The organism is Sphingomonas sp. NPDC079357 (assembly GCF_044901155.1).
Taxonomy (GTDB): domain Bacteria; phylum Pseudomonadota; class Alphaproteobacteria; order Sphingomonadales; family Sphingomonadaceae; genus Sphingomonas.
Genome location: NZ_JBJDOM010000009.1, coordinates 1 through 57,671 on the forward strand (window position 1 = coordinate 1; position 57,671 = coordinate 57,671).

Consider the following 57,671-nt stretch of genomic DNA (forward strand, 5'->3'; position numbering starts at 1 on the left):
GGGCTGCCGCGCGACAACCATTGAGGCGTCATCCCGGCGGAAGCCGGGGCGCCGTCGGGCGAAGCTGGTAGGTCGCGCCTCGTTACGCCGGCCTTTCCGACTTGGCCCCGGCGTTCGCCGGGTTGTGGGCGAGGGCCTTGTCCCTCGTACGCAGTTCGTGCTGAGCTTGTCGAAGCACCGACCCCCGGACACGCCCTTCGACAAGCTCAGGGCGAACGGGCGGAAACGGCGCGACACGAACCGGGCCAACCTCTCGAAGCCGACCTCATCCGCACTCTGTCACGCCGCCAGCGCCACCTCGGTATCGCGCTGCGCCTGCCCGATCAGCCGCTCGGTCACGCTCCGCGCGCCCCCGCCATCGCCGTTGGCGATCGCCTCGAACAGCGCGCGGTGGAGCGGGATCGGATCCTGATAGTGCGCGGGCGTGCGGTATTTGAAGAACGTCGTCCAGCGCACCGCCGCGGCGATGCTGCTCGACAGGCTCACCAGCAACTCGTTGCGGGTCGCCTGCAGGATCGTCGCGTGGAAAAGCTGGTCCGCGCTCTGCCCCTCCTGCGTGCGCAGCCCGTGCGCCGCCATGATCTCCAGCGCATGTCCCATCCGCGACAGCTCCGCAGCGCTGCGCTGAAGCGCCGCCAGCTCGGCGGCGGCGGGTTCGACGATCAGCCGCAACTGGAACAGGCTGCGCACGAAATCGAGCGACGGCGCACCCTCGAACATCCACGCCAGCATGTCGGGATCGAGCAAATTCCAGTGCGCGCGATCACGCACCCGCGTCCCCGCCTTGGGCCGGCTCTCGACCAATCCCTTCGCGCTGAGCATCCTGAGCGACTCGCGGATCACGCTGCGCGAGACGCCGAACTGTTCGGCCAGCTCCAGCTCGCCGGGCAGCGTCACGCTGGCCGGATGCCGTCCAGTGACGATCGCGACGCCCAGATCATGCGCGATCGTCATATGCGCCGGCCCGCGCCGCTCGCTTCTCTCCACGCTGCCCCCTGCTATCATGCCGCAGCTTAGGCGGATGCGCGCGGCAGGAGCAAGGCGCGCTTAGTCGGCCCAGGCGAGCGCCCGGCGCAATTGTGCAGCGGCGTCCTCGGTGAACGGCCGGCCATGCGCGAACACCACCCGCTCGGGCGCGAGCGCGACCAGCGTCGCCACCGCCGCGCGCAGGCCGCGCCCGCCGAAGCGCAGCACCGGGCGCAGGTAGCGCGGCGTCGTGCCCCACGCGCCGCCGCTCAGCCGCGCGATGAAGGCGGTGATCGGCGGCAGCCGCTCGGGCTCCATATGCTGGACGACGTCGGTGAGGACCAGGGTGCGCGAGGCACGGTGGTGAAACCATATCTCGTTGAACCCCGCCGCGCCTGTGATCAGCCCCTGATCGACCGCGTCGGCCCATTCAGCGGGCGGCACCGCGCCCAACTCGCGGTCGATCCGTAACCCGCTGCGCTGTACCTGCCCGCGCTCGCCGAGCCCCGGCGCCGCCCACAGCAGCGCCTTGGGATAGGCGCGCTGCCACGCCGGCAACCGCGTCCAGTGCGCGATGTTCGGCGCGACCAGATGCCGCACCACGCCCAGCTCGGCGAGCGTTGCCGCCAGCGCGGGGGTGAAGCGCGTCGGCGAATGCAGCATCAGTGAGCGGTCGGGCAGCCGCAGTACCGTCATGCGGATCGGCAGCGACAGGCCGGAGGCGATCATCGGCCCGCTATCGACGATCCAGATATCCTTGCCGAACGATTTGAGCACGTCGAGCGGTGGGTAGCTGGCGGGGGCGTCGCTGTTGCGTTCGCGCGCCGCCAACCAGGCGACCGCACCGGCGGCGACCGCCGCGCCGCCCAGCGCGATCTTCGTGTTGCGGTTCATCGGTCAGCTCCCTCTGCATCCGTCGATCGAGCGCTGCCAACGCCCGAGCCGCGCGATCGGTGGCACGGATACTGGCCAAGCGACATCCGCGACGGCATAGGCGCGCCAATGCAGCTTGTCGCCCAACGCGCCCATCTCTCCGCGCTCGCCGACGCCGGACGCCTGCGCACGCTGGCGCCGCGCCACGGCGTCGACCTGTCCTCGAACGACTATCTTGCGCTGTCCACCGCCCCGCGACTGGTCGCAGCAGCGCAGGCGGCGCTGGCGCAGGGCGTCGCGCTCGGCTCGGGCGGGTCGCGGCTGCTGCGCGGCAACGATGCCGAGCATGAGGCGCTGGAGGCCGAGGCGGCGGCGTTCTTCGGCGCGGCGGCGGCGCTATCGTTCGGCAGCGGCTATGCCGCAAACACCGCGTTGCTTTCATCGGTGCCGCAGCCCGGCGACCTGATCGTCCATGACGCTTTGGTCCATGCGAGCATGCACGACGGAATGCGGCTCGGGCGCGCGACCTGCGTCACCGCCGCGCATGGCGACGCGCAGGCCGCCGATGACGCGATCGGGGCGTGGCGCACGGGCGGCGGCACCGGCACGCCGTGGATCGCGGTCGAGAGCCTCTACAGCATGGACGGCGATCTGACCGACGTCGCCGCCTATCTCGCGGTCGCCGACCGGCACGACGCGATGCTGATCGTCGACGAGGCGCACGCGACCGGCGTGTGGGGCGCGCGCGGGCGCGGCGTGGCGGAGGCGTGGCACGGGCGCGAAAACCTGGTGACGCTCAACACCTTCGGCAAGGCGCTGGGCTGCGAGGGCGCGGTGTTGTGCGGGCCGGCGATCGTCCGCGACTTTCTGGTGGCGCGCGCGCGGCCGTTCATCTTCTCGACCGCGCCATCGCCACTCTCCGCGGCGGTGGCGCGCGAGAGCCTGCGCGTCGTCGCCGACGAGCCGGAGCGGCGGGCAAGGCTCCACGCGCTGATCGCGGCGGCGCGGCGACATCTCGCCCCGCTCGGCGCGCATGTCGAGTCGCAGATCGTGCCGCTGGTGATCGGGGACGACCGCGAGACGATGCGGGTCGCGGCGGCAGTACAGGCGGCGGGCTTCGACGTGCGCGGCATCCGCCCGCCGACCGTTCCGGCGGGCACCGCGCGGCTGCGGATCGCGCTGACGCTTCATGTCGGCGAGGCGGAGCTTGCTGCGCTGGCGGACGTGTTGAAGGAGATATTGCCATGAGCGGGACGATCGTCGTCACCGGAACCGACACCGACGTCGGCAAGACCGTGTTCGCCGCCGCGCTGACCGTCGCGCTCGGCGCACGTTACTGGAAGCCGGTGCAGGCCGGGCTGGCGGACGGCAGCGACGCGGGCAGCGTCGTGCAGCTCGGCGTCGACCCGGCGCAGGTGGTACCGGAGGCGTATCGGCTGAACACGCCGTGCTCGCCGCACCGCGCCGCGGAGATCGACGGCGTGACGATCGACCGCGCGCGGCTCGCGCTGCCGGCAGGTGACGGGCCGCTGGTGGTCGAGGGCGCGGGCGGGGTGCTGGTGCCGCTGACCCGGGAATGGTCGTTCGCGGATCAGGCCGCCGCTTGGGGGCAGCCGGTGGTGCTGGTCGCGCGCACCGCGCTCGGCACGATCAACCACAGCCTCTTGTCGATCGAGGCGCTGCACGCGCGCGGTGTGCCGCTGCTGGGCGTCGCGTTCATTGGCGATGCGGTCGAGGACAGCGAGGCGGTAATCGCGGAGATCGGCAAGGTTCGCCGGCTCGGGCGGCTGCCGCGCCTCGCCGACCTGAACGCCGCGACGCTTGCCGCCGCCTTCTCCGCGCATTTCAACGTCGAGGATTTCCGGTGAGTTCGGTCTGGCACCCCTTCACCCAGCACGGACTTCAGGAGCCGATCCCCTGCGTCGTGCGCGGCGAGGGCGCGGTGCTGCACACCGCCGACGGGCGGCGTGTGATCGATGCGATCTCGTCGTGGTGGGTGACAACGCACGGCCATGCGCACCCCCGGATCGCCGCCGCGATCCGCGCGCAGGCCGAACGTCTCGACCAGATGATTTTCGCCGGCTGGACACACGAACCCGCCGAGCAGGTCGCCGCCGGGCTGCGCGCGATCATGCCGCCGTCGCTGACGCGGGTGTTCTTCTCCGATTCGGGCTCGACCAGCGTCGAGGTCGCGCTGAAGATGGCGCTCGGCTACTGGCTGGCGCGCGGCGACGCGCGCCACCGCATCCTTGTCATGGAGCATGGCTATCACGGTGACACGATCGGCGCGATGTCGGTCGGGCAGCGCGGCGTGTTCAACCGCGCCTATGCCCCGCTGCTGTTCGATGTCGAGACGATCCCGTACCCGGCGGTCGGGGCGGAGCAGGCGACGCTCGACGCGCTCGACCGCGCCTGTGCCGCGGGCGCGGCGGCGTTCATCGTCGAGCCGCTGGTGCTCGGCGCGGGCGGGATGCTGTTCTACTCGCCCGACATGTTGCGGCAGATGCGCGAGGTCTGCGCGCGGCACGGCGTGCTGTTCATCGCCGACGAGGTGATGACCGGCTGGGGCCGCACCGGCACGTTGCTGGCGTGCGAACAGGCGGGGATCGAGCCCGACATCCTGTGCCTGTCCAAGGGGCTGACCGGCGGCGCGCTGCCGCTGGCGGTGACGATGGCGAGCGAGCCGATCTTCGACGCGCATTGGTCGACCGACCGCGCGAAGATGTTCTTCCACTCCTCCAGCTACACCGCCAATCCGATCGCGTGCGCCGCCGCCGCCGCCAATCTCGCGATCTGGCGCGAGGAGCCGGTGCTGGAGCGGGTCGCGCGGCTGGGCGCGGCGCAGGCGGCGCGGCTCGCGACGCTCGACGGCATCCGCAACCCGCGCGTGCTGGGCACGATCGCGGCGTTCGAGATCGGCGCGGGGGAGGGGTATCTCTCCGACCTTGCCCCGCGGCTGATGGCGGCGTTCCGCGAGCGCGACGTGCTGCTGCGCCCGCTCGGCGACACGCTCTACGTCATGCCGCCCTATTGCATCGGCGACGACGATCTCGACCGCATTTATTTCGCCATTTCGGAGGTTTCGGCACGCCACCGATAGCGCGGATGCGCGTTGTGGGAGGATGAACAATCCTTCCCGTCTCCGCTCCGCCGCGTCGATCCTGTGGCGGCGCTGGCGTGGCTGGTGGTCGGATCACCGCGCGATCGCGAGCGACCGGGCCGCTGCGCTGGAGGCGAAAGCGCGCGAGGCGTTGTCGCTCGGCGAGGCGCAGCGGCTCGCGATGGAGGCGGCGGCGTTGCGCGCGGTGGCCGACGGTCCGGGGCGGCGCAAGGGGATCATTCCGTTGCTGCGCAACTGATGCGCCGCGGTTAGGCTGCCCCGAAAACAGGGGAGGATCCATGACCGCGACGCCCGACATGCCGGTGCTGCACGGCTATTTCCGCTCGACTGCCGCCTATCGCGTGCGGATTGCACTTAACCTGAAGCGGGTGGCGTGGTGCGACGCCTTCCATCATCTGCGCCACGGCGAACAGCGCGCGCCCGCTTATCTACGCCTCAACCCGCAGGGACTGGTGCCGGCGCTCGAATGGGAAGGCGCGGTGCTGACGCAGAGCCTCGCGATCTGCGAATATCTCGACGAGCGCATCCCGGCACCGCCGCTGCTCCCCGCCAATCCGGTCGTCCGCGCGCACGTCCGGGCCTTCGCGCAGGTGATCGCGTGTGACACGCATCCGGTGCAGAACCTGCGCGTGCTGCAACGGCTGCGCGCCGCCAGGCTGGACGAGGCAGCGGTCAACGGCTGGGCACGCGACACGATCACCGACGGGCTGTCCGCCTGCAACGCGCTGATCGCGGATCGGGACGGACCGTATTGCTTCGGCACGCAGGTGACGCTCGCCGACCTGTGTCTTATCCCGCAATTGTTCAACGCGCGGCGCTTCGGAGTCGAGCTGGCATGGCCGCGGCTGCTGGCGGTTGAGGCGGCGTGCCTTGCGCTGCCGGCCTTCGCCGACGCCGCGCCGGAGCGGCAGCCGGATGCGGAGTAGCGCCTACGCCACCGCCCGCTCGCGCGCGCCGCGCCCGACCATCACCGTCGCGACCGCACCGACGAGCATCAGCACCCCGCCGAGCATGATGACCCCGCGCGCATCGCCGCCGAGCAGGCTCTTGTAGAACAGCGGGATCGATAGGCTCTCGATCATCATCGGGATCACGATGAACATGTTGAAGATGCCCATATAGACGCCGTTGCGCGCGGGCGGGATCATGCCGGTCAGCATGATGTACGGATTGCCCATCATCCCCGCCCAGCCGATCCCGATGCCGATCATCGCCACGAACAGCCAGCCTTCGGACGGCAGCGCCGGGATCGCCAGCATCGCCGCGCCCGAGGCGGCGAGACAGCAGGCATGGACCGCCTTCGCGCCATACCGCTTCGCCAGCGGCATCAGCGCCAGCGCGGCGACAAACGCGACCGCATTGTAGAACGCCCCCAATTGCCCGACCGTCAGCACGGTATCGCGGAATGCGGTGCTGCCCGTCTCGACGGTGCCGTGCAGTGAGCGCGCCAGTGCGAAGGTGATGAACTGCCAATAGGCGAACATCGCATACCATTGGCACAGCATCGCCAGCGCGAGCTGCCGCATCGGCCTGGGCATCTCGACCAGCGCCGCCTTCAGATCGGCGAGGGTCGCGCGCAGCGTCAGCGGCTCCGCCGCCAGCCGCGCCTGTTCCTCGGGCGGCAAGGGCAGTTCCGGCACGCGCCAAACCGACCACAGGATCGTCGACAGCGACAGCACCGCCCCGATCAGGAAGGCGATGCGCGTGATGTCGGGGATGCCATTGGCGTCGACCGCATCCTTGTCGAACCCGATCCACACCAGCAGCGACGGCGCGAGGTACGACAGGGTCTGTGCCAGCCCGGTGAAAGCGGATTGCGTCAGGAACCCGGTCGCGCGCTGGTCCTCCGCCAGCCGGTCGCCGACATAGGCGCGATACGGCTCCATCGTCACGTTGTTGGCGGCGTCGAGGATCCAGAGCAGGCTGGCCGCGATCCACAAGGCGCGGCTGTACGGCATCGCGAACAGGCACAGGCTGCACAGCACCGCGCCGATCAGGAAATAGGGCGTGCGCCGCCCGAGCCGCGTATTGGTCCGGTCGCTCATCGCGCCGATCAGCGGCTGGACGAGCAGCCCGGTCACCGGCCCGGCCAGCCAGAGGAGCGGCAGGCTGGCCTCGTCCGCGCCGAGATAGCCGTAGATCGGCGCCATATTGGCCTGTTGCAGCCCGAACGAGAATTGCAGCCCGAGAAAGCCGAGGTTCATCTCGACGATCCGGGCCAGCGACAGGCGCGGCTTGCTCATCTCATGGCTCCTGTCTGGTCGGAGAGGACGGTTGTGAGCTTGGCAGGCGTAGTGCGAGTAACGCTTCGGTCCGTCCTTACGACGCCTGCCGCACAATCCCCGTTCGTGCTGAGCTTGTCGAAGGGCGGGTTACAGGGCACGTGCTTCGACAAGCTCAGGACGAACGGCGAGGGTGGGGCGGGCTTTGTGCGAGCGCAGCACCGGTCCGCTCTCAACCCTCCAGCCACACGACCTCCCATGCCGGCACCGTATCGACCACCGCACCGCTCAGCCGGTCGCGGCCGGTCTCCGGCACCGCAATCTCCCGATCGCCGAAATTCAGGAACACCCGGTCGCGCCCGCACGCAACGCCCAGCAGCGCCGCATCCCCGGTTTCGATCAAAGCCGGCGCCCCCGCACCCCCGCTCGCGATCCGCGCATCGCGCAGCGCGACAAGATCACCGCTGATCCGCAGCGCCGCCGGCGTCTCCAGCGCCCACCAGTCCATGCCAGGACGGTGGATCCAGCGCCCCTCGTGCGCCAGCCCGGGATCGTCGGTATAATCGTAATCGTTCAGCAGCCCGGCCTCATCGCCCATATAGGTCGTCGCCACACCGCCACTCGCGATCGCCAGCGCGTTGAGCAAAGCGATGCGGCGCAAGGCCATCTCGCGGGTCTCATCGTCGTCCGCCGTCTCCAGCCCCGCCAGCGAGGCGAGCGTGCCATTGGTACCGTGCAGCGCCGCGCCGTCCGACTGGAACGGCACGCCGCGCGCCCAGCTGTCGCCGGCGCCGTGCAGGAAGGCGGCGGCGGCGCGCAGCCGAGTCTCAGGCTCCGGGTCGATCGCGCGCAGGTCGCCGAGCACCGCGCCCCAGCCGATATCGTCGTGGCAACGCGCATAGCTCAGCCAGTTCGCGCCCGACGGCAGCCCGCCGCTCGCCGCGATGATCGCCGCCGGCAGTTGCGCTGACTGCTCGGCGAGTCCGACCCACCCCGCGACCATCAGCGAATTGTTGTAGACCAAATGGCATTCGGGCTCGAACCCGCCGCCCTCCTCCATCCCGAAATAGGGCGGCACGAACGCGGTCGGCACGATCGCCTCCGCCTTGAGCAGGGTCGCCGGCGCGACGATGTCGAGCGCGGCGCGCAGGGCCCGGACGATGTAATGCCCCTGCGGCAGATTGCGGCACGTCGTGCCGGGCTGCTTCCAGAGGAAGGCGGTGCTGTCGAGCCGGAAGGCCTCGAACCCATGATTGGCGAGCCGCAGCGCGGCGTCGAGGATCGCGACGAACACCTGCGGGTTGCGCCAGTTCAGGTCCCATTGGAACGGATAGAAGGTCGTCCAGACGTTCCCGCCCATTTCGGGGACATAAGTGAAATTTCCCGGCGCGGTGGTCGGGAAGACCTGCGGCAGTTCGGCGTCGCGCGCCGCTGCTTCGGCATCGTCGACCACCATGTAAAAGTCGCGATAGAAGGGATCGCCCGCCCGCGCTGCTTTCGCCCATTCGTGATCGTCGGCGGTGTGGTTGAGCGCAAGGTCGACACACAGGCTGATCTTCGCGGCGCGCAACCGCTCGGTCAGCCGCTCGACGTCCGCCATCGTGCCCAGCGATGGCTCGATGCTGAGGTAATCGGCGACCGCAAATCCGCCGTCGCTGTCGCCCGCACGCGCCTTGAGCAGCGCGAGGACGTGAAGGTAGCGCACGCCGAGCGCCTCAAGATGGTCGACATGCGCGGCCAGCCCGTTCACCGTCCCGCCGAAGCGATCGACATAGGTCGAATAGCCGAGCATGTCCGGGCGCACGAACCAGTCGGGATCGGCGACCCGCGCGCTGTCGAGCGCCTGCAACGCCGCGGGGCGTTCGGCGGCACGGGCCCGGAGCAGCGCCTCGACCGTCGCCCACAGCGCCTCGCTGTCGTGATCGGGGTAGAGCCGCGCAAGCTGGCGACGTAGCCCCGGAGCGATCGCATCGAGGCGCTGCTGCATGGTCATCGCGATTCCACGTCCCATTCTTTTACACCATCGTCACCCCGGCGAAGGCCGGGGTCCAGAGCCAGGCAGAACCTGCGCCCGTGGCAGTGGACTCCGGCCTCCGCCGGGTGACGGAAGCCTCAAAAATCGAACCGCACCGACGCAGCGATCGTCCGGCCGTTGATCGAGCGTGCGCGCACCAGCTGGTTCGACGGGATCGCGGCATCTTCGGCCTCGGTGATGCCCTTCACGTTGAAGATGTTGTTGGCGTTCAGGTTGAAGCTGACGTTGTCCGCCGCGCGCACCAGCACGAAGCCGTTGACCTGCGTATAGGCGGGCATCTTCAACTGGTTGGCCGGCTGGGTGTAGCTGGAGGTCGTGCCGATCACGTTCGCGCCGAAGCTGACGCGCCCGAAATCGAGCTGCGGGGTCGCCTGATAGACGAACGCCGCCTGCCGCTGCGGCCGATTGCCGTTCAGCGTCGCATCGGTCGCGTCGCTGGTAATCTTCGCATCGGTATAGGTGCCCGCGGCGGTCAGCGAGAACGGCCCACGGCGGAAGCGGCCTTCCAGCTCGACGCCGGTCGCGTCGTAGCGACGGCTGGTGAATTGCTGCTGCGACAGCAGGTAGTTGGTTTCCTGGGTCTTGGCATTGAACACCGTCGCATAGAAGGCGACCGGGCCGCTGGAGAATTTCAGCCCGCCCTCGGCCTGCTTGACGAAGTCATAGGGCTTGGAGCCGTTGACCAGTCCGCCGGTCGTGATGTCGATCGTCGGCCCGAACAGCAGCCGGTCGGCGTTGACGCGCCCGCCGCGGCTGTAGCGCGCGAAGGCGGCCAGCGTGTCGCTCAGCCGGTAGTTCACGCCCGCCGAATAGGACAGGTAGCTATAGTCATAGTCGATGCCGGTGCGATTGTTCGGGATGAACCCGACCGTTTGCTCGGCGACCGAGATCACGCCGTCGCCGTTGATGTCCTGCGCGCGCGTCGTCACCGCGCCGGGCAGGTCGCCCGCGATGCTGCCCTTGGCGGAGCCGAAATCGTAGCGCAGGCTGCCGTCGATGTTCAGCCGCCCGATCTCAAAGCCGAGCTGTGCGAACGGCGCGTTGGTGGTGTAGCGCATGTCGTAGCTGCGGCGGCAGCAATTGCCGAAGAACGACGCCGAATACAGCGTGCCCCCGGCGGTCTGCGAAACGCCCGCGGCGTTGCGGATGTCGACCAGCACCGAGCGACCGTCACCCTGCACGGTCTGGAAGAACGACGTCCACAGCCAGTCGGTCTTCACGTCCTGCCGCGAATTGTAGATGCCCGCCGCGATCGACAGCGCGCCGCCGCCGAGATCGACCTTGCCGTTGAGGCGCAGGTCGTTGGTGATGTTGTTCAGGCTCTTCAGGTCGACGTCGAACAGCACGACGCTGGCGAGCAGGCCGTTGCCGCCGACCGTCGCCGGATTGGCGATCCGCTGCCCCGACAGCGGGCCGCTGGCATAATAGAGCTGCGCGCCGGCCCCGGCGAAGCTGTTGGCGGTGGTCTGCGCATCGCCGACCGCGGCCGGGAAGGGCGAGACGAAGTCGCCGGAAATGTCCGAATAGCGGAACCGCTCGGTGACGTTCCAGCCGTCGGCGATCTCATACTGGCCCTCGAACCCGACCGACTTGACCACGGGATGCATCCCGTCACCGATGTTGCGGCGCACCGGATTGTTGTTGCCGTCCAGCGTCAGCACCGAGCCGATGTAGCGGCTGTGCAGCGTGTCCTCGTTGATCGAGAAGCCGGGAATGTTCTGGTACGTCGGGTCGCCGTCGCTCCCGGTCACGCGCACCGGGTTGGGCAGATAGGCGATGCTGCGGTCGTCGAGATATTTGCCGTAGACGCGGACGTAGCCGCGGTCGAACTCGCGGGTGATGTTGGCCTTGATCTGCCCGCCGCGCATCGCGTCATAGCCGACGTCGCGCGGACCGTCACCGAGCCGGTAGAAACCGCTCAGTTCGTAGCGGGTCTTGGCATCAATGTGTCCGCCATACGCAAAGTCGGCCCTATATTCACGGTAATCGATGCCCGAGGAAAGCTGGAACGAGCCCCCGTCCTGCTCGCCGGTCTTCGAAATGAAGTTGATGATGCCACCGGGCGAGTTGCTGGCGAACGTCGACGCCGATCCGCCGCGCACCGACTCGATACGGGCGAGCGACAGATCGTTACGGATGAAGATGTCGGCATTGCCGAAGATGATGTCGCCGAATTCGAGCACCGGCAGGCCATCTTCCTGCAATTGCAGGAACTTCGACCCGCCCGACGCGACCGGCAGACCGCGCACCGAGATATTGGCATTGCCTTCGCCGCCCGATGCCTCGACGCGGACGCCGGGCAGATTGCGCAGGATTTCCGCGGTGTTACGCGGCGGGATCTTGGTGGTCAGGTCGGCGTCAAGCGAACTGACCGACACCGACGTATCCAGCCTGTTACGCCCCTGCGCCACGCCGGTGACAACAATGTCCTCAGAAACGGTCGCTTCGGCCGGATCGGCAGCGGTGGCGGTCGTGTCGGTCTGCGGAACTTGCGCGTGCGCCGCACCGGCGATCAGCAACGCGGGGATCGAAGCGAGCAGGCGAAAACGCAGCGTCATCACGGAAAACCTCTCCTGAGCGGCCATCCTTTCCGAACAGCCTGATGTCAGCTACATACAGCCCTCACAATCGATTGCAAAGAACTTTGTGCAAACGATTGCGAGAAGTGCGACCGGTCAGGCGGAGGCGCGAACGACCAGTTCGGGCGGGACGATCGCGCTGGTTGCGGGCTCACCCGCGATCCGCCGCAGGAGCGTCTCGACCATCAATCGAGTGCCGGCCACCAGGTCCTGCCGGATCGTCGTCAACGGCGGCGACGTGTGCGCGGCAAGCGTCACGTCGTCGTACCCAACCACTGCGACATCGCCAGGCACGTCGAGCCCGGCCTCGGTCAACGCGCGCAGCGCGCTCATCGCGGCGACGTCGGAGGCGGCGAAGATCGCGTCGGGCGCGCTACCGTCCGCCAACCGTGCGCGCACCGCGGCATGAACCGCATCGGGGTCCATCTCGCACGACAGGATCTCGACCGACGCGGGGCCAGCCGCTTCCCGGAACCCCGCCAGTCGATCCGCAAACTCGGGGGGTGCGGGATCACCGAGGAATAACAGCCGGCTGCGTCCCAGCCCAAGCAGATGCGTCGCAGCAATCCGTCCGCCCAGGATGTTGTCCGACCCGATCGTCAGATGTTGCTGCCCCGGGCGATTGACCCCCCAAACCACCAGCGGCGCATAGCGTGCCGCGACACGCTCTATCGTGTCATATTGATCGGATTGCCCGACCAGCAGAACGCCGTCGACCCGCCCGCTGTCGACCAGCCGGTCGAGCCACTCGTCATTCTCCGGCAGCACGCGCGACAGCAGGATGTCATAGCCGCGATCCACCAGCAGATCGGCGAGAAATCCCAGCAGGCTGAGGAAGAACGGGTCGGTCAGATGCTGGGTGCGCGCATGGCCCAGCGGCATGGCGAGCGCGATCGCGCCGGTGCTGCGCATCCGCAAATTGCGCGCAAGCTGGTTGGGCCGGACGCCATGTTCGCGCGCCAGCGCGCGGATGCGCTCCTGCGTGGTCTTGCTGACCGAGGGGTGCCCCGACAGCGCGCGCGACACCGTCGCCGTCGACACCCCTGCCATCGCTGCCAGATCGGCCAGCTTCATCGCCGTCGCCACCGCGTCACGTCCCCGCTTTGTTCGAGATCTTCATAAGCGGTCGGCGGCGCGTCGCAATGCGGGTCGTGGTCGCGGTGCCGTGGTTCAGCGCTCGTCGCGCTCAATCGCCGCGATCTCGCTGTCGATGAACGCCATCAACAGCTTGAGTACCTCGGGGTCGGTGCACCGCGCATTCATCAGCCGCCGTTGGCACATGCCACCCGCCATGATGAGGATCGACTCGCCCAGCCGTGCCAGCCGGCCTTCGTCGCGCGCCGCCGGCACGATGATCTTCAACGCCCGCACCAATTGCCCGCGCAGCCGATCGTCCATCGCATCGAAGATCTCGGCGATCCGCTGATTGCGGTTCGCCTCGGCCATGATCTCGGCGATCAGCCGCGTGTCGTTGAGGTCGTTGCAGGCGATGAAGCGCGCGATCCAGTCGCGCACCATCGTCCGATCCGAGGTGCAACGCGCCGCACATAGTTCGTCACCGGCCAGAAATTCGTCGAGATCATGTTCGACCAAGGCGGCGACAATCGCCTCCTTGTTGGCGAAGTCGCGATAGATCTGGCCCACCAGCACCCCCGACCGTTCCGACAGTTTCGCCATACTGGTGGCGTGGAAACCGTACTCTGCAAAAAGTTCCCGGGCTGCCTGAACGATTTTCGCACGACGTGCGTTTGCTTTCCCGCTTCGGTCGCGTGGGAAGGCGGCGTCGGGCTCGGTACATCCTTCGTTACACCGCTGCATCAATTTACGCCGACCATCTTCTTCCCAGCTTGACGGTGCCACCTCTTCGCAGTAGCAGCATTCGTGAGTGAGCGATCACTCACACACTTCATAAGAGATGTCCATGCTGAAAATGGGGCCGAAAACGGGGTTCGCGGTCGCCGCGATGATGCTGGTGCCGCTCGCGGCGTGCGGCGGCGCGAACGATGCGGAAAAGCAGCAACAGCAGCAGGCGCAGGCCGGGCCGCCGCAAGTGAGCGTGCTGGCCGTGCAGCCGCGGTCGGTGACGCTGACTTCGACGTTGCCGGGGCGGACGACCGCCTTCGAAACGTCGGAAGTGCGACCGCAGGTCAACGGCCTCGTCACCGCGCGACTCTTCACCGAGGGCGAGCTGGTCCGCGCCGGGCAGCCGCTCTACCGCATCGACTCGCAGCCCTATCAGGCGCAGGTCGCCAGTGCGCGTGCCGCGGTGGCGCGCGCGCGTGCCGCGATCGCGTCGAGCGCTGCGCTCCAGCGCCGCTATGGCGAGCTGGTCAAGATCAACGCGATCGCACGGCAGGATTACGAGAACGCCGTGACCACCGCCGCGCAGGCGCAGGCGGATGTCGCCGCGCAGCAGGCGGCGCTGCGCTCGGCGCAGATCGATCTCGCGCGCACCACGATCCGCGCACCGATCTCGGGCCGCATCGGCCGCTCGGTGGCCACCACCGGCGCGCTGGTCAGTGCCTCGCAGACCAATCCGTTGACCACGATCCAGCGGCTCGACCCGATCTATGTCGACGTCTCGCAGTCGAGCGCCGACCTGCTCAAGCTGCGCCAGCAGATCGCCGCCGGCGATCTGGCGCGCGGCGGCACCGCGGCCCGCGTCCGGCTGCGGCTGGAGGATGGCTCGGTCTATCCGATCGAGGGCAAGCTGCAGTTCGCCGATGTCAGCGTCGATCCGAACACCGGCACCCAGACGATCCGCGCCTTGTTCCCGAACCCGAAGGGGCTGCTGCTGCCGGGCATGTACGTCCGCGCCGAACTGGTCGAGGGGACGAAGAACAACGCGATCCTCGTGCCGCAGCGCGCGGTGACGCGTGACGAGCGCGGCAATCCCAGCGTCCTGGTGGTCGGGGCCGACGGCAAGCTCCAGCCGCGCCAGCTGACCGCACCGCGCACGATCGGCGACGACTGGCTGGTCACCGCCGGGCTCAATCCGGGCGACAAGGTGGTCATGGAAGGCGCAATGATGCTGCGCCCCGGCATGCCCGTGAAGGCCGTGCCATATAATCCGAACGCCAAGCCCGCCCAGCCCGGTGCGCCGGGCGGCGCGGCGCAGGGCCAGCCGGCTCAGGGAAAGTAACCCCGCATGTCGCGCTTTTTCATCGACCGGCCCATCTTCGCATGGGTCATCGCCATGGTGCTCATGCTGGCGGGGATCATCGCGATCCGCAGCCTGCCGATCGCCCAGTTCCCCGAGATCGCGCCCCCGGCGGTCGCGATCGCCGCCACCTATCCGGGCGCCGACGCCGAAACGCTCGAGCGCACCACCACGCAGATCATCGAGCAGCAGCTCCGCGGCATCGACAACCTGCGCTATTTCTCCTCATCCTCCTCGTCGGCAGGCGTGGTCACGATCACGCTGACCTTCGAGCAGGGCACCGATCCTGACATCGCGCAAGTGCAGGTCCAGAACAAGTTGCAGGCGGCGACCCCGCTGCTGCCGCAGGAAGTCCAGCGACAGGGCATTCAGGTGACCAAGTCGGCGGCCAGCTTCCTGGCGGTCGTCGGGCTCGTCTCCACCGATGGCTCGCACAGCAACAACGACTTGGCCGACATGGTCGTGTCGAAGTTCCAGGACCCGATCAGCCGCATCAACGGCGTCGGCGAGTTGCAGGTGTTCGGCTCGCAATATGCGATGCGCATCTGGCTCGATCCGCTCAAGCTCAACAATTACGCGCTGACCGTCGCCGACGTGACCTCGGCGGTGCAGGCGCAGAACGCGCAGGTTTCCGCCGGGCAGATCGGCGCGCAGCCCGCGCCCAAGGAGCAGATGCTCAACGCGACCGTCTCGGTGCAGTCGCGGCTGCAGACGCCTGAGCAATTCGGCAACATCCGGCTCAAGACGGGGACGGACGGCTCGGTGGTCCGGCTGCGCGACGTCGCGCGGATCGAGATCGGCGCCGAGAATTACGGCTTCGACGTGCAATATAACGGCAAGCCGGCGTCGGGCTTCGGCGTCCGGCTGGCGGCGGGGGCCAACGCGCTCGATACCGTCGATCTGCTCAAGGCGCGTGTGGCGGAGATCGGCAAGACGCTGCCACCCGACGTGAAGGTCATCTACCCTTACGACATCACGCCGTTCGTGCGGCTGTCGGTGGAGCAGGTGATCCACACGCTGATCGAGGCGGTGGTGCTCGTCTTCCTCGTGATGTTCCTGTTCCTCCAGAACTGGCGCGCGACGCTGATCCCGACGATCGCGGTGCCGGTCGTGCTGCTCGGCACCTTCGCGGTGATGGCGCTGGCCGGGTACACGATCAACACGCTGACCTTGTTCGGCATGGTGCTGGCGATCGGCCTGCTCGTCGATGACGCGATCGTCGTCGTCGAGAACGTCGAACGCCTGATCGTCACCGAGCATCTCTCCCCGAAGGAAGCCGCGCGCAAGTCGATGGACGAGATCAGCAGCGCGCTGGTCGGCATCGGCCTCGTGCTGTCGGCGGTGTTCCTGCCGATGGCGTTCTTCGGCGGGTCGACCGGCGTGATCTACCGCCAGTTCTCGATCACGATCGTGTCGGCGATGGTGCTGTCGGTGCTGGTCGCGCTGATCCTGACGCCGGCGCTGTGCGCGACAATCCTCAAGCCGCACGATCCGAACAAGCAGGAAGGCAGGGGGCCGCTGGCGCGCTTCTTCCGCTGGTTCAATGACAAGTTCGATCGCGCGCAGCATCGCTACGAGGGCGGGGTGAAGAGCACCGCGCGCCACTGGAAGCGCTCGCTGTTCGTCTATCTGCTGATCGTCGCGGGGATGGCGCTGGTCTTCATCCGGCTGCCCTCGGGCTTCCTGCCGGACGAGGATCAGGGCTTCGTGATCGCGCTGGTGCAGGGCCCGGCGGGCGCGAGCAGCGCCCGCACCGAGAAGGGGCTGGCGCTTACCCGCGACCACTTCCTCAAGGCGGAAGGCAAGAACGTCCAGGGCGTCTTCACGATCAACGGCTTCAGCTTCGCGGGGCAGGGCCAGAACACCGGCCTCGTCTTCGTCAACCTGAAGCCGTGGGAAGACCGGTCGGGCGGCGACAATCGCGCTCAGGCGATCGTCGGCCGCGCGATGGGGGCACTGTCGCAATATAAGGACGGGCTGATCTTCGCATTGATCCCGCCGGCGGTGCAGGAGCTGGGCAATGCGACCGGCTTCGACGTGCAGCTGGTCGATACCGGCGGCATCGGGCACGAAAAGCTGGTGCAGGCGCGCAACATGATGCTCGGCATGGCCGCGCAGGATCCGCGGCTGGCACAGGTCCGTCCGCTGAGCCTCGAGGACGCACCGCAGCTCAAGGTGAAGATCGACGAGGACAAGGCGCGCGCGCTCGGGCTCGATCTGTCGGCGGTCAATTCGACAATCGCGACCGCTTGGGGCGGCGGGTACATCAACGACTTCATCGACCGCGGTCGCGTGAAGCGCGTCTATGTCCAGAACGACGCGCCGTATCGCATGTCGCCCGAGGACGTCGGTGAACTCTACGTCCGCGGCGCGAACGGCCAGATGGCGCCGTTCACTGCCTTCTCGACGCTCGAATGGGCCAATGCCCCCGTGTCGCTGACCCGCTACAACGGGCAGCCGGCGATGCAGCTGCAGGGCTCGCCGGGACCGGGGCAGAGCACCGGTGCCGCGATGGAGGCGTTGCAGGAGATCCATGCGAAGCTGCCCCCGGGCACGACGCTGGAATGGACCGGCCTGTCCTATGAGGAACGGCTGTCGGGCGGGCAGGCGCCGGCGCTTTATGGGCTGTCGCTGCTGATCGTCTTCCTCTGCCTCGCCGCGCTGTACGAAAGCTGGTCGGTGCCGATCTCGGTGCTGCTGGTCGTGCCGCTGGGCATCATCGGGGCGGTGCTGGCCGCATGGCTGACCGGGCTGAACAAGGACATCTACCTGCAGGTCGGGCTCATCACCACGATCGGCGTGTCCGCCAAGAACGCCATCCTGATCGTCGAATTCGCCGAAGAGCGGATCGCCGAGGGGATGAGCGCCTTCGACGCGGCGGTGGAGGCGGCCAAGCTGCGCCTGCGTCCGATCCTGATGACCAGCCTCGCCTTCGTGTTCGGCGTGATGCCGCTCGCGATCTCGACCGGCGCGGGGGCAGGCGGCCAGAATGCGATCGGCCGCGCCGTGGTCGGCGGCATGTTGTCGGCGACGGTGCTGGCGATCTTCTTCGTGCCGATGTTCTTCGTCGTCGTGCTGCGCCTGTTTGGGCATGGCAAGGACGAGAAGACGCCGCACGACGACGCGCCCGCGCATGACGATCATCCCACGGGCGACACCGCCCATCAGGGGGCCTGACGTGAAGACTAGTTCGTTTCTCGCCGCGCTGGCGCTGACCAGCGCGCTCGCCGGGTGCAACATGGCACCCAAATACGAACGCCCGACCGGCGCGGTGCCGCTCGCCCTGCCGGAGGGTGGCGTGTACCCGCGCGCCGCCACCGACGCGCCCGACGTCACGCAGATCGGCTGGCGCGACTTCTTCCTCGACGCGCGGCTGCGGCAGGTGATCGAGACGGCGCTGGCCAACAACCGCGACCTGCGCGTCGCGGCGGCCAACGTCCTCCAGGCGCGCGCGCAATATCGCGTCCAGCGCTCGGCGATCGTCCCGACCACCGGCGTCACCGGCTCGGCGACCTACACCAACAACCTGTTCGGCGCGATTGGGGCGGCGGGCGGTGGCGGTGCTGCCGGCGGCACCGGAACGGGCACTGGGACGGGAACCGGAACCGGTACGGGGACTGGCGGCGGCACGGGCGCGACGGCCGGCGGGGCGGTCGGCGAAAGCTCGTCGAACATCCAGTTCTATTCGGCGAACGTCGGCTTCTCGGCGTTCGAACTCGACCTGTTCGGGCGCGTCCGAAATCTCAACCGTGCCGCGCTCGAACAATATTTCGCGACAGAGGAAGCGCAGCGCAGCGCGCGGATCAGCCTGATCGCCGAGGTGGCGAGCGCGTGGCTGCAACTCGCCGCCGATCAGGAGCAGCTTCGGCTCAGCCGCGAGACGCTCAAGACCTTCGAGGAAACGGTGCGGTTGACCAGCGCACAGTTCCGCATCGGGGTCGCCTCCGAGCTGGAGGCGCGGCAGGCGGAGACCAACTATCAGGCCGCGCGCAACGACATCGCGACGCTGACCGCGCAGGTCGCGCGTGACCAGAATGCGCTCAACCTGCTGGCGGGCACCACCGTCACCGCGGAGCAGCTGCCCGACGCGCTCGGCACCGTCGCCTTCACCCGCGACGCGCTGCCCGGCGACGTATCGTCGGCGGTGCTGCTGCGCCGCCCCGACGTGTTGCAGGCCGAGCATCAGCTGATCGCGCAGAACGCCAATATCGGTGCGGCGCGCGCGGCGTTCTTCCCGCGCATTTCGCTGACCGCGACGATCGGGACGATCTCTTCGGCACTGTCGGGGCTCTTCGGCGGTGGCACGTTCAACTACAACGCCGCCCCGTCGGTGCAGCTGCCGCTGTTCGACGGCGGGCGCAACGCCGGCAACCTCGACTATGCCAAGGCGTCGCGCGAAGCGGCGGTCGCCACCTATGAGAAGGCGATCCAGACCGCCTTCCGCGAGGTCGCCGACGCGCTGGCGCAGCGTGGGACGATCGGCGAGCAGCTGTCGGCGCAGGGCGCGCGCGCCAATGCGGCGTCGGTGGCGGCGCGGCTGTCCGACGCGCGGTACCGCGCCGGGGTCGATTCGTTCCTGACCTCGCTCGATGCGCAGCGTACCGCCTATTCGGCGCAGCAGCAGCTGGTGACGACCCGGCTGACCCAGGCGAACAACCTGATCGAGCTTTACCGCGCGCTGGGCGGTGGTTTGGCAGGCGAGGTGCCGGCGGTGGCCGACCGCTGACACCCTCTTGCGTCCGGCGGTGATCGGCGTACCCTGTCGTGGAAAAACGACGGAGAGGACGAGGCCATGGTCACCCCGGACGCGCATGCAGGCGAAGAAAGCCTGGTGATTCTTCAGTCATTGTTGTGCGTGCTGCGCGAGAAGAACGTGCTGTCGCGCGCGGATGTCGAAACATTGTGCGAGCGGGTCGCGATGCGCGCCTCAGCCGCGGAGCGCGATCCGTTGCCGTGCTGCGCCGAGGCGACCCGCGCCGCCGCGACCGAGATGGCGCGGATCAAGGATTATATCGGCCAGCATTACGGCGGGAAGCACCGGCGGATCTGAGGGTCGTTTCGCCGCCAAGTCCGTCATCCCCGCGGAGGCGGGGATCCAGAACCTCTGACGTGGCGGACCTTGCGAAGGCCTGCGCGTATAGCTTCCCGCCTGCGCGAGAATAACGAGGGAAGCCGTTCGCGTTCTTCGCCCCCGAACTTGGTCCGGGGGACCGCTTCCTCTGCCCGCGCCGAGCTGCATCCAGCAATTCCGTCATTGCGCGCGCAGCGAAGCAATCGAGGGCGTTCTGATCAGGCAATGGATTGCTTCGCTACGCTCACAATGAACGACTGTAGGAGCATCGCCCCCTCTGACTTCCGTGGAAAGCCGGCTCTTGGGAAAGTCCGGGATGACGGTAGATAGACGAAGGCGGCGACCATCTCGACGCGCCCCCGCGAACCGGCGTAAGGCGGGCGGGTGATTCAACCGCATTTTTCCGCATGACCGCCGAAACCGGGCTCGCCGCACTGTGGCTCGCCGCCGCGCTGGCCGCGTTGCAGGTGCTGCTCGGCGTCGTCGCGCTCAGGCGTGACATGCCGCAGGCGGTCGGCGCGATCCGCGCGGTGGCGATCGTGCAGGGCGCGCTCGTGGTGGTGGCGATGGGCGCGTTAATCCGCGCGTTTCTCGATACCGACCTGTCGGTCGCGCTGGTCGCCGCCAACAGCCATTCGATGAAGCCGTGGCTGTACAAATTCGCGGGCGCGTGGGGCAATCACGAAGGCTCGATGCTGCTGTGGGTGACGATCCTCGGCGTCGCTGGCGCAGCGGTCGCGAAGTTCGAGCATCGCCTCGCGCAGCCGACGCTGGTCGCGACGCTCGCCGCACAGGCGGCGATCGCGCTTGGCTTCTACGCCTTCCTGCTGTTCGCCTCCAACCCGTTCGCGCGGCTCAATCCGTCGCCCCCCGATGGCGCGGGGCTCAACCCGCTGCTGCAGGACCCCGGCCTCGCCTTCCACCCGCCGACGCTCTACGCCGGTTATGTCGGTCTGTCGGTCGCTTTCTCCTTCGCGGTCGGGGCACTCGTTACCCGCGACGTCGGGCCGGCGTTCGCGCGCGCGATGCGGCCGTGGGTGCTGGGTGCATGGATCTTCCTGACGCTCGGCATCACCGCCGGCAGCTATTGGGCCTATTATGAGCTGGGCTGGGGCGGCTGGTGGTTCTGGGACCCGGTCGAGAATGCCAGCCTGATGCCGTGGCTCGCCGCGACTGCGCTGCTCCACTCGGTGACGGTGCTCGCCACCCGCGACGGCCTGCGCGCATGGACGGTGATGCTGGCGGTGGTCGCCTTTTCGATGAGCATGATCGGCACCTTCCTGGTCCGCTCGGGCATCCTGACCAGCGTCCACGCCTTTGCGGTCGATCCGCGGCGGGGGAGCTTCATCCTCGTGCTGCTGCTGCTCTATATCGGCGGCGCGCTGGCCTTGTTCGGCGCGCGGGTCGGCACCGTTCGGCAGGGCAAGTTGTTCGAGCCGTTCAGCCGCGAAGGTTCGCTGGTCGCCAACAACCTGCTGCTGACGGTGATCCTCGGCATCGTGCTGATCGGCACCTTCTATCCGATCATCGCCGGCGCGTTCGACGTCCAGCTGTCGGTCGGCCCGCCGTTCTTCGATTCGACCGCCGGGCCGATCGCGTTGCTGCTGGTCGCGGTGATGGCGGTCGGGCCGCTGCTTCGCTGGCGGCGCGACGAGGCCGAGGCGCTGATCCAGCGGTCCTTCCCCGCGATCGCCGCGGCGCTCTTCGCCGGGGTCGGCGTGTTCCTGCTAGGGGGACCGATTGGCGTGCTGCCGCTCGCCGGAGTGGCGCTCGCCGCCGGGCTGGCGGTGGCGAGCGTCGCGCCGCTCGCGAAGCGTAACCTCGCGCGCGCGCCGCTGCACCTGTGGGGCATGGTGATCGCGCATCTCGGGATCGCGGTGTCACTGGCGGGGATGGCGATCAGTACCGCCTATACGCAGGAAACGTTGCTCGCGGTCGGGGTCGGCGATCCGGCACGGATCGCGGGCTATACCGTCCGGCTGGAGGGGGTGCGCCCGCTGGTCAGCGACAATTGGAGCGCGCTCGAAGGGCGGCTGGCGATCACCGACGAGAGCGGTGCGCGCTTCGTGCTGCGCCCGCAGGTCCGCTATTTCACGACCCCGGTGACGACCACCAACGAAAGCGCGATCGCGACGATGTGGAACGGGCAGCTCTATACGGTGCTCGGCGCATTGGGCGACGACGGGCGTTGGCAGTTGCGGTTGTGGTGGAAGCCGTTCGTGACGCTGATCTGGCTGGGCGGGGCGATGATTGCATTCGGCGGCGCGCTGTCGCTGGTCGGGCATCAATACCGGCTGTGGCGGACGCGGCAGCGCGCGGAGGCGTTCGCGTGAAGCGCTGGCTGGTATGGCTGCCGCTCTGCGCGTTCGGCATCATCGTCGCGGTGATCGCCTGGGGGCTGTGGCAGCCCGCCGACCGCACCGTGCGCTCGGCATTGGTCGGACGGCCGCTCCCCGACTTCGTCCTGCCCGCGATCGCCCCCGGCAAGCCCGGTTTGACCAGCGCCGACTTCAAGCAGGGCAGCCCGCGGCTGCTCAACGTGTTCGCGAGCTGGTGCGTGCCGTGCGTCGCCGAGGCGCCGCAATTGCTGACGCTCAAAGCCGCGGGAGTACCGATCGATGCGATTGCGATCAAGGATACGCCCGGCGACGTCTCCGCCTTCCTGCGCCGCAACGGCGACCCCTACGCCCGCGTCGGCGCCGACGCGCACAGCCGCGTCCAGCTCGCGCTGGGCTCGTCGGGGGTGCCCGAGACCTTCGTGGTCGACGGCAAGGGCGTGATCCGCGCGCAGCATGTCGGCGACATCCGCGCCGAGGACGTGCCGCAACTCCTGCAGGCGCTGGCGGACGCGAAATGAGGGCGCTGGCAATCGCCGCATTGCTGCTCGCCGCGCCGCTCGCCGCGCCGCTCGCCGCGCAGACCGCGCTGCCACGCCTCGCCTATACGCAATTGCGCGACCCCGATCAGGAACGACAGGCGCGCGCGCTGATGGAGACGCTGCGCTGCGTCGTCTGTCAGGGGCAGTCGATCGCCGATTCGGACGCCGACATGGCCGGCGAGATGCGCGCGCTGGTGCGGCAACGAATCGCGCGCGGCGAAGCGCCCGAAGCGGTGCGGTCGTGGCTGATCGCGCGCTACGGCGATTATGTCAGCTACGCCCCGCCGCTCCGCGCCGCGACCCTGCCACTGTGGCTCGCGCCTTTGGTGCTGCTCGCGCTCGGCGCATGGCTGGCGCGCGCGACGTTCCGCCGCCGGTGATGCGTCGCCCCGCCTGATCGTGCGTTGAGCCCGCGATGGTTCGGGAGATCGTAATGCGTTCATTGTTCACCACTGCCTTGATCGGCGTCGGCGCCGGCCTCGCCGCCTCGTTCATCATGGACCGCTTCCAAGACGGCGCCGCCCCCGCCTTCGGGATGGATGGCGGCAATGACGACCCGTCAACCGTCAAGGCTGCTGACACGCTCAGCAAGGCGGTCGAGGGCCGCCCGGTCACGCAGAAGCATCGCGAGGCGGCGGGCGCGGCGATGCATTACGCTTTGGGCGCGGCAATCGGCGGCGGCTATGCGCTGGCGGTGCGGCAATGGCCCGATCTGGCGAAGGGCTGGGGCGTGCCGACCGGATTGACCACGATGCTGCTGCTCGACGACGTGCTGGTCCCGGCGGCGGGCTGGGGGCCGTGGCCGGAGGCGGAGGTGCCGGGCAATGCCTATGGCCTCGCCTCGCACCTTGTCTTCGGAATCGCCTTGGAGGGCGTGCGCCGCGCTGGCGAGGCGTTGCCCGGCTGAGTCTCGCGCGCTAACCCATGTTCCTTGTCTCCGGGGGTGTCGTCCATGTTCTCGCCGATCGTCCGTCCGCTCGCCCTGCTGGGCACGGCCTGTGCCCTGCTCGTCGCTTTGCCGGCAACGGCGGAATGTACGCGGGAGAAGCTGCGCGTCGACCTGCCTGCGCAACGGATGGACGAGCGGGTGCAGGCGCTGGCGCATCTGTCGGGCTGCTTCATGGAGGTCGACACCAATTTGCTCGCCGACAAGCAGGCGCGGCGGCTCAAGGGGCGGATGATCCCGCGCGACGCGCTCTATCGTTCGCTGCGCGGCAGCGGGCTGGAGGCGGCGCGCTACAAGGGGCATTGGCGGATCGACCGCCGCCAGCAGGAGCGGTTCGCGCGTCGCGTCGCCACGTTGCGGGCGACCACCGCCGAACAGCGCGAACGCGACGTGATCAGCGGGTTGCGCGCCACCGATGTCGGCCACACGCTGCGGCATGTCGAGAAGGCCGTCCCGCGCGAAGTGAACGAACAGGCGCATCTGAACGTCGCCGACCGCGTCCGCTACAATGAGCAGCTAGACCGGGTAGCACGCAAGATCGGCACGCCGCCTGCGCCGCTGGCATTGGGCTGGGTCGCGCCGGTCAAGTAACAGACCGTCATTCCGAATGTAGCAAAGCAATGACGATTTAACGTTCCCGCTCCCGCCACCAGATCAACACCGCCAGTACGACGCCCGCGGCGATCCCCGCGAGGAACCCGATCGAGGGCTGTCCGGCATAGAGGCCGATCGCGGTGCCACCCAGCGCGCCGATCGCGATGGGAAAGCCGCCGGCGGAGGTGTTGCGCGATGGGGGAGCCATGTCGCGCGCTGTGCCACGGCGGCGCGCCCGACGCCAGCCGCCGCGACAGGCCGGGGCGGTCGCGGGACATGGTTCTGCAATCGTTATGCATTGGCTCTTCTTCTTGGCAAATCGCTCCGCTAGACCGCGAGGCATGTGGCCGGACGTGGGGCGGCACCGCGTGCTGGGTCACGTCGTGTGCGGCGCGATGATTGTAACGGGACCGGCGTTCGCGCAGACCGCGCCCGCGCCGCCGCTGGTCGTGCCGCCTGCGCCGATGAGCGACGTCGATCCCAACGACCAGCTCGCGCCCTTGCCGGATATCGGAGTCGACTGGCCCGACCTTGCGGCGGCCCCCGGTGAGCCGACCGCCGCGACGAGCAACGTCGCCGCCAGCTTCCGCTATGGCTGGCGAATCGACGGCGTCGATGCGGTCGGCGGCACCTTGCTGCAACAGCGCTTCCGCGAATTGTCGGTCCTGGCCGGCGCCGAGGGCAAGGAGGCCAATGCCGCGCAGCTCGATCGCCGCGCGCGGCAGGATGCCGACCTGCTCGTCACCTTGCTCAAGGGCAGCGGCTATTACGATGCCACCGTCACGACGCGGGTCGAGCGCGCGAAGAACCGCCCGGTGGTGGTGCTCGCCGCGACACCGGGGCCGCTCTATCGCTTTACCGGCGTGACGCTCGCCGGGGTCGACGCGGCCGGCACGAAGGAGCCCGCCCTGCGCGATGCCTTCGGGGTAAAGGCGAACGATCCGGTCAACGCCGATGCGATCGCGGCGGCCGAGGCCAATCTGAAGACCCGCATCGGCGAGGAAGGCTTTCCCTTCGCGCAGGTCGGCGACCCGGAGGTGGTGGTCGATCGCGCGACCCAGACCGCGACGCTGGCGATGGAGGTCGCGCCCGGCACCGCGCGGCGCTTCGGCCGGATCACCGTCAATGCCGACAACAAGGTGTTCGACGCCGCGCACGTTCAGGACATTGCGCGTTTCACCCCCGGTCAGGCCTATGAGACCTCGCAGGTCGACGATTTGCGTCGCGCGCTCGTCCAGACCGGACTGGTCTCGACTGCCGAGGTGCGCGCGGTGCCCGGCGCCGATCCGGCGGTGGTCGATGTCGCGGTGCGGCTCGAACCCGCGCCGCCGCGCACCGTGGCGGTCGAGCTTGGCTATGGCACCGGCGAGGGCGCGCGTTCCGAAGTCAGCTGGACGCATCGCAACCTGTTCCCGCCCGAAGGTGCGGTGACGCTGCGCGGCGTGGCGGGGACGCTCGAACAGCTCGGGCAGATCACCTTCCGCCGCAACAACTTCCATGCGCGCGACAGGGTGTTGACCGCGCAGCTCTCCGCCGCGCACCTCCGCCGCGACGCCTTCGACGCGCAGACGATCTCGCTTTCGGCGGCGCTGGAGCGGCAGACCAACATCTTCTTCCAGAAAACCTGGACCTGGTCGCTGGGAGCCGAGCTGGTCGCGACCGACGAGCGTGACGTGATCGCCGCGACCGGCGTCCCGCGTCGTCGCACCTTCCTGATCGGCGCGCTGCCGACCAGCCTCGGCTATGACGGGTCGGACGATCTGCTCAACCCGACGCGCGGCTTCCGCCTTGCCGGGCGGATCAGTCCCGAAGTCTCGTTGCAGGACACCGTCTTCGGTTACACCCGCGTCCAGCTCGACGCGAGCAAGTATCAGCCGGTGACCTCGTCGGTCGTGCTGGCGGGCCGCTTGCGCCTCGGCACGATCCTCGGCGCGCCGCGTGACCAGATCGCGCCGTCGCGGCGCTTCTACGCCGGTGGCGGCGCGTCGGTGCGCGGCTACAGCTTCCAGTCGATCGGGCCGCGTGACGTCAACAACGATCCGATCGGCGGGCGCAGTCTCGCCGAATTCGCGATCGAGGCGCGCGTGAAGGCGTTCGGCAATTTCGGGGTGGTGCCGTTCCTCGATGGCGGCAACATCTACACCGGCGGGCTGCCCGACTTCAGCGGGTTGCGCTACGGCGCCGGGATCGGCGTGCGCTATTACAGCAACTTCGGGCCGATCCGCGTCGATGTCGGCACCCCGATCAACCCGCAGCCGGGCGATACGCGGATCGCGGTCTATGTCTCGCTGGGGCAGGCATTCTGATGCGCGCCATGCGCATCCTGGGCTTCGTTGTCGCCGCCTTGCTGGCGCTCGTGGCGGTCGTGGCGGTGGTGATCGACACCGATATCGGCCACCGGATCGTCGCCGATCGCGTCAACGCGCTCCAGCCCGACAATGGTCTGCGTTTCCGGCTCGGGCGGATCGAAGGCTCGCTCTACGGTGAGGCCGAGCTGGTCGACTTTCGGCTCTACGATCCCAAGGGGCTGGTTCTTTCGGTACCGCGTGCGCGGCTCGACTGGTCTCCGTTCGCATGGCTCCAAAATCGTCTCGACATCACCGCGCTCGACATTCCCGTCGCGACACTCGCCAAATTGCCTGAGCCGCGCGACACCGGCCGCTCCGGGCCGCTGCTGCCGAAGTTCGACATCGCGATCGGCCGCCTGTCGGTCGCCCGACTGATCGTCGCGCCTGCCGTGACCGGACGGACCCGTGAGGGGCGGCTGCTTGGCCGAGCCGACATCCGCGACGGCCATGCCGTCGTCGCGCTCGATGCGCTGGTGGCGGGCAGCGACCAGGTGCGGCTGCGGCTCGACTCGCGCCCCGCCGCGGGCAAGTTCGACATCGCCGCGCGCGCGCAGGGCGCGGCGACTGGGGTGCTGGCGCAGCTGACCGGGCTGCGGCGGACGATCACGCTCGACATCAGCGGCGCGGGCGACTGGCGGCAATGGCGTGGGCAGGCGGTGGCGATCGCGGGCGGCGCGCGGCTCGCCGACCTCACGCTCGGCAACAATGCCGGCCGCTACACGCTGACCGGCACCGTCGCGCCGGCCAGCGTGACCCGCGGCAAGCTCCAGTCGCTCACCGCGCCGCGCGTGCTGGTCGATGGCGCGGGCACGTTCGCGAGCCGCCGCCTCGACGGAACATTGTCGCTACGCTCGCCGTCGCTCGCCCTGCAGGCCGAGGGGTTGGTCGATCTCGCCGACAGCGCGTTTCGAAATCTGCGCGTCACCGGTCACCTGCTGCGACCGTCCGCGTTGTTTCGCAACATGACCGCGCGAAACCTGCGACTACGCGCGATTCTCGATGGTAATTTCCGCACATTCGGCTTCGATTACCGCCTCACCGCCGACCGCTTCGCGTTCGACAACACCGGCTTCGAGCAGGCGCGCGCCGCCGGTCGCGGCCATTGGGGACCACGCCCGATCGCGCTGCCCGTCGCCTTCACCGCGGCGCGCGTCACCGGCGTCGGCGATGTCGCGGGCGGCATCCTGCGCAACCTGTCGGTGGCCGGCATACTGCGCGTCACGGCCGACACCGTCACCGGTGACGGGCTGAAGCTGCGCTCCGACAAGCTGTCGGGCGACATTGGGCTGACCCTCGACCTGCACACCGGGCGCTACGACGTCGCGCTGTCGGGCGCGCTCGGGCGTTACCTGATCCCCGGGCTCGGCGTGGTCGATGTCCGCTCGCAATTGCACGTCGTTCCCGGCCCCAACGGGCACGGCACGCGCGTGATCGGGCGTGGCAGCGCGCGCGTGTTGCGGCTCGACAACGGCTTCTTCCGCAGTCTCGCGGGCGGGCTGCCGCAGGTCGAGACGCTGCTCGAGCGCACCCCTGATGGCGTGCTTCATTTCACGCGGCTCGTGCTGACCGCGCCGTCGCTGCGGCTGGCCGGCAGCGGCTATCGCCGCCGCGACGGCACGTTCGTGTTCGAGGGGGCGGGGACGCAGAGCAGCTACGGCCCGGTCCAGCTCAAGCTTGACGGCAAGATCGAGAAGCCGACGATCGACCTCGTCTTCGCAAGGCCCAATGCCGCGATGGGGCTCAGCAACGTCCGCGCGCACCTCGACCCCACGCCGCAGGGCTTCGCCTTCACCGCGGCCGGCGCGTCGCGGCTCGGACCGTTCGAGGGCGCGGGCGCGATCCTGCTGCCGCCGGGCGGGCAGGCGCAGATCGCGATCGCGCGGCTCGACGTCAGCGGCACCCGCGCCACCGGTACGCTCGACATCGTCGATGGCGGATTCCGCGGTCGGATGGCCGTTGCCGGGGGCGGCTTTACCGGGGCACTCGACTTCGTACCGGTCGGCGACGTGCAACGGATCAGCGGACGGATCGACGCGCGCAACGCGCGGCTCGCCGGCGCGGCGACGGTCCGGCAGGCACGCGTCGACTTCAACGTACTGCTCGAACCCGATGGCGCGCGCGTCAACGCCACCACCAGCGGCGCGGGGCTGCGGCGCGGCGCACTGTCGGTGTCGCGCTTCTCGGGGCAGGCGGCGCTGACCGGCGACACCGGCGAGGTACGGGCGTCGATTGCCGGCTCGCGCGGAGTCGGCTTTCGCGTCGACACCGTCACGCAGATCACCGCCGACGGCTATGCGGTGCGCGCCTCGGGAACGATCGGGCAGCAGCCGATCCGGCTGGAGACGCCCGCGGTCTTCCACCGCGACGGCGATCTCTGGACGCTGGCGCCGACCAAACTGACCTTCGCGGGTGGGGCCGCGGAAGTGTCGGGTCGTCTTGGTGACGGCGAAACCGCGGTGCGCGCCTCGCTCACGCGCCTGCCGCTCGGCGTGCTCGACATCGGCTATAGCGGGCTGGGGCTCGGCGGGACCGCGACCGGTACGCTTGAACTCAACGCGCGCGACGGTGCGGCACCGACCGGGCGGACCAACCTGACGATCCGTGGCCTCACCCGTTCGGGGCTTCTCAGCTCGTCCGCGCCGATCGACATCGGTGTTGCCGGGGTGCTGAGCCCCGACAAGCTCGGCGTGCGAGTGGTGATGGCGTCGGGCGGCCGGACCGTCGGGCGCGCGCAGGCGTTGCTCAAGCCGCTCGGCAGCGGCGATCTGGTCGAACGGCTGACCAGGGCCGGTCTGTTCGCGCAGCTTCGATATTCCGGCCCGGCCGACACGCTCTGGCGGTTGACCCGCATCGAGCTGTTCGACCTTTCCGGCCCGGTGGCCTTGTCGGCGGATGTGACCGGCACCGTCGCCAATCCGCAGATTCGCGGTTTGGTCCGCGCCAGCAACGCGCGCATCCAGAGCGCCACCACCGGCACCGTCGTTACCAACATCCAGACGGCCGGACGTTTCGACGGCTCGCAGCTGCGAATCGAGCGCTTCACTGGCGACGCCGGGCGCGGTGGGCACGTGACCGGCACCGGCAGTTTCGACTTCGCCGCCGCCAACGGTGTCGCTTTCGACCTGCGCATCAACGCCGATCATGCGGTATTGATCGACCGCGAAGATATCGGGGCGACAGCGACCGGGCCGCTCGCGTTCACCTCGGACGGGGTTGGCGGGGTCATTTCGGGTGACGTGCGCCTCGATAGCAGCCGCTACCGGCTCGGGCAGGCGACTGTGGCCAGCGCGCTGCCGCAGATCAACGTCCGCGAGATCAACGTGCCCGGCGGCGATCAGGTCGACGACGATGCCGCGGCGCCGTGGCGGCTCGACGTCCATGCTTATGCGCGCAACGGGCTAATGGTTTCGGGGCTGGGGCTGTCCAGCGAATGGACCACCGATGTGCGGATCGCCGGCTCCCCGACCAACCCTGCCATCACCGGGCGCGCCGATCTGGTGCGCGGCGACTATGAATTTGCGGGGCGCGAGTTTGAATTGTCGCGCGGGATCATTCGGTTTGCGGGTGAAGTGCCCGCCAACCCCGCACTCGACATCGAGGCGGCGGCGAACGCCACCGGGCTCAACGCGACGATCCGCGTCACCGGTGTCGCGCAAAAGCCGGAGATCAATTTCGCGAGCACCCCTGCGCTGCCGCAGGACGAACTGCTCTCGCGACTGTTGTTTGGCACGTCGATCACCAACCTGTCCGCGCCCGAGGCGTTGCAACTGGCGGCGGCAGTGGCGGCGCTTCAGAACGGCGGCAACGGCCTCAATCCGATCAACGCTGTTCGCCGTGCGGCGGGGCTCGACCGGTTGCGTATCCTGCCCGCCGATCCGCAGACCGGGCAGGGCACATCGATCGCGGCGGGCAAATATGTGACGCGGCGGCTGTATGCGGAGATCATCACCGATGGTGCGGGCTATTCCGCGACGCGCGTAGAGTTTCAGGTGACGCGCTGGCTTTCGCTGCTCTCCTCGATCTCGACATTGGGACGGCAGAGCGGCAACGTTCGGATTTCGAGGGATTATTGAGCGGAGACTTGTAGCAACCGTGCTTCGAGACGCCACCTCGGCTTCGCTCGATGGCTCCTCAGCACGAACGGAAGGGTGGGTGGCAGGGCGATGGTTTGCCTACTCACCTCCGGTCGTCCTGAGGAGAGGCTGAGCTTGCCGAAACCTCGTCTCGAAGGACAAGCGAGCCCGCCGCCACCCGCCAATTCACCCTATCCTGCGGCAACAGGTCGGAACCGCGCGACCACGCCACGGTTGAGCGCGTGACGATGACCACGCCACAACTCCTCTCGATCGCAACCCTGATCGGGATGATGGCGCTCTTCATCTGGGGGCGCTTCCGCTACGATGTCGTGGCCATCATCGCGTTGCTCGCGAGCCTCACGCTGGGAATCGTCGCACCGGCCGATGCCTTCAAGGGCTTCTCCGACGATATCGTCATCATCGTCGCCTCGGCGCTGGTCCTGTCAGCGGCAGTGCAGCGCTCCGGGGTGATCGAACGCGTGTTGCGACAGGTCGCGCGCCGCGTCCGACGTGTGCGGGGTCAGTTGCTGGTACTGACCGGCTCGGTCGGCGTCGCCAGTGCTCTAGTCAAGAACATCGGCGCTTTGGCGATGCTGATGCCCGCCGCGATCCAGATGGCAAAGAAGAACAACGCCTCGCCGTCTGTCTTTCTGATGCCGATGTCGTTCGCGTCGCTGCTCGGCGGGTTGATGACTCTGGTCGGGACCTCGCCAAACATCATCGTCAGCCGCTCGCGCGAACAGATGCTCGGCGAGCCGTTCGGGATGTTCGACTATACGCCGGTCGGGCTCGGGCTGCTGGTCGTCGGCCTGCTGTATCTCAGCGTCGCCTATCGCCTGATCCCCGCCGACCGTCGCGCCGCCCCGAGCATGGCCGAGGCACTCGATATCACCGGCTATGTCACCGAAATCGTGATCCCCGAGGGCTCACCCGCGGTCGGCGAAACGGTTGCCGCGTTCCTCGACCGCCACGAACATGAGGTGACGATCACCCGCATGGTGCGCGCCGGGATGCGCAGCCATCCGCTCGCCGACACCGAATTGCGCGCGGAGGACACCTTGATCCTCGGGGGCGATCCCGATGCGCTGGAACGCGCAATCGCCGGCGACCGGCTGACGCTCGAGAGCGAGGAGCGCGAGAAGCGCACCGATCGCGGCGAAAGCGAGATCGGCGTAATCGAGGCGGTCATCAACCTCGGCTCGCCGCTGGAGGGGCAGACCGCCGGGCGGCTCGACCTGCAGGCACGCTACGGCGTCAATCTGATCGCGATCTCGCGCCGCGACGAGCGGCTGTCGCGCCGGCTCGGCAATATCGCGCTGCGCACCGGCGACGTCGTGGTGCTGCAGGGCACGCTCGACACCCTGCCTGAGAAGTTGCGCGAACTCGGCTGCCTCCCGCTCGCCGAGCGTGAGTTGCGGCTCGGCACCAGCCGGCGCGGCTGGTTGCCGGTCGCGGTGCTCGGCGCGGCGATGTTCGCAACCGCGATGGGCTGGGTGCCGGTCGGCGTCGCCTTCTTCGCGGCGGCGGCGGTGGTCGTGGTGACCGGATTGCTGCCGGTGCGCGAGGCGTACAACCATATCGAATGGCCGATCCTCGTGATGCTCGGCGCGTTGATCCCGGTGTCGGACTCGTTGCGTACCACCGGCGCGTCGGACGTGATCGCGACGTGGCTGGCGCAGACCGCAGCCGTGCTCCCGGCGTGGGGGGCGGTGGCGCTGATCCTCGCGGCGGCGATGGCGGTGACGCCGTTCCTCAACAATGCCGCGACGGTGCTGGTGATGGCGCCGATCGCGGCGCAATTTGCGGGTGACCTCGGCTATCGGCCCGAGGCGTTCCTGATGGCGACGGCGGTCGGCGCGGGCAGCGACTTCCTCACCCCGATCGGGCATCAGTGCAATACGCTGGTGCTGGGTCCGGGTGGGTATCGTTTCGGTGATTATGCGCGGCTCGGCGCGCCGTTATCGGCGTTGGTGCTGCTGGTCGGTACGCCGCTGATCCTGTTCTTCTGGCCACTCCATTGACGGTTAGCCCATCACCCCGGACCTGATCCGGAGCGATGCTTGGCGTGGGCAGTGGAACTTGAGTCGGCCCTTCGGCAACAAACCTTATCTCGGGCAGCTATCCCCCGCACCCGCGTCCAGATCGAGGCACCGCCCGTCGAGCCCCGACACCGGCAGCCCGATCGTTGCCGCCAGCGTCGGCGCGATATCGACCGTCTCGACCGAGAGCGGCTGCTCGAACGCGACCATCCCCTTGCGCCAGAACAGGATCGGCACGCGACGATCGTAATCCCATGGGCTGCCGTGCGTCTCGACGTAGAAGGGAGCCGGCGTGACGATCGTCGTTACGCGCGGCTTGAGCAGCACCATCAGATCACCCGACCGCTCCGGATCATAGGAGGCGCGCGCGCGCTCCATCAGCGTCCACGTCTCCGGCGGGGTCTTGGCGAATGGCGTTGCCGCGATCTCGTCGCGGGTAAAGGCGGCGGCGACCTGCGGCATCGCCAGATAGCGGCGCTTCGCCTCTGCCAGCACCTGCTTGCGCCGGGCGGCGGGCACGCTGTCGGCGATATAGACGTCGCTCTCCGGCCCGATCAGCACTGGCCCGGCGATGCCGAGGTCGCGACCGATCGCCGCGCCGACCAGCTTGGCGGCGTTGCTGGCGGCGGCATGCTCCTCCATCGGCATCGCGCGTTGCTGCTGGCGCTCGGTCATGTCGTGCGCGCCGTGATCGGCCGTCAGCATCACTTCGTAATCCAGCCCCCATTCGTCGAGCTGCGCGAGGAACGCGCCGATCGTCTGGTCGAGCTGCGCCATCTGGATGCACATTTCCGAACCCTGCGTGCCGAGCGCGTGGCCGACATAATCAGTCGCCGATGCGCCGACCGCGATCAGGTCGGTGCCCGCGCCTTGCCCGAGCTTCATGTCCTGGATCAGCCCGGCGGCGAGCGCGAACACCGCGCCGTCGAGCGCCGGAGAGGCGCGGAACGACTTGGCATCCCCGCCCGCCCTCTGGAACTGCCCGGTGCCGATCGTCTGCCCGCCGACCGCGATCGGCTGGGCCAGTCCCTTGCAATAGCCCGGCAGTGGTAGCGGCGCCTGCGCCCCCGCCAGCAGCTTGCCGACCGCCTCATTGGCGCGCGTCACCACCGCCGGTACCGGCGCGGTGCTGCGCGAGGGGAGGGTGACGAAATGATCGGTCGCCCAGAACCACATTTGATCGGTGTGGTGACCGCCCATCATGATCGCCGCGCGATCCTTGCCCGCCACCGCGACGACGCGGGTGCGCGGATCGGCGCGCTTCATCATGTCGCCCAGCGTGTCCACGCGCAGGTGCAGGTCGGAAGGCTGGTATTTGTCGTGATCCGATCCCGGCGCGCGCTCGTCCTCGGCGCAATAGACGGTCTTGTCGGACCGCCCGGCACGCTGGTCGATCCAGTTGTTGGCGATGATCCCGGTATGTGCCGGACGCATGCCGGTGAGGATCGTCGAGTGGCCGGGGCAAGTCTCGGTCGCGGCATGGCTCTGATAGCCGGAGGGAAAGACCGCGCCCTGCTGCAAGCGCGCGAGGCCATCGGTGTAGCGGTTGCGGTATTGCGCGAACAGGTCGGCGGAGAACTGGTCGACCGAGATCGCGACGATCAGTTTGGGCTTGCCCTGCGGCGCTGCGACGGGCGCGGCCGCCGGTGTCTGGGCGATGGCGGGAACTACCAGCGCGGCAGTGGTCAGCAAAGCGGCGGCGAACAACGATTTCATCGGGCAACCTTGATGCAACGGGGGGGCGAAGCGGCTATGATCCCGCTCCGATGATCAGGCAAGCAGTGCGCGCGGCGCTTTTCACTCTGATGACAGCCCTGTCGCTGCTGCTTGCCGGAATGGCGAGCGCGCAGACGCGGCATGTCGCCATGACGCTGGTTGCGGAGAGCGACCGGCCTGCGCCGGGCAGTACCGTCGCGCTTGCGATTCATGCGGTCCCGGACGCGGGCTGGCACGGCTATTGGCTCAATCCCGGCGACGCGGGGGTCGCGACGCGCGCGACCTGGACGCTGCCGACAGGCGCGACCGCCGGGGCGCTCGCCTATCCGCCACCCGGACGGTTGGTGATCGCCGGGTTGATGAACCACGTCTACGAACGCCCGTGGACGATGCTGACGGCGCTCACCCTGCCCAAGGGGCTGGCCACCGGCACCGCACTGCCGATCCGCGTCAAGCTCGACTATCTTGTCTGCACCGAGACGATCTGCGTTCCCGAGACGCAGGAACTGAGCACGCGACTGACAATCGGCGACGGCGCGGTGACGCCCGCGCGTCGCGCGCAATTCGACGAATGGCGCCGCGCGCTCCCGCGTCCGCTCGGCAGCACCGCGACATGGCAGATCGACGGAGGACGGTTCCGCCTGTCGGTGCCATACCCCGCCGACGCGCCGCTGGGGCAGGCATGGTTCTACCCCGCACGCGGCGGCGCGACCGACTATCCCGCCCAGCAGACCGTCACCCGCGACGGCGAGCGGCTGGTGATCGAGACCAAGGCCGCCGCCACGCCGGAGCGCGGCACGCTGGACGGCGTGCTGACGCTCGGCGATGGCATGGCGCTTTCGCTGTCGGCCCAACCCGGCACCGTTGCGCCCGCGGCGGCATCGGCGGCGCTCGACTGGGGCGTCGCGTTGGCGGCGTTCGGCGGTGCGGTGCTCGGCGGGTTGCTGCTCAACGTCATGCCGTGCGTGTTCCCGATCCTCAGCCTCAAGGCACTCGGCCTTGCGCGTTCTGGCGAGAGCGAGCGCCACGCGCGGATCGAGGCGCTCGCCTATACCGCCGGTGTCGTACTGGTGTGCCTCGCGCTCGGTGCGACCTTGCTGGTGTTGCGCGCAGGCGGGGCAAGCGCGGGCTGGGCGTTCCAGTTGCAGGACCCGCGCGTCGTCGGCGTGCTGCTGCTGCTGGTGGTCGCGATCGCGCTCAACCTCGCCGGGCTGTTCGAGCTGCCGACCCCGCAATTCGCCGGGCGCAGCGGGGCGAGCGGCGCCTTCATGACCGGGGCGCTCGCCGCGTTCGTCGCGACGCCGTGCACCGGGCCGTTCATGGGTGCGGCGCTCGGCGCGGCGCTGGTGCTGCCGCCGGTTGCGGCGCTGCTGGTGTTCGCGGGGCTGGGGCTCGGCATCGCCGTGCCCTTCCTGTTGATCGGCTTCGTGCCCGCGCTGCGTCGACGCCTGCCCAAGCCGGGGATGTGGATGGTGCGACTGCGCCATATCCTGTCGGTACCGATGTTCGCGACCGCTCTCGCGCTCGCCTGGGTGCTCGGGCGACAGGCGGGTGTCGACGGGATGACGGTCGCGCTCGCCGCCGCATTGCTCGCCGGGCTGGGGCTCTGGTGGAGCGGGCGGCGGCAGGTGCAGGGCAGCCGGCTGGTCTGGATGCCCGCGTCGGTCGCGTTGCTGCTGGGCGGCGTCGCGCTCGCTACCGTTCGCGCGCAGCCGGCGGGCGCGAAGGGCGCCGCGGTCGCCGGCGTCGCGGGGGCGGAGCCATTCACCGAGGCGCGGCTCGCGGCGTTGCGCGCGGAAGGTCGGCCCGTTTTCGCCTATTTCACCGCCGACTGGTGCCTGACGTGCAAGGTCAACGAGAAGGCCGCGATCGAGACGCAGGCGGCGGCCGACGGGTTCAAACGCAACAAGGTCGCGGTGCTGGTCGGCGATTGGACCGATGGCGACCCGGTGCTTGGTCGCTTCATCGCGCAGCACAACCGCGCCGGCGTCCCGCTTTACCTCTTCTACGCCCCCAGGGCCGAGAGCCCGCGCGTGCTTCCGCAGGTGCTGACCCCGGCGATGCTCACGGCGTTGCGTTGAGGGACTGCTGCACTGCAATGAAATGTTGCGCAGCCGGTTGATCTCGCTCAGCATGCGACCAATCCGGTACTCGGGCGTTGCAGGGGACAAATGGGGATACCGGCGTTCGACGAGATCATGGGGGCAGCGGGCACCGACGGCGCGCGTCCCGAATTGCGGGAATTGTGTCGCTGGCTGGCCGACACGCCCGACGCGGAATTGCGTCGACGCCAGCAATCCGCCGAAACCACTTTTCGCCAGCTCGGCATTACCTTCGCGGTCTATGGTGAGAGCGAGGCGAGTGAGCGGATCATTCCCTTCGACATCGTCCCGCGCGTTTTTCTCGCCGATGAATGGGCACGATTGTCCGAAGGGCTGATCCAGCGCGTCGAGGCGATCAACGCCTTTCTCGTCGACATCTACGGCGACCGGAAAATACTTCGCGATGGCGTCCTGCCGGCCGATCTGGTCTTGGGCAACGCGCAGTTTCGCCCCGAGATCGCCGGGATCCGCCCGCCGCATGATGTCTGGGCGCACATCTGCGGAATCGATCTCGTCCGCACTGGCCCCGACGACTTCTTCGTTCTCGAGGACAATGCCCGCACGCCGTCCGGCGTCAGCTACATGCTGGAAAACCGCGAGGCGATGGTGCGGCTTTGCCCGGAGCTGTTCGCCAACTTCCGCGTCGCGGCGGTGGACAGCTATCCCGATCGCCTGCTGGAGACGATGCGCTCGGTCGCGCCGCGCGGCTGCGGCGGTCGTCCGACCTGCGTGGTACTGACGCCGGGCCACTACAATTCGGCTTATTACGAGCACAGCTTCCTTGCCGATTCGATGGGCGTCGAGTTGGTCGAGGCCGCCGACCTCGTGGTCGATGACGATCTGGTCTATATGCGCACGATCGACGGACGTGTGCGCGTCGACGTCATCTACCGCCGCGTCGACGACGATTATCTCGACCCGCTCGTCTTCCGCCCCGATTCGATGCTGGGCGTGCCGGGGTTGATCGCAGCCTATGCGGCGGGCAACGTCGCGATCCTCAACGCGCCGGGCAACGGCATCGCGGACGACAAGGCGATCTACAGCTACATGCCGGAGATCGTGAAATACTATTCCGGCAGCGACGCCCGGCTCCCGAACGTCGAGACCTATCGTTGCCGCGAGCCGCAGGCGCTCAAATACGTGCTCGAGCATCTCGGCGAACTGGTCGTCAAGTTGGTCGATGGTTCGGGCGGTTACGGGATGCTGGTCGGCCCGACCGCCTCGTCGGCGGAGATCGAGCGCTTTCGCGCAGCGTTGGTCGCCGAGCCCGAACGCTATATCGCGCAACCGACGCTGGCGCTGTCGACCGTGCCGACGCTGGTCGAACAGGGCGTCGCGCCGCGACACGTCGATTTCCGCCCGTTCGTGCTGACCGGTGCGAAGGGCGTGCAGGTCGTCCCCGGCGGGCTGACGCGCGTCGCGCTGCGCGAGGGATCGCTGGTCGTCAACTCGTCGCAGGGTGGCGGGACCAAGGACAGTTTCGTGCTGATGGACGAGCCGCGCGGCATGACCCAGACGATGTCGGGGGCGGGGGGTACCATGACGCAGACGCTGGGCGGGGGGCAGCGCTGATGCTCAGCCGCACCGCTGCCTCGCTTTACTGGCTCGGCCGCTATGTCGAGCGTGCCGATTTCGTCGCGCGGCTGATCGAGGCGACGCTGCGCCTCGACGTCCTCTCCCCGCGCTCGGCGGGCGAGGATGCGTGGCGCACCGCGCTCGCGGTCAGCGAGACCGCCGACGCCTTCACGGCCGGCGGCCACACGCTCAGCCGCGAGGAGGTCGCGCACTTCCTGCTTGCCGACAGCACGCATCCGGGCTCGATTCTGCGCTGCCTCGCGATGGCGCGCGACAACGCCCGTGCGGTCCGCACCGCGCTCAGCCGCGAGGCATGGCAGGCGATCAACGGTGCGTGGCTGATCTTCGACCAGCGGATCGGCCGGCTCGATCCGACGGCGGTGCTCGGAGTGGTCGATGCGGTCAAGGCCGAGACGCGCGGCTTCGAGGGTGCGGTGCATCGGATGCTCCGCAACCAGACCACCTCGTTCATCCGGCTCGGTCAGGCGGTCGAGCGTACCGACAACACCGCGCGGCTGCTCGACGTCAAATATCACATCTTGCTGCCGGAGGGTGAGCGCGTCGGCGGCACGGTCGATCGCGACCAGTGGACGACGATCCTCCAGACCGTTTCGGCCGTCACCGCCTTCCGCTGGCTTTATAACGACGGGCTTAACCCGACCAACGTCATCGATCTGTTGCTCAGCCGTGGCGAGCTGCCGCGCAGCCTGGCCGCCTCGATCGAGGAAACCGTCGCCGCGCTCACCGCGCTCGCGCGTGCCAGCGGGACGCAGGGTGAGGCCGATCGGATGGCCCGCACCCGCCAGGCCCGCGTCGCGCGCACCCGCACCGGCGATGTGATCGCCGCCGGGCTCCACCAGCACCTTCAGGCCCTGATCGTCGAGAATGCACAATTGCATGACGCGATCGGCCGGCAGTTCAAGTTTCACTGATGCGCCTGACCATCGACCATCGCACCACCTACCGCTTCACCGCGCCGCAGGGTCGCGTCGTGCAGTTGCTGCGGATGACCCCGCGCAACACGCACGACCAGACCGTCGCGGCGTGGGACATCAACATCGACTGCGACGCGCGGCTGCGCGAACATCGCGACGGCTTCGGCAACATCACGACGATGCTCTATGCCGAAGGCCCGCTGTCGGGGATCGAGATCAGCGTCTCGGGCGAGGTGGTGACAAGTTCGTCGAGCGGCGTGCTCCACGGCACGTTCGAGCCGTTGCCCGCCGCGCTCTACCTGCGCAGCACCCCCGTGACCCATGCCGAGCCCGCGCTCGCTGCCTTTGCGCAGGCGACGACCGAAGAGCGTGCGCCCATTTCCGCGCTTCATGCGCTCAATGCCGCGCTCCATGAGCGCTTTACGATCGTCGATGGTCGGCCTGAGCCCGGGCTGGCCGTCACCGCCGCCTTTGCGCGCGACACCGCCACGGCGCGCGACCTGGCGCAGATGTTCGTCGCCGCCGCGCGCGCCGCCGGCTTTCCGGCGCGCTACGTCACCGGCTATTGCGATATGCTGCCCAGCGGCCGCCCGACCCCGCATGGCTGGGCCGACGCCTGGGTGGAGGGACTCGGCTGGGTCGGGTTCGATCCGACGCTCGGCCGCTCGCCCGAGGCGCATCACGTCCGTGTCGCGGTCGCGCTCGATGCCGCGGGCTGCTCGCCGGTCGCGGGGTCGCGGCTCGGCGAGGGGCGCGAATGTCTGGACGTCGAAGTGCAGGTCAGCGGACAGGATTGACCGCGTAACGAAAATCGTATACCGCGCGTTCCAACATCAAGAGTCGAACCAAGTTCGACGCCAACCTGCTCCCGAGCAAGGTGGCGCCTCCGGCAACGGGGGGATGTGGCCGGACCGGCAACCAACGGGACCCTCCGCCACATATCGATCCGACGCTTGGTGCCCGAAACGAGCAACAGGATCAGCGATCGTGACGACCCAGCCCCAGCAATTCGCCAGCGACAATTATGCCGGAGCCTGCCCGGAGGCGCTGGAGGCGATGCTCGCCGCCAATGCCGGCTCGGCGGTCGCCTACGGCGACGACGGCTGGACGCAGCGCGCTTCGGACAGTTTCCGCACCCTGTTCGAAACCGACTGCGAGATCTTCTTCGTCTTCAACGGCACCGCCGCCAATTCACTCGCGCTCGCCTCGTTGTGCCAGAGCTATCACAGTGTCATCTGTTCATCGGCGGCGCATGTCGAAACCGACGAGTGCGGCGCGCCGGAATTCTTCTCGAATGGCTCCAAGCTGCTGCTCGCGCCGTCCGCCGACGGCAAGCTGACCCCGGAGGCGATCCGCACGCTGGCCAACAGCCGCTCCGATATCCACTTCCCCAAGCCGCGCGTCGTCACCATCACCCAGCCGACCGAGACCGGGCAGGTGTATTCGGTCGCCGAGGTGCGCGCGATCTCGGCGGTGTGCCGCGAATTGGGGCTCAAGCTGCACATGGACGGCGCGCGCTTTGCCCATGCCTGCGCCGCGCTCGGCTGCACGCCCGCCGCGATCACCTGGGAGGCGGGGGTCGACGTTCTGTGTTTCGGCGGAACCAAGAACGGGCTGATGGTCGGCGAGGCGGTGATCTTCTTCGACCGCGCGCTCGCCGAGGACTTCGATTACCGCTGCAAACAGGCCGGGCAGCTCGCCTCGAAGATGCGCTTCCTCTCCGCGCCATGGATCGGCTTGATCGAAAGCGGCGCGTGGCTGCGCAATGCCGAACACGGCAATGCCTGCGCCGAGCGGCTTGCTGCGCGGGTGGCGGATCTGCCGGAAGTGCAATTGCTGTTCCCGGTGCAGGCCAACTCGGTGTTCCTCGTCGCCCCGGACGCGGTGCTCGACGCGCTGCGGGCGCGCGGCTGGCGATTCTACACCTTTATCGGCGGCGGGGCGCGCTTCATGTTCGCGTGGGATGCCGATCCAGCCCGCGTCGACCAGCTCGCCGCCGACATTCACGCGGCGTGCGAGGTGCGCGCGCTGGCCTAGCCTCCCATCGTCACCGCGGACCTGATCCGAGGTCCCGCTTCTTCTCACTGGTCCGAAGAAGCGGGCTCCCGGATCAAGTCCGGGACGATGAGCTTCAAACGGTCACCGGCGCCGCCGCATCCTCCGGCATCAGCACCCAGCCATGCGTGCCGAGCATCTCGATCGGGCGGTAGCGCGTCTTGTACGCCATCCGCTGCGACCCCTTCACCCAGTAGCCGAGATACACATACGGCAGCCCCGCCTCGCGCGCGCGCGCGATATGGTCGAGGATGATGTAGTTGCCCAGCGCCGGGCGCGCATCCTGATCGGTGTCGAAGAAGCTGTAGACCATCGACAGCCCGTCCGCCTGCCGGTCGGTCAGGCAACAGCCGACCAGCTTCCCGGGCCGGGCGCCATCCGACGGCTCGCGATACTCGACCACCACCGAATTGACCGGCGAATGCTCGATCATGTCGGCGAAGTCGCTTTCGTCCATCGCCGCCATCCCGCCGCCGGGATGCCGCGCCGACAGATAACGGCGCATCAGCGTATATTGCTCGTCGGTTGCCCATGGACGGCACGCCGACACGTCGAGGTCGGCGTGGCGGCGGACCAGCTTGCGCTGCGTCGCATTGGGCTCGAACTCCTGCGTGCGGACCCGCACCGAGACGCAGGCGGCACACCCCGCACAGCTCGGGCGGTAGGCAACCGACTGGCTGCGGCGGAAGCCGATCCGGCCGAGCGCGTCGTTCAGCTCGCCCGCCTCCGGGCCGGACAATTCGGTAAACACCTTCCGCTCCTGCCGGCCGGGCAGGTACGGGCACGGCTGCGGGCTGGTGACGAAGAAGCGCGGGAAGCGGAACGGTGCCGTCATGCGTGCCGACCCTTTCCTTCGCTGTCCATGCCCCTGCCCATCGTCTTAGCGGTCAATGCCAACATAGGCGATGTCGCATCGCGCGCGAAATGCCGCTTTGGCACAAAAAGTAACGCTTTTTGTCAGGCCAGCTCGACCGTGCTCACCTCGAACCCCGCCTCACGCAGCCCGACCATCAACCGGTCGAGATGCGCCCGGTCGCGCGATTCGCATTCGATATCGGTGATCAGGCCCTTGGCGGGCAGCGTCGTGAAGACGCGCTGGTGATAGATTTCGATGATGTTCACGCGCTCGCGATCGAACACGCGCATCACGTTGTAGAGCGCGCCCGGCTGATCCTGCAGCCGCAGCCGCAAGCGCGCCAGCCGCCCCGATCGCGCCAGATCGCGCAGCAGCACGTTGGCGAGCAGCCGCGTGTCAATATTGCCGCCGCACAGCACGACGCCGACTGTCCGCCCGCGGAACCGCTCGGGATGCGCCAGCAGCGCGGCGAGCCCCGCCGCGCCCGCGCCCTCGACGACCGTCTTCTCAATCTGGAGCAACAGGCTCAGCGCCTCCTCCAGCGAGCGTTCGGAGACGAGCACGATATCGTCGACCAGTTGCGCGACCATCTGCGCGGTGATCCCGCCCGGCTCCTTGACCGCGATGCCCTCGGCCAGCGTATCGCCCGCGCACGGCATGTCGGTGCCGTTGATGCGATTGTACATCGACGGATACAGCTCCGCCTCAACGCCGACCACCTCGATCGGGCGATCCGCGGCGCGCGCGACCGTCGCCATGCCGGAGATCAGCCCGCCGCCGCCGATCGGCACCACCAGCAGGTCGATCTCGGGATGCTCCTCCAGCATCTCCAGCGCGACGGTGCCTTGCCCCGCGATGATCCGCGGATCGTCGAACGGATGCACGAAGGTGAAGCCGCGCTCCGCCTCCAGCACGCGCGCATGGGCGTAGGCGGCGTCGAAATTCTCGCCCTCCAGGATCACGGTCGCGCCGTGCCCCTGCGTCTGCACCACCTTCACCACCGGCGTGTTGCGCGGCATCACGATCGTCACCGGCACGCCCAGCCGGTTGCCGTGATAGGCGAGGCCCTGCGCATGATTGCCTGCCGACGCCGCGATCACGCCCTTGGCGCGCGCTTCCTCGGACAGTTGCAAAAGGGTGTTGAGCGCGCCGCGCTCCTTGTAAGCTGCGGTGAACTGAAGATTTTCAAATTTCAGATACACGGTCGCGCCGGTCATCTTCGACAATGTCTGGCTGATCAGCGTCGGCGTCCGCACGATTGCGTCGCCGATGCGTATCTGCGCGGCGCGCACGTCCTCGATCGAGACGGGCAGGGCAGGGACGGACGCGAGCTGTGTTGCCATCCGCAGGACGTAGCGGAACACCGTTACGAAAGGAACACCCGCGCGACCCGGACTCCGTCGCCCCTGCGCAGGCAGGGGCGACCTCACTTCGCCGCGAACGCCTCGCGCCACTCCGGCCGCACGATCGCCAGCAAGGCCGGGGTCACCGGCACCGTCATCTCGTACATGCCCTCGGCATAGGAGCCCGCGACATATTGCCCCGCGATCAGCCCGATGCGGTCGATCGCACGCCGGTCGGTCGAGCCGAGCAGGACCGTCAGATCCGACACTGGCGGGCAGGGAAAGATATCGTCGTTCCCCGGCTCGCTCCCCAGCCGCCGACGCCGCTCGCCTTTCAGCCATTCGCACCAGCCCGGCCCCAGCACCCGCTGCATCGCCGCGGCTGATTCGAACATTGCGCGTGGATCGACCCGCCGCGCGGTCGCCTTGTCCCACACCAGCGGCTCCAGCGCGGTGTTGCCGTGTGCGCCGCCGGTAAAACGGTAGGTCTCCCCCGACAGGCTCAGCAGCCGCGGCGTTTCGGTGACCACCTTCCATTCGCGGGTGGCGTCGTGCTGGTGGAACGGGAAACGACCCTTCGCTGCCTCGCGCCTGTCGTCCGCGGCCACCTTGGCGGCCCGGCTCCGCAGCCGCGCGCGATCGGCGGCGAGCCAGCGCCGCAAGGGCGCGATCCGCGCGGCGGCGGCGGGGTAAATATAGGAGAAGTCGAGCGTGGCGGTCTTCGTCGCGACCGTCGTCTGCGCCATCGCCGGCACCGCCAAGGCCAGCAAGATCAACCCCATCACCCGCCGCATGACATCCCTCGCCAAAGCCGTGCCGCTTCCATATGGCAGCGGACATGAACCGACGCCATCTCACCGCCGCGCTGGGTGCGCTCGCCGGCCTTGCGACGACGCTCCCCGCGGGTGCCGACGCGCTGATCGACAACGTCACCGGCCTGACGCTCAACCGCGACCGGCAGGTGGTGCGCTTCAAGGCAATGGTGATCGACGCACAGGGCAAGGTCGTCCGCCTGATCGCGCCCGACGAACAGCCGCCCAAGCCGACCAAGAAGAACCCCGGACCGCGCTACGACTGGCGCGCCGACATGAAGGGGCGCGTGCTCGTCCCCGGCATGATCGACGCACACGGCCACGTTATCGAGCTGGGGCTGGCGGCGCTGACGCTCGACCTGTCGGACACGCGCTCGCTCGACGAGGCCAAGGCGAAGATCGCCGAATACGCGCGCGCCAACCCGGACCGGCAGTGGATCATCGGGCGCGGCTGGAACCAGGAAGTGTGGAAGCTCGGCCGCTTTCCGACCGCCGCCGATCTCGACGCGGTGGTCGGCGACCGCCCGGTCTGGCTGGCGCGCGCCGACGGCCATGCCGGCTGGGCGAACAGCGCCGCACTCAAGCTCGCCGGTGTCACCGCCGCGACGCAGGCCCCCGCAGGCGGGCGCGTCGAGAAACCGCTCGGCGTGCTGGTCGATCGTGCCAAGGAGCTGGTCGAGCGCGTCGTGCCGAAGGTCAGCCCCAAGGACCGCACTGCCGCCTTCCTCAAGGCGCAGCAGATCCTGCTCGGCTACGGTGTCACCGCGATCGCCGACATGGGCACCAGCGTCGACGACTGGATGACCTATCGCCGGATGGGCGACATCAACGCGCTGCGCGTCCGCATCATGTCCTACGGGCTCGGCATCGACAGCGCGGTGACGATCGGCGGCACCGGGCCGACGCCGTGGCTGTACGACGACCGGCTGCGGCTGGAAGGCGTCAAGCTCTACGCCGATGGCGCGCTCGGCTCGCGCGGCGCGTGGCTGAAGGCCGATTATGCCGACGCCCCGGGTCAGCGCGGGCTAGGCTTCCTCGCCGACGACCAGTTGCAGAACATCATGAGCCGCGCCGCGATGGACGGCTATCAGGTCGCGGTTCATGCGATCGGGGACCGCGCTGACAAACAGGTGCTCGACGCGATCGCCGAACTGTCCGAGACCTACAAGGGCGACCGTCGCTGGCGGATCGAACATGCACAGATCGTCGATCCGGTCGATATGGCCGCGTTCGGCAAATACCGCATCATTGCCTCAATGCAGCCAACGCACCAGACCAGCGACCGCGTGATGGCGGAGGCGCGGCTGGGGCAAGCCCGGCTGGCGGGCGCCTATGCATGGAAGACGTTGCTCGACGACGGCGCGACGCTCGCGTTCGGCTCCGACGCACCGGTCGAGAAGCCCGACCCCTGGGCGGGCTGGGCGGCGGCGTTCACGCGCACCGATGCCGATGGGCAGCCGGTCGGCGGCTGGCACCCCGAACAGGCGGTGTCGCGCGAGCAGGCGTGGTGGGCCTATACCGGCGGCGCGAGCTACGCCGGCTTCGCCGAGCAGAAGTTCGGGACGCTGGCGCCGGGGCAGCGCGCCGACTTCCTGCTGCTTGACCGCGATCCGATGACCGCGACGCCTGCGGATCTGCGCCAGACGAAAGTGCTGGAGACGTGGATCGGCGGCACGAAGGCGTGGGAGCGGAAGTAGACAGTTCCGCTAGTCTTCTCTTCACCCCTTCCCTTCAGGGGAGGGGCCGGGGGTGGGGCAGCGCTGCGAAGCCGGTGCCCATTGTCAGGCCCCACCCCAACCCCTCCCCCGAGGGGGAGGGGCTTTTTCAGAACTCCGACCAGTCGTCCTGCACCGCGACCGCCGCCGCGCCACGGCTGCGGGCACTGGCGGCGATCCGGGCGCCGGCGTGCGCCGCGCGCGCCTGTAGCTGGTGGACCGGCGACGCCGCGGGTGCGGCATAGCCCGTCGTGCCGGCCGACAGCCGGAAGCGCCCGACTTCGCGCGCCATCACATCGGTTTCCTCGACCAGACTGCGCGCCGCGGCGGTCGCTTCCTCGACCATCGCCGCATTCTGCTGCGTCACTCCGTCCATCTCCGACACGGCGGTATTCACCTGCTGCAAGCCGGTCGCCTGCTGATCGGCCGCCGAGGCGATGTTGCCGACCAGGGTGCTGATCTCACCGATCCGCGCGGTGATCCGCTGCAAGGCCGCCCCCGCCTCGGCGACCAGCCCGACGCCCAGATCGACCTGTTCGGTAGAGGCGGTGATCTTGCTCTTCACGTCCTTCGCCGCGTCTGCGGAACGCTGCGCCAGCGCGCGCACTTCGCTGGCAACCACCGCAAAGCCCTTGCCCGCGTCGCCCGCGCGCGCCGCCTCGACACCCGCGTTCAGCGCCAGCAGGTTGGTCTGGAAGGCGATGCCGTCGATCACCGCGATGATCTCGCTGATCTCGCTCGACGAGCGTTCGATGCCGTTCATCGCCTCGACCGCGCGGCGCACGACGTCACCCGACGCCTCGGCATCGCGGCGCGTCTCGACCACCACCGCATCGGCGCGCGACGCGGTCTCGGCGGTTTCCTTCACCGTCGTCGTGATCTCGTGCATCGCCGCGGCGGTTTCCTCCAGCGATGCGGCCTGCTGCTCGGTGCGCTGCGACAGGTCGTCCGACGCCTGCCGGATGTCGTTGGCGCCGTTGGTGATGCCCGTCGCGCTGGTCGTCACCGCCGCCATCGCCGCGGACACCGCGGTCATCGCGCCGTTGAAGTCGCTCTTCAGCTTGGCGAACGGCCCGGTCAGCTCAGCATCGATCCGCGCCGTCAGGTCGCCCTGCGCCAGCGCGCTCAGCCCGCGCCCGATATTGTCGACGATCAGCGCGGTCTGCTCTTCCTTGGCGCGCTCGGCGGCGGCGAGCTGATCGCGGAACTGCACCATCACCTTGGCGAGTTGCCCGACCTCGTCGGCGCGCTCGTCGACGGCGACCTGCGCGTGTAGATCGCCCCCCGCCAGCCTGCCGAGCGCCTCGGTCATCGCCTTGATCGGGGTGGCGATCCCGCGGATCAACGCGATCAGCAACAGCCCCGCCAGCACCAGCGCCGCTGCGACCAGCGCCAGCGCCAGCGCGCGCGAGAAGGTGTAGAGATCGTTTGCCGCATCCATCTCCGTTTCCATCAGCCTGACCTGGATGCGCTGCGAGGCTGCCGCCTCGGCATTGGCCTGGTCGAAAACCGGCTGACTGGCGCGAAACGCTTGCATCGCCTGGTCATTGAGATTGGCCGCGCCCAGTCGGCGGGTCACTTCGGAGCGGGCGATGAACGCGGCCCAGAGTCGGCGGAACTTCGCGAACGACGCGCGGGCCTCCGGGGCGACCAGCGCCCCGTCCAGGTATGTCATGTTCCTGTCGATCAGCTGCATTTGTGCCGACGCCGCCTGCTCGGCGTCGCGGATCTTGTCGGGTTCGAGCGACAGGATCACCGTCGCCTCGGCAATGCGATAGTCGGACGTGGCGGTGTTGATGGTCGCGATCGCCACCAATTTGTCGCGGCGATCCTTCCCCAGCACCTCGGTCGAATGATTGAGTCGCGCTTGCGTCCACAGTGACATTCCGGCCATCGCTACCAGCAAAAGCGCAAGAATTCCAAATGCGAGCAAGAGTTTGCGGCCAATCGCAAGATTTTTCATCACCACGGCCTTCACGAAATCAAAATTGATCTGGCCAACTATTATGTCAAAGGGGTTTTACATCGCGTTAAGATCCGGAACGGGCCTAAACTACGCGGTACGGAACGACCCCGCGCACCCCCGCCTCCACTACGATCGCGCGGTCGGTTGGCGGAAAGGCGCGCTGGTCGCAATCGGATCGCGGGCACAGCCGGCAACTGATCCCGATCGGGGTCGCCGCACGCAAGTCGACCGCATCGGCGTACACGAAGTCGGCGGCATGCGCGGCCTCGCATCCCAATGCGACGGCGTAGCGGCGCGGCGCCCGCGCGAACCGCCCGGACGGCTTCACCAGCCCCTTCGCCATCGAGACATAGCGGACGCCATCGGGTGTCTCGGCATGTTGCACCAGGATCCGGTCGGGGATCGCGACCGCTTCATGGACGTGCCACAGCGGGCAGGCGCCGCCGAAGCGCGCGAATTGCAGCCGGGTCGCGGAATGGCGCTTGGTGATGTTGCCCGCCATGTCGACGCGACAGAAATAGAAGGGGATGCCCTCCGCGCCCGGGCGCTGCAACGTCGACAGCCGGTGGCACGCCTGTTCGAAGCTGGCGCCGAACCGCCGCGACAGCCGGTCGATGTCGTGGCGCAATTCCCGCGCCGCATCGCGAAACGCCCGATAGGGCATCAGCAACGCACCGGCCGCATAATTGGCAAGCCCGATCGCCAGCAGCCGCCGTGCCTCCGGTTGCGCGAGCCCCGATGCCGCGACGATCGCCGCAATCGGCGTTGCGAAGGCCAGCGCGGCGATGCGATGCGCGATCAGAAAGCGGCGGCTTTCCGGCGGCAGCGCGGCGTTGAGGTGCAGCACGTGACCGTCGAAGCGCGCCAGCGGCGCATCCTCGCGCGCCTCGGCGGCCAGCGTCACCCCGTGCGCGGCCAGCGCGCCCTCGATCGGCATCGCGTCCTGCGCCTGCGCCCAGTTCTCGGCGGCGCGATCGAGCGAGTCGACGTAATTGCCCGCCTCGTGGAACCAGTCGCGCACCGCTTCCCACGGCAGGCGCGCGCCCACCCCCGCGGTCAGCGCCTCCTCGGCGAGCGCGACGCGTTCCTCGGCGGCGCGCTTGGCGGCGTGGAGCGCGATTAGCCGGTCGGCTAGCGCCGGACGCTCCTCCGCCAGTTGCGCGACCTCGTCGGGCGGCAGCGGCGTGACGGCAGGGTCGGCGAGCGCCTCGCGCAACGCCACCAGTCGCCGCGCCGGTACCACACCTTCGATATCGGCGAGCGCGGCAGGGAAATGCTGCGCCAGTGCGGCGCTCACCGCGGCGGTCAGCGGACGCTCGTCGCTTTCGAGCTGCGAGAGATAGCTGACCGACAGCCCCAGCCGCGCCGCCATCGCGCGCTGGTTGAGCTGCGCGTTGACTCGCAACGCGCGCAACTGCGCCCCGGCATAGAGGCGCGCTTTCACTCGCCGTCGCTCCTGCGAAGGCAGGGGCCCATGTCTGTACCGTGCTCGCAGATCATCGATACAGAAGCCTCGCTGGCGGTGACAGGCGTATCGCCCAACGAAACAGTCATAGGCCCCTGCCTACGCAGGAGCGACGGACGTTTGCAACGTGCGCCTTCGCAAGTTCGCAACTTCACATTTGCTCCACCGCGCCCCGCCGGGCACAACGCTTCCCGCGTCCGGGAGAGAAGAATGTCATCGACGATCGCCGAACTCGAAAACCGCCGTGCCGCCGCCCGCGCCGGCGGCGGGCAGAAGCGCGTCGACGCGCAGCACGCCAAGGGCAAGCTGACCGCGCGCGAACGCCTCAACGTGCTGCTCGATGAAAGCAGCTTTGAGGAACTCGATATGTTCGTCGAGCACAATTGCACCGACTTCGGTATGCAGGACCAGGTCGTGCCCGGGGACGGCGTCGTCACGGGGTCGGGGACGATCAACGGCCGGCTGGTATTCGTCTTCTCGCAGGACTTCACCGTCTTCGGTGGCTCGCTCTCTGAACGCCATGCGCAGAAGATCTGCAAGATCATGGACATGGCGCTCAAGGTCGGCGCGCCGGTGATTGGCCTCAACGATTCGGGTGGCGCGCGCATCCAGGAGGGCGTGGCGTCGCTCGGCGGCTATGCCGAGGTGTTCCAGCGCAACGTGCTGGCGAGCGGCGTCGTGCCGCAGCTCAGCCTCATCATGGGGCCGTGCGCGGGCGGGGCGGTCTATTCCCCCGCGATGACCGACTTCATCTTCATGGTGAAGGATTCGAGCTATATGTTCGTCACCGGACCCGACGTGGTGAAGACCGTCACCAACGAGGTCGTGACGCAGGAGGCGCTGGGCGGCGCGGTGACGCACACCACCAAGACCAGCGTCGCCGATGTCGCGTTCGACAACGATATCGAGGCTTTGCTGGCCGCGCGCGACTTCATCGACTTCCTGCCGTCCTCGAACCGTGAGGGCGTCCCCGAGCGCCCGACCGACGATCCGTGGGACCGCGCCGAGCCGAGCCTCGACACGCTGATCCCCGCCAATGCCAACCAGCCGTACGACATGCACGAGCTGCTCGCGAAGATCGTCGACGAGGGCGACTTCTTCGAGATCCAGCCCGCGCACGGCGGCAACATCATCTGCGGCTTCGGACGCATCGAAGGGCGTACCGTCGGCTTCGTCGCGAACCAGCCGATGGTACTGGCCGGCGTGCTCGACATCAATTCCAGTCGAAAAGCCGCCCGGTTCGTACGATTCTGCGACGCGTTCGAGATCCCGATCGTCACCTTCGTCGACGTTCCGGGCTTCCTCCCCGGCACCGCACAGGAGCATAACGGCATCATCAAGCACGGCGCGAAACTGCTGTTCGCCTATGCCGAGGCAACCGTGCCCAAGATCACCGTCATCACCCGCAAGGCCTATGGCGGCGCGTACGACGTGATGGCCTCCAAGCACTTACGCGGCGATTTGAACTATGCATGGCCCACCGCCGAGATCGCGGTGATGGGCGCGAAGGGCGCGGTCGAGATCATCTTCCGCGGCCGCACACCCGAAGAGATCGCCGAGCGCACCGCCGAATATGAAGCGCGCTTCGCCAACCCGTTCGTCGCGGCGAGCAAGGGCTTCATCGACGAGGTGATCCAGCCCCACTCCACCCGCCGCCGTATCGCGCTCGGCCTGCGCAAGTTGCGCAACAAGGCGCTGGAGAACCCGTGGAAGAAGCATGACAATATTCCGCTGTGATTCCACTCGTCACCACTTCGCTACGCTAGCGATGATGGCGGGAACACGCGCATGACCCTCGGCCGCCTCAACCACGTCGGCGTCGCCACGCCGTCGATCGCCCGCGCGATCGAAGCCTACCGCACGCTGCTCGGCGCCGAGGCGATCGGCGAGCCGTTCGACCTGCCCGCACAGGGCGTGAAGGTGTGCTTCATCGACGCGCCCAACACGCAGATCGAGCTGATCGAACCCTGTGACGACACGTCACCGATCGCCGGCTTCCTCAGGAAGAATCCGGCCGGCGGGCAGCATCACGTCTGTTTCGAGGTGCCCGACATCCACGCCGCCGTCGCCGACCTCACCGCAAGGGGCGCGACGATCCTCGGCGAACCGCGGATCGGCGCGCATGGCACGCCGATCGTCTTCGTCCACCCGCGCGACATGGGCGGGGTGCTGGTCGAACTGATGGAAACGCCGCAGGAGGGCGCGCATTGACGTACGAGACGATCACCTTCGGCCTGACCGACCGCGTCGCGACGCTCGCGATCGACCGCCCGACGCGAATGAACGCGCTGACCCCGCGCGTCTTCGCCGAGCTGACCGCCGCGATCGACGCCGCGCTGGAGCAAGGCGCGCGCGCGATCGTGCTGACCGGCACCGGCGGCGCGTTCTGCTCGGGCGCCGACCTCGTCGGCGACGGCGGTGCGCCGATGCCGCGCGACCTCGGCGAATCGCTCGACACCAGCTACAATCCGTTCGTCCGCAAGGTCGCCGCGCTCGACGTCCCGTTCCTCACCGCGATCAACGGCCCGGCGGTCGGCGCGGGGCTCGGGCTGGCATTGCTCGGCGACATCAGCGTCATGGCGCGGTCGGCCTATGTGCTGCTCGCCTTCGTCAACATCGGGCTGGTCCCCGACGCCGGCGCGACCTGGCTGGTCGCCAAGGCGGCGGGACGCACGAAGGCGTTGGAAATGGCATTGCTCGGCGAGCGCGTGTCCGCCGACGAGTCACTCGCCGCCGGGCTGGTGACACGCGTCGTCGACGACGCACAGGTGCTCGCCGAAACGCAGAAGCTGGCGGCAAAGCTCGCCGCCGGGCCGTCGGTCGCGATCGGAATGATCCGCAAGCAGGTCGCCGCCGCATTGTCGCTCGACCTCGACCAGTCGCTGGCGGTCGAGCGCGAAAACCAGACCCGCGCCGGCCACACCCGCGACTTCGCCGAGGCGGTGCGTGCGTTCGGCGAGAAGCGCACGCCGGTGTTCGAGGGCCGCTGAAGATGAGCGACGAGCGCAACCTCGGCGAAGATAGCGGCGCGGCTGCAACGACCGGCACACCCGCGCCGACCGGCACCGAAAGCTGGGCCGCCGCCGTCGCGAAGGAGGTGAAGGGCCGCGACCTGACGTGGCACACCCCCGAGGGGATCGACGTCAAGCCGCTCTACACGCCCGCGGATGTGGAGGGCTGGGACCCCGGCCTGCCCGGCTTCGCGCCGTTCGCGCGCGGGGTGCGCGCGTCGATGTACGCCGGCCGCCCGTGGACGATCCGCCAATATGCCGGCTTCTCGACCGCCGAGGAATCGAACGCTTTCTATCACCGCAACCTCAAGGCGGGGCAGAAGGGGCTGTCGGTCGCGTTCGATCTCGCCACGCATCGCGGCTACGACAGCGACCATCCGCGCGTCGCCGGCGATGTCGGCAAGGCCGGGGTGGCGATCGACACGGTCGAGGACATGAAGATCCTGTTTGACGGCATCCCGCTCGATCAGATGTCGGTCAGCATGACGATGAACGGCGCGGTGATCCCGATCCTCGCCTTCTTCATCGTCGCGGGCGAGGAACAGGGCGTCGACCGCAAACTGCTCGACGGGACCATCCAGAACGACATCCTCAAGGAGTTCATGGTCCGCAACACCTATATCTACCCGCCCGAACCGTCGATGCGGATCATCTCCGACATTTTCGCCTACACCTCGACCGAGATGCCGAAGTTCAACAGCATCTCGATCTCCGGCTATCACATGCAGGAGGCCGGCGCGACGCAGGTGCAGGAATTGGCCTTCACCATCGCCGACGGCATGGAATATGTGAAATACGGCGTCGCGTCCGGGCTCGACATCGACAAATTTGCCGGGCGGCTGAGCTTCTTCTTCGCGATCGGCATGAACTTCTTCATGGAGATCGCCAAGCTGCGCGCCGCACGCGTGCTGTGGCACCGCGTCATGACGCAGCTCGGCGCGAGGGACGAGCGTAGCAAGATGCTGCGCACCCATTGCCAGACCAGCGGCGTCTCGCTGACCGAGCAGGACCCGTACAACAACGTCATGCGCACCACGATCGAGGCGATGGCGGCGATGCTCGGCGGCACGCAGTCGCTCCACACCAATGCGCTCGACGAGGCGATCGCGTTGCCGACCGACTTCTCGGCGCGGATTGCGCGCAACACGCAATTGGTGATCCAGGAAGAGACCGGGATGACCAACGTCGTCGATCCGCTCGGTGGCAGCTATTACGTCGAGGCGCTGACCAAGCGGCTGGTCGACGACGCCTGGGCGATCATCGAGCGCGTCGAGCGCGAGGGCGGGATGGCCAAGGCGGTCGCGGCGGGCTGGCCCAAGGCGATGATCGAGGAAGCGAGCGCCGCCCGCGCCGCGCGCGTCGACCGCGGCGAGGACGTGATCGTCGGGGTCAACAAATACCGCAAGGACAATGAGGACCCGGTCGAGATCCTCGCGATCGACAATCAGGCGGTCCGCGACGCACAGGTCCGCCGCATCCGGCAGGTGAAGGCGGCGCGCGACGAGGCGGCGGCGCGCGCGGCGCTCGACGCGCTGCGCGAGGGCGCACGCGGCGATGCCAATCTGCTCGCGCTCGCGGTGGAGTGCGCGCGGGCGCGTGCCACGCTCGGCGAGATTTCCTCGGCGATGGAGGATGTATTCGGCCGCTACGGCACGCAGCCGACGCCGGTGAAGGGCGTCTATGGCGGCGCCTATACCGATGACGCGCGCTGGTTGCGGCTGGAGGACGGCGTCGCCGCGACCGAGCGCCGGCTCGGCCGCAAACCCAGGATGCTGGTCGCAAAAATGGGGCAGGACGGTCACGACCGCGGCGCCAATCTGGTCAGCAGCATGTTCGGCGATCTCGGCTTCGAGATCGTGCCGGGGCCGCTGTTCCAGACGCCGGAGGAGGCCGCGGTGCTGGCGCTGGCGAAAGACGTCGACATCGTCGGTGCGTCGAGCCTCGCGGCGGGGCACAAAACGCTGATCCCCGAGCTGATCGGCCATCTGCGCGATGCCGGGCGGGCCGACATCAAGGTGATAGCGGGCGGGGTGATCCCCGCGCAGGATTACCAGGCGCTATTCGACGCGGGCGTGCAGGCGATCTTCGGGCCGGGCACCAATCTCATCACCGCGGCGGAGGAAGTGTTGCGACTGCTCGGCCACAACATGCCCCCGCAAGGAGAAGCCGCATGATGACGTTGTTCCGCCGTAACCCTACCTTCTCCCGTCACCTCGGCGAAGGCTGGGGTCCAGTTGCGGGCGGCAAGCGAGATGCGGGAAGGTCCCTCAACTGGACCCCGGCCTTCGCCGGAAGGACGGCAATGTTGGCGGTGACGGCAGCGATAATGATGCTCTCCACCCCCGCCGCCGCGCAGACGCAAGCCGACATGAACGCGCAGGCCGCCGCCAGCTACAAGCGCGCCGACGCGGCGATGAACGCGCAATGGCCGCGAACCTATGCCGCGATGAAGCGCCGCGACGCCACCGCGCGCGACGGCTTCGGCTATGCCGCCGCGACGCTCGCCAGCCAGCGCGCCTGGCTGACGTTCCGCGACAGACAGTGCACGATCGAAGGCGGCGAGTTCGCCGGCGGCTCGCTACAGCCGATGGCGCGCTTGCAGTGTCTGGCGCGGCTGACCAAGGAGCGCACCACGCAATTGAAGGACCTGATGTGGCAACGCTGACCGAGACGACGACCCGCACCGACTGGACGCGCGAGGAGATCGCCGACCTGTTCGACCTGCCGTTCGACGAATTGATGTACCGCGCGCAGACCGTCCACCGCGCGCACCACGCGCCGTCGGAGGTGCAGCTCTGCACGCTCCTGTCGATCAAGACCGGCGGCTGCCCGGAGGATTGCGGCTATTGCTCGCAGTCGGTGGCGGCGGAGAGCGGGGTCAAGGCGACCAAGCTGATGGACGTGCAGGCCGTGCTCCAGCGCGCCGCTGAGGCAAAGGACGCCGGCTCGCAGCGTTTCTGCATGGGCGCGGCGTGGCGCAACCCCAAGGACCGCGACATGGACGCGATCATCCAGATGATCGAGGGCGTGCGCGGCATGGGGATGGAAACCTGCATGACGTTGGGGATGCTGACGCCGGAGCAGGCGCAGCGGCTCGGCGACGCGGGGCTAGATTACTACAACCACAATATCGACACCTCGCCCGAGCGCTACGGCGACGTCATCACCACGCGCACCTTCGGCGAGCGGCTCGACACGCTCGAGAACGTTCGCTCGGCGGGGATCAACGTCTGCTGCGGCGGGATCGTCGGGATGGGCGAGACCCGCGCCGATCGCGTCGGCTTCGTCCACGCGCTCGCCACCTTGCCGCGCCACCCTGAAAGCGTCCCGGTCAACGCGCTCGTGCCGGTCAAGGGCACGGTGCTCGGCGACATGCTCGCCGACACGCCGCTCGCCAAGATCGACGATATCGAGTTCGTCCGCACCGTCGCGGTCGCGCGGATCACGATGCCGCTCAGCATGGTGCGGCTGTCGGCCGGGCGCGAGAGCATGGGCGAGGCGACGCAGGCCTTGTGCTTCATGGCGGGCGCGAACTCGATCTTCACCGGCGACAAATTGCTGACCGCCGGCAACCGCGGCGACAGCGCCGACGCGGCGCTGTTCGCGAAGCTCGGCGTCCGCCCGATGGAAGCGCCCGAGCCGATGCGGGTGTGCGAGGCGGCGGAGTGAACCATCGTCGCCCCTGCGCAGGCAGGGGCCCTTGTCTGTCGAGTGAAGCGCGCGGTCTGACACAGGAGCGACGCGCACGTGTCAGACCGCAGCGACTGACGGCACAGACATAGGCCCTGCCTGCGCAGGGGCGACGAAGAACGAAAACAGGAGAGGCCGTTGTTCAAGAAAATCCTGGTCGCCAACCGCGGCGAGATCGCGTGCCGGGTGTTCCGCACCGCCAAGAAGATGGGCATCGCCACCGTCGCGGTCTATTCGGACGCCGATGCGCGCAGCCCGCACGTCCTGATGGCCGACGAGGCGGTGCGGCTCGGGCCGGCGCCGGCGGCGGAGAGTTACCTCAAGGCCGAGCTGATCCTGCTCGCCGCGAAGGAGACCGGCGCCGACTGCATCCATCCCGGCTACGGCTTCCTCTCCGAGCGCGAGAGCTTCGCGCGCGCCTGCGCCGAGGCCGGGATCGCCTTCGTCGGCCCGCCGGCCAATGCGATCGCCGCGATGGGCGACAAGATCGAATCGAAGAAGCTCGCCAAGGCGGCGGGGGTCAATGTCGTCCCCGGCTATCTGGGCGAGATCGCCGACACCGACGAAGCGGTGCGGATCGCCGCCGAGATCGGCTTCCCGGTGATGATGAAGGCCAGCGCGGGCGGCGGCGGCAAGGGGATGCGGCTGGCGTGGTCCGAACAGGACGTTCGCGACGGTTTTGAGGCGACCAAGCGGGAAGGACTGGCGTCGTTCGGCGATGACCGCGTGTTCATCGAAAAGTTCATCGAAAGCCCGCGCCATATCGAGATACAGCTGCTCGGCGACCAGCACGGCAACATCGTCTACCTCAACGAGCGCGAATGCTCGATCCAGCGCCGCCACCAGAAGGTGGTCGAGGAAGCGCCGTCGCCGTTCGTCACCCCCGCGATGCGCAAGGCGATGGGCGAGCAGGCGGTCGCGCTCGCCCGCGCGGTCGGTTATTACAGCGCGGGCACGGTCGAACTGATCGTCTCGGGCGCGGACCAGACCGGCGAGAGCTTCTACTTTCTCGAAATGAACACCCGGCTGCAGGTCGAACATCCGGTGACCGAGGAGATCACCGGGCTCGATCTGGTCGAACAGATGATCCGCGTCGCTGCCGGCGAGAAATTGTCGTTTGCGCAGGAGGATGTGCGGCTCGACGGCTGGTCAATAGAGAACCGTGTCTATGCCGAGGACCCGTATCGCGGTTTCCTGCCGAGCATCGGGCGGTTGGTCCGCTACGCGCCGCCGGCGACCACCGAAGACCCGTCATCCCCGCGCAGGCGGGGATCCGGAACCCATGTCGTCGATGGAGCCGAGACCTCCGCGGGTCTGGAGTCCCGCCTGCGCGGGAATGACGGTGGCAACGGAGAGGACGCTGTCCGCATCCGCGTCGACGATGGCGTCGCCGAGGGCGGTGAGGTCAGCATGTTCTACGACCCGATGATCGCCAAGCTGGTGACGTGGGCGCCGACCCGCGAGGCGGCGATCGACGCGCAGGTCGCCGCGCTCGACGCCTTCACGATCGAAGGGCCGGGGA

General features: G+C 68.5%; 44 protein-coding genes and 1 riboswitch (1 of these 45 running past the window's edge). Of the genes, 30 read left to right on the plus strand and 14 right to left on the minus strand.

The window, feature by feature from the left end; genetic code table 11:
- Positions 1 to 279: 279 nt before the first annotated feature.
- Both ACI2JO_RS17895 and ACI2JO_RS17900 read right to left on the minus strand, forming a co-directional pair.
- Positions 280 to 954: a FadR/GntR family transcriptional regulator gene (locus ACI2JO_RS17895; protein WP_404721962.1), complete on the minus strand. Its 675-nt coding sequence runs from the start codon at positions 952 to 954 to the stop codon at positions 280 to 282.
- A 93-nt stretch (positions 955 to 1,047) separates the two neighbouring features.
- Entirely contained in the window at positions 1,048 to 1,860 is an 813-nt protein-coding gene (locus ACI2JO_RS17900; protein WP_404721963.1) for a DUF4336 domain-containing protein, read from the minus strand.
- Between the two features lie 108 nt (positions 1,861 to 1,968).
- Between ACI2JO_RS17900 and ACI2JO_RS17905 the strand changes: the two genes are divergently transcribed.
- From ACI2JO_RS17905 to maiA, 5 genes are read left to right on the plus strand one after another with little or no spacing between them, the layout of a single operon-like run.
- Complete coding sequence (locus tag ACI2JO_RS17905) at positions 1,969 to 3,087, plus strand: 8-amino-7-oxononanoate synthase (protein ID WP_404721964.1); 1,119 nt, start codon at positions 1,969 to 1,971, stop codon at positions 3,085 to 3,087.
- Positions 3,084 to 3,707: a dethiobiotin synthase gene (bioD, locus tag ACI2JO_RS17910; protein ID WP_404721965.1), complete on the plus strand. Its 624-nt coding sequence runs from the start codon at positions 3,084 to 3,086 to the stop codon at positions 3,705 to 3,707. Before ACI2JO_RS17905 ends, bioD begins: the two co-directional genes overlap by 4 nt.
- The gene (locus ACI2JO_RS17915; protein WP_404721966.1) at positions 3,704 to 4,939 is read left to right on the plus strand and encodes an adenosylmethionine--8-amino-7-oxononanoate transaminase; all 1,236 of its coding nucleotides are present in this window, start codon (positions 3,704 to 3,706) and stop codon (positions 4,937 to 4,939) included. The genes bioD and ACI2JO_RS17915 overlap by 4 nt, the downstream gene beginning before the upstream one ends.
- A gap of 22 nt (positions 4,940 to 4,961) precedes the next feature.
- On the plus strand, positions 4,962 to 5,198 hold the full coding sequence (locus tag ACI2JO_RS17920; RefSeq protein ID WP_404721967.1) for a hypothetical protein: 237 nt from the start codon (positions 4,962 to 4,964) through the stop codon (positions 5,196 to 5,198).
- A 40-nt stretch (positions 5,199 to 5,238) separates the two neighbouring features.
- Positions 5,239 to 5,886, plus strand: coding sequence for a maleylacetoacetate isomerase (gene maiA, locus ACI2JO_RS17925; RefSeq protein WP_404721968.1), 648 nt, complete (start codon positions 5,239 to 5,241; stop codon positions 5,884 to 5,886).
- A gap of 3 nt (positions 5,887 to 5,889) precedes the next feature.
- Here the strand turns inward: maiA and ACI2JO_RS17930 are convergent, their stop codons facing one another.
- The 5 genes from ACI2JO_RS17930 to ACI2JO_RS17950 form a co-directional block, all read right to left on the minus strand.
- A complete protein-coding gene (locus ACI2JO_RS17930) occupies positions 5,890 to 7,203 on the minus strand; it encodes an MFS transporter (RefSeq protein ID WP_404721969.1) in 1,314 nt (437 codons plus the stop codon).
- 211 nt (positions 7,204 to 7,414) lie between these two features.
- Positions 7,415 to 9,175, minus strand: coding sequence for an alpha-amylase family glycosyl hydrolase (locus ACI2JO_RS17935; protein WP_404721970.1), 1,761 nt, complete (start codon positions 9,173 to 9,175; stop codon positions 7,415 to 7,417).
- Between the two features lie 119 nt (positions 9,176 to 9,294).
- The gene (locus tag ACI2JO_RS17940; RefSeq protein ID WP_404721971.1) at positions 9,295 to 11,775 is read right to left on the minus strand and encodes a TonB-dependent siderophore receptor; all 2,481 of its coding nucleotides are present in this window, start codon (positions 11,773 to 11,775) and stop codon (positions 9,295 to 9,297) included.
- Positions 11,776 to 11,892: 117 nt separating this feature from the next.
- Positions 11,893 to 12,882, minus strand: a complete 990-nt coding sequence (locus ACI2JO_RS17945; RefSeq protein ID WP_404721972.1) for a substrate-binding domain-containing protein — start codon at positions 12,880 to 12,882, stop codon at positions 11,893 to 11,895.
- A gap of 84 nt (positions 12,883 to 12,966) precedes the next feature.
- Positions 12,967 to 13,614: a TetR/AcrR family transcriptional regulator gene (locus tag ACI2JO_RS17950; protein WP_404721973.1), complete on the minus strand. Its 648-nt coding sequence runs from the start codon at positions 13,612 to 13,614 to the stop codon at positions 12,967 to 12,969.
- Between the two features lie 112 nt (positions 13,615 to 13,726).
- Between ACI2JO_RS17950 and ACI2JO_RS17955 the strand changes: the two genes are divergently transcribed.
- From ACI2JO_RS17955 to ACI2JO_RS17995, 9 genes are all read left to right on the plus strand, one after another.
- Positions 13,727 to 14,938, plus strand: coding sequence for an efflux RND transporter periplasmic adaptor subunit (locus ACI2JO_RS17955; protein WP_404722050.1), 1,212 nt, complete (start codon positions 13,727 to 13,729; stop codon positions 14,936 to 14,938).
- Positions 14,939 to 14,944: 6 nt separating this feature from the next.
- Positions 14,945 to 18,133 (plus strand): efflux RND transporter permease subunit, encoded by a 3,189-nt coding sequence (locus ACI2JO_RS17960; protein ID WP_404721974.1) that lies wholly within the window; start codon positions 14,945 to 14,947, stop codon positions 18,131 to 18,133.
- Between the two features lie 61 nt (positions 18,134 to 18,194).
- Complete coding sequence (locus ACI2JO_RS17965) at positions 18,195 to 19,682, plus strand: efflux transporter outer membrane subunit (protein WP_404722051.1); 1,488 nt, start codon at positions 18,195 to 18,197, stop codon at positions 19,680 to 19,682.
- Between the two features lie 66 nt (positions 19,683 to 19,748).
- Positions 19,749 to 20,006 (plus strand): hypothetical protein, encoded by a 258-nt coding sequence (locus ACI2JO_RS17970; RefSeq protein WP_159760504.1) that lies wholly within the window; start codon positions 19,749 to 19,751, stop codon positions 20,004 to 20,006.
- A gap of 428 nt (positions 20,007 to 20,434) precedes the next feature.
- Positions 20,435 to 22,360: a heme lyase CcmF/NrfE family subunit gene (locus ACI2JO_RS17975; protein WP_404721975.1), complete on the plus strand. Its 1,926-nt coding sequence runs from the start codon at positions 20,435 to 20,437 to the stop codon at positions 22,358 to 22,360.
- The gene (locus ACI2JO_RS17980) at positions 22,357 to 22,884 is read left to right on the plus strand and encodes a DsbE family thiol:disulfide interchange protein (RefSeq protein WP_404721976.1); all 528 of its coding nucleotides are present in this window, start codon (positions 22,357 to 22,359) and stop codon (positions 22,882 to 22,884) included. The genes ACI2JO_RS17975 and ACI2JO_RS17980 overlap by 4 nt, the downstream gene beginning before the upstream one ends.
- The gene (locus tag ACI2JO_RS17985; RefSeq protein WP_404721977.1) at positions 22,881 to 23,285 is read left to right on the plus strand and encodes a cytochrome c-type biogenesis protein; all 405 of its coding nucleotides are present in this window, start codon (positions 22,881 to 22,883) and stop codon (positions 23,283 to 23,285) included. Before ACI2JO_RS17980 ends, ACI2JO_RS17985 begins: the two co-directional genes overlap by 4 nt.
- Before the next feature lie 53 nt (positions 23,286 to 23,338).
- Positions 23,339 to 23,812, plus strand: a complete 474-nt coding sequence (locus tag ACI2JO_RS17990; protein ID WP_404721978.1) for a DUF1440 domain-containing protein — start codon at positions 23,339 to 23,341, stop codon at positions 23,810 to 23,812.
- A gap of 45 nt (positions 23,813 to 23,857) precedes the next feature.
- Entirely contained in the window at positions 23,858 to 24,442 is a 585-nt protein-coding gene (locus ACI2JO_RS17995; RefSeq protein WP_404721979.1) for an STN domain-containing protein, read from the plus strand.
- Positions 24,443 to 24,479: 37 nt separating this feature from the next.
- On the opposite strand, the gene ACI2JO_RS18000 is transcribed toward ACI2JO_RS17995, so the two are convergent.
- Positions 24,480 to 24,653 (minus strand): hypothetical protein, encoded by a 174-nt coding sequence (locus ACI2JO_RS18000; RefSeq protein WP_404721980.1) that lies wholly within the window; start codon positions 24,651 to 24,653, stop codon positions 24,480 to 24,482.
- A gap of 133 nt (positions 24,654 to 24,786) precedes the next feature.
- Here ACI2JO_RS18000 and ACI2JO_RS18005 point away from each other — a divergent pair, with 133 nt between their 5' ends.
- From ACI2JO_RS18005 to ACI2JO_RS18015, 3 genes are all read left to right on the plus strand, one after another.
- Positions 24,787 to 26,751, plus strand: coding sequence for an autotransporter assembly complex family protein (locus ACI2JO_RS18005; protein ID WP_404721981.1), 1,965 nt, complete (start codon positions 24,787 to 24,789; stop codon positions 26,749 to 26,751).
- Positions 26,752 to 26,759: 8 nt separating this feature from the next.
- Complete coding sequence (locus tag ACI2JO_RS18010; RefSeq protein WP_404722052.1) at positions 26,760 to 30,866, plus strand: translocation/assembly module TamB domain-containing protein; 4,107 nt, start codon at positions 26,760 to 26,762, stop codon at positions 30,864 to 30,866.
- Between the two features lie 248 nt (positions 30,867 to 31,114).
- Positions 31,115 to 32,890: an SLC13 family permease gene (locus ACI2JO_RS18015; RefSeq protein WP_404722053.1), complete on the plus strand. Its 1,776-nt coding sequence runs from the start codon at positions 31,115 to 31,117 to the stop codon at positions 32,888 to 32,890.
- 84 nt (positions 32,891 to 32,974) lie between these two features.
- Here the strand turns inward: ACI2JO_RS18015 and ACI2JO_RS18020 are convergent, their stop codons facing one another.
- On the minus strand, positions 32,975 to 34,624 hold the full coding sequence (locus tag ACI2JO_RS18020; protein ID WP_404721982.1) for an alkaline phosphatase family protein: 1,650 nt from the start codon (positions 34,622 to 34,624) through the stop codon (positions 32,975 to 32,977).
- Positions 34,625 to 34,713: 89 nt separating this feature from the next.
- On the opposite strand from ACI2JO_RS18020, the gene ACI2JO_RS18025 reads away from it, so the two are divergent.
- The 5 genes from ACI2JO_RS18025 to ACI2JO_RS18045 all read left to right on the plus strand — a co-directional run bounded on the left by ACI2JO_RS18025 (position 34,714) and on the right by ACI2JO_RS18045 (position 41,273).
- Positions 34,714 to 36,705 carry a protein-disulfide reductase DsbD family protein gene (locus ACI2JO_RS18025; protein ID WP_404721983.1) on the plus strand — a complete coding sequence of 664 codons (1,992 nt, stop codon included), beginning with the start codon at positions 34,714 to 34,716 and terminating at the stop codon, positions 36,703 to 36,705.
- A 90-nt stretch (positions 36,706 to 36,795) separates the two neighbouring features.
- A complete protein-coding gene (locus ACI2JO_RS18030; RefSeq protein ID WP_404721984.1) occupies positions 36,796 to 38,298 on the plus strand; it encodes a circularly permuted type 2 ATP-grasp protein in 1,503 nt (500 codons plus the stop codon).
- On the plus strand, positions 38,298 to 39,233 hold the full coding sequence (locus tag ACI2JO_RS18035) for an alpha-E domain-containing protein (protein WP_404721985.1): 936 nt from the start codon (positions 38,298 to 38,300) through the stop codon (positions 39,231 to 39,233). Before ACI2JO_RS18030 ends, ACI2JO_RS18035 begins: the two co-directional genes overlap by 1 nt.
- On the plus strand, positions 39,233 to 40,033 hold the full coding sequence (locus ACI2JO_RS18040; protein ID WP_404721986.1) for a transglutaminase N-terminal domain-containing protein: 801 nt from the start codon (positions 39,233 to 39,235) through the stop codon (positions 40,031 to 40,033). Before ACI2JO_RS18035 ends, ACI2JO_RS18040 begins: the two co-directional genes overlap by 1 nt.
- Positions 40,034 to 40,061: 28 nt before the next feature.
- A riboswitch (SAM-I-IV-variant riboswitch) is annotated at positions 40,062 to 40,168 on the plus strand.
- Positions 40,169 to 40,223: 55 nt separating this feature from the next.
- On the plus strand, positions 40,224 to 41,273 hold the full coding sequence (locus ACI2JO_RS18045; protein WP_404721987.1) for a threonine aldolase family protein: 1,050 nt from the start codon (positions 40,224 to 40,226) through the stop codon (positions 41,271 to 41,273).
- A gap of 94 nt (positions 41,274 to 41,367) precedes the next feature.
- Here the strand turns inward: ACI2JO_RS18045 and ACI2JO_RS18050 are convergent, their stop codons facing one another.
- From ACI2JO_RS18050 to ACI2JO_RS18060, 3 genes are all read right to left on the minus strand, one after another.
- Entirely contained in the window at positions 41,368 to 42,126 is a 759-nt protein-coding gene (locus ACI2JO_RS18050) for an arginyltransferase (RefSeq protein WP_404721988.1), read from the minus strand.
- 122 nt (positions 42,127 to 42,248) lie between these two features.
- Positions 42,249 to 43,490, minus strand: coding sequence for a threonine ammonia-lyase (locus ACI2JO_RS18055; RefSeq protein ID WP_404721989.1), 1,242 nt, complete (start codon positions 43,488 to 43,490; stop codon positions 42,249 to 42,251).
- 83 nt (positions 43,491 to 43,573) lie between these two features.
- Positions 43,574 to 44,272, minus strand: coding sequence for a DUF4163 domain-containing protein (locus tag ACI2JO_RS18060; RefSeq protein ID WP_404721990.1), 699 nt, complete (start codon positions 44,270 to 44,272; stop codon positions 43,574 to 43,576).
- Between the two features lie 56 nt (positions 44,273 to 44,328).
- Between ACI2JO_RS18060 and ACI2JO_RS18065 the strand changes: the two genes are divergently transcribed.
- Positions 44,329 to 45,999 (plus strand): amidohydrolase, encoded by a 1,671-nt coding sequence (locus ACI2JO_RS18065; protein WP_404721991.1) that lies wholly within the window; start codon positions 44,329 to 44,331, stop codon positions 45,997 to 45,999.
- A 127-nt stretch (positions 46,000 to 46,126) separates the two neighbouring features.
- On the opposite strand, the gene ACI2JO_RS18070 is transcribed toward ACI2JO_RS18065, so the two are convergent.
- Both ACI2JO_RS18070 and ACI2JO_RS18075 read right to left on the minus strand, forming a co-directional pair.
- Positions 46,127 to 47,980 carry a methyl-accepting chemotaxis protein gene (locus ACI2JO_RS18070; RefSeq protein ID WP_404721992.1) on the minus strand — a complete coding sequence of 618 codons (1,854 nt, stop codon included), beginning with the start codon at positions 47,978 to 47,980 and terminating at the stop codon, positions 46,127 to 46,129.
- 85 nt (positions 47,981 to 48,065) lie between these two features.
- Positions 48,066 to 49,427 carry a short-chain fatty acyl-CoA regulator family protein gene (locus ACI2JO_RS18075; protein WP_404721993.1) on the minus strand — a complete coding sequence of 454 codons (1,362 nt, stop codon included), beginning with the start codon at positions 49,425 to 49,427 and terminating at the stop codon, positions 48,066 to 48,068.
- A 231-nt stretch (positions 49,428 to 49,658) separates the two neighbouring features.
- Here ACI2JO_RS18075 and ACI2JO_RS18080 point away from each other — a divergent pair, with 231 nt between their 5' ends.
- From ACI2JO_RS18080 to ACI2JO_RS18110, 7 genes are all read left to right on the plus strand, one after another.
- A complete protein-coding gene (locus ACI2JO_RS18080; RefSeq protein ID WP_404721994.1) occupies positions 49,659 to 51,185 on the plus strand; it encodes an acyl-CoA carboxylase subunit beta in 1,527 nt (508 codons plus the stop codon).
- A 51-nt stretch (positions 51,186 to 51,236) separates the two neighbouring features.
- Positions 51,237 to 51,659 carry a methylmalonyl-CoA epimerase gene (gene mce, locus ACI2JO_RS18085; RefSeq protein WP_404721995.1) on the plus strand — a complete coding sequence of 141 codons (423 nt, stop codon included), beginning with the start codon at positions 51,237 to 51,239 and terminating at the stop codon, positions 51,657 to 51,659.
- On the plus strand, positions 51,656 to 52,438 hold the full coding sequence (locus ACI2JO_RS18090; protein ID WP_404721996.1) for an enoyl-CoA hydratase-related protein: 783 nt from the start codon (positions 51,656 to 51,658) through the stop codon (positions 52,436 to 52,438). Before mce ends, ACI2JO_RS18090 begins: the two co-directional genes overlap by 4 nt.
- A 2-nt stretch (positions 52,439 to 52,440) precedes the next feature.
- Complete coding sequence (gene scpA, locus ACI2JO_RS18095) at positions 52,441 to 54,633, plus strand: methylmalonyl-CoA mutase (RefSeq protein ID WP_404721997.1); 2,193 nt, start codon at positions 52,441 to 52,443, stop codon at positions 54,631 to 54,633.
- Positions 54,630 to 55,124, plus strand: a complete 495-nt coding sequence (locus ACI2JO_RS18100) for a lysozyme inhibitor LprI family protein (protein WP_404721998.1) — start codon at positions 54,630 to 54,632, stop codon at positions 55,122 to 55,124. Before scpA ends, ACI2JO_RS18100 begins: the two co-directional genes overlap by 4 nt.
- Entirely contained in the window at positions 55,112 to 56,128 is a 1,017-nt protein-coding gene (gene bioB / locus ACI2JO_RS18105; RefSeq protein WP_404721999.1) for a biotin synthase BioB, read from the plus strand. Before ACI2JO_RS18100 ends, bioB begins: the two co-directional genes overlap by 13 nt.
- A 159-nt stretch (positions 56,129 to 56,287) precedes the next feature.
- Positions 56,288 to 57,671: the 5' portion of a biotin carboxylase N-terminal domain-containing protein gene (locus ACI2JO_RS18110; RefSeq protein WP_404722000.1), read on the plus strand. Its footprint extends 716 nt past the window's final position; only the first 1,384 of its 2,100 coding nucleotides appear in the window; it begins with the start codon at positions 56,288 to 56,290; its stop codon lies beyond the right edge, outside the window.

Bases quoted from the DNA above. Each gene is read 5' to 3' on its own strand.
- ACI2JO_RS17895 (WP_404721962.1), bottom strand. From the start codon at position 954: ATGACGATCGCGCATGATCTGGGCGTCGCGATCGTCACTGGACGGCAT.
- ACI2JO_RS17900 (WP_404721963.1), bottom strand. From the start codon at position 1,860: ATGAACCGCAACACGAAGATCGCGCTGGGCGGCGCGGCGGTCGCCGCC.
- ACI2JO_RS17905 (WP_404721964.1), top strand. From the start codon at position 1,969: ATGCAGCTTGTCGCCCAACGCGCCCATCTCTCCGCGCTCGCCGACGCC.
- bioD (WP_404721965.1), top strand. From the start codon at position 3,084: ATGAGCGGGACGATCGTCGTCACCGGAACCGACACCGACGTCGGCAAG.
- ACI2JO_RS17920 (WP_404721967.1), top strand. From the start codon at position 4,962: ATGAACAATCCTTCCCGTCTCCGCTCCGCCGCGTCGATCCTGTGGCGG.
- maiA (WP_404721968.1), top strand. From the start codon at position 5,239: ATGACCGCGACGCCCGACATGCCGGTGCTGCACGGCTATTTCCGCTCG.
- ACI2JO_RS17930 (WP_404721969.1), bottom strand. From the start codon at position 7,203: ATGAGCAAGCCGCGCCTGTCGCTGGCCCGGATCGTCGAGATGAACCTC.
- ACI2JO_RS17935 (WP_404721970.1), bottom strand. From the start codon at position 9,175: ATGACCATGCAGCAGCGCCTCGATGCGATCGCTCCGGGGCTACGTCGC.
- ACI2JO_RS17940 (WP_404721971.1), bottom strand. From the start codon at position 11,775: ATGACGCTGCGTTTTCGCCTGCTCGCTTCGATCCCCGCGTTGCTGATC.
- ACI2JO_RS17950 (WP_404721973.1), bottom strand. From the start codon at position 13,614: ATGCAGCGGTGTAACGAAGGATGTACCGAGCCCGACGCCGCCTTCCCA.
- ACI2JO_RS17955 (WP_404722050.1), top strand. From the start codon at position 13,727: ATGGGGCCGAAAACGGGGTTCGCGGTCGCCGCGATGATGCTGGTGCCG.
- ACI2JO_RS17960 (WP_404721974.1), top strand. From the start codon at position 14,945: ATGTCGCGCTTTTTCATCGACCGGCCCATCTTCGCATGGGTCATCGCC.
- ACI2JO_RS17965 (WP_404722051.1), top strand. From the start codon at position 18,195: ATGGCACCCAAATACGAACGCCCGACCGGCGCGGTGCCGCTCGCCCTG.
- ACI2JO_RS17970 (WP_159760504.1), top strand. From the start codon at position 19,749: ATGGTCACCCCGGACGCGCATGCAGGCGAAGAAAGCCTGGTGATTCTT.
- ACI2JO_RS17975 (WP_404721975.1), top strand. From the start codon at position 20,435: ATGACCGCCGAAACCGGGCTCGCCGCACTGTGGCTCGCCGCCGCGCTG.
- ACI2JO_RS17985 (WP_404721977.1), top strand. From the start codon at position 22,881: ATGAGGGCGCTGGCAATCGCCGCATTGCTGCTCGCCGCGCCGCTCGCC.
- ACI2JO_RS17990 (WP_404721978.1), top strand. From the start codon at position 23,339: ATGCGTTCATTGTTCACCACTGCCTTGATCGGCGTCGGCGCCGGCCTC.
- ACI2JO_RS17995 (WP_404721979.1), top strand. From the start codon at position 23,858: ATGTTCTCGCCGATCGTCCGTCCGCTCGCCCTGCTGGGCACGGCCTGT.
- ACI2JO_RS18000 (WP_404721980.1), bottom strand. From the start codon at position 24,653: ATGGCTCCCCCATCGCGCAACACCTCCGCCGGCGGCTTTCCCATCGCG.
- ACI2JO_RS18005 (WP_404721981.1), top strand. From the start codon at position 24,787: ATGTGGCCGGACGTGGGGCGGCACCGCGTGCTGGGTCACGTCGTGTGC.
- ACI2JO_RS18010 (WP_404722052.1), top strand. From the start codon at position 26,760: ATGCGCATCCTGGGCTTCGTTGTCGCCGCCTTGCTGGCGCTCGTGGCG.
- ACI2JO_RS18015 (WP_404722053.1), top strand. From the start codon at position 31,115: ATGACCACGCCACAACTCCTCTCGATCGCAACCCTGATCGGGATGATG.
- ACI2JO_RS18020 (WP_404721982.1), bottom strand. From the start codon at position 34,624: ATGAAATCGTTGTTCGCCGCCGCTTTGCTGACCACTGCCGCGCTGGTA.
- ACI2JO_RS18025 (WP_404721983.1), top strand. From the start codon at position 34,714: ATGACAGCCCTGTCGCTGCTGCTTGCCGGAATGGCGAGCGCGCAGACG.
- ACI2JO_RS18030 (WP_404721984.1), top strand. From the start codon at position 36,796: ATGGGGATACCGGCGTTCGACGAGATCATGGGGGCAGCGGGCACCGAC.
- ACI2JO_RS18035 (WP_404721985.1), top strand. From the start codon at position 38,298: ATGCTCAGCCGCACCGCTGCCTCGCTTTACTGGCTCGGCCGCTATGTC.
- ACI2JO_RS18040 (WP_404721986.1), top strand. From the start codon at position 39,233: ATGCGCCTGACCATCGACCATCGCACCACCTACCGCTTCACCGCGCCG.
- ACI2JO_RS18050 (WP_404721988.1), bottom strand. From the start codon at position 42,126: ATGACGGCACCGTTCCGCTTCCCGCGCTTCTTCGTCACCAGCCCGCAG.
- ACI2JO_RS18055 (WP_404721989.1), bottom strand. From the start codon at position 43,490: ATGGCAACACAGCTCGCGTCCGTCCCTGCCCTGCCCGTCTCGATCGAG.
- ACI2JO_RS18060 (WP_404721990.1), bottom strand. From the start codon at position 44,272: ATGGGGTTGATCTTGCTGGCCTTGGCGGTGCCGGCGATGGCGCAGACG.
- ACI2JO_RS18065 (WP_404721991.1), top strand. From the start codon at position 44,329: ATGAACCGACGCCATCTCACCGCCGCGCTGGGTGCGCTCGCCGGCCTT.
- ACI2JO_RS18070 (WP_404721992.1), bottom strand. From the start codon at position 47,980: ATGAAAAATCTTGCGATTGGCCGCAAACTCTTGCTCGCATTTGGAATT.
- ACI2JO_RS18080 (WP_404721994.1), top strand. From the start codon at position 49,659: ATGTCATCGACGATCGCCGAACTCGAAAACCGCCGTGCCGCCGCCCGC.
- mce (WP_404721995.1), top strand. From the start codon at position 51,237: ATGACCCTCGGCCGCCTCAACCACGTCGGCGTCGCCACGCCGTCGATC.
- scpA (WP_404721997.1), top strand. From the start codon at position 52,441: ATGAGCGACGAGCGCAACCTCGGCGAAGATAGCGGCGCGGCTGCAACG.
- ACI2JO_RS18100 (WP_404721998.1), top strand. From the start codon at position 54,630: ATGATGACGTTGTTCCGCCGTAACCCTACCTTCTCCCGTCACCTCGGC.